We start from the raw sequence: 56,889 nt of genomic DNA, 5'->3' as shown, positions 1-56,889 counted from the left end.
TGAGCATGTCGTTTCCCGATGGAGCCGGTCGTCACAGGGGGGTGATTTCGTCTTTGCGTCGGGGGCTTCGACGAAATGACGGTATCTTGCAAGCGTAGGGGGACTGCGTGGGCTCTGCTTGTCGATACCGTTGGGGGATTTGACGAATTCGCGGATGTTGCCGTTGGAAGACAGTCTCTTTTCGACTTTCGTCTAAGTTGTCGGTATGCCGCTGGCGAGGTGCCGCCTCGGGGCGCGGCGCAGCTGGCTGGGGGGATGGCCATAGTCGCGGCGGAAGGCGCGGGACAGGGCGCTCTGACTGGTGAAGCCGGTCAGCGCGGCGATCTCGGAGAGCGGCAGATGGCTCTCGTGGATCATCCGCCGAGCCGTCTCCAGGCGCCGACGCATCACGTAGCGCCAGGGCGAGAGGCCGGTCTGGGCACGGAAGCGGGCCGTGAAGTGGGCCTCGCTGAGGCAGGCCTGAGCGGCCAGATCGGCGACTCGCAGCTGGCCGCCCAGGTGGTGATCGATGTAGCGGTCCAGGGCCGTCAGGTCGAGGTGACGCCCCTTCGGCGAGTCATCGCCGGACAGCCGCGCATGCAGCGAGCCGAGCAGCGTGGCGGCCAGGCGGTCCTGATGCAGGTCGCTTAGCGCGCCCTGGCCGGACAGCAGGCGCAGCTCCTGGAGCACGAAGTCCAGGTAGCGGGCCAGGGAGGCGTCCAGATCGAAGAAGCGTGGCGCGTCGAACAGCCGGGCCAGCTCGTGGTGATGGCCGGTCAGCGACAGGGCGTCATGGGGAAGGTCGAGGACCAGCTGATGATTGTCGCCGGTGCCGGCATAGTAGTGCATGTGGTTGGCCGGCACGATGCAGCCGGATAGTGCCGAGATGGCGCCGCCGAGGCCCTCGATCTCGAATTCCGCCTGACCATGGAGCCCGATCACGATCTGGTGGAAGTCGTGGGCGTGATGGTGAATGACGGTATCGAGCGGAAAATGGCGGATCGCGCTGCTCATCGTCGCCCTCCGGCGCGGGGTTCACGAGACGGGCCAGTGTACCGAATTAGCCGTGCAGGCTCATTCCTGCTTTCCATCGCGGCGAAGCGCCGTGCGGGCCGCGAGATGGGCACGCAGGGCGGTCAGGTCGGCATGGCCCTCGTCGTCCAGCAGCGGCTTGCCACGGGCCGCGCGCCCGTGGCGGCCGTGCTCGTCCATCAGCCGCTGGGCACGCCGGCGGACGCCTTCCAGATAGTCGTCGTGGCGAATCGGATAGCCGATCACGGCATTCCATTTCGTCTCGCTGACCCGGCTTTCCAGGGCCTGATCGAACAGCTCGAGCAGATGCTCGGGCTCGGTGCGATAGCGGGGCGTGCGCGCGGTCATCAGGATGGCGACCATGCCACCGATGATCAGCAGGCAGACGGCCAGAACGGTCAGAAACAGGGCCATAGAGAAGGACGCTGGCGGTTCGGCTCGCGCGGGCGAGGCGGAAATGGGCGGGGAGGGTCGTGTTTCTCCCGGTCGTGTCGCCGCTTATCGAGGGCGAACCCGGATTGTACGACGTCGGGCGATGACGGGCCAGGTCGCTGGTCTCGCCGCTCGGCTCCCGGCTGTCGATGACCCGGGCGGATGTCGGCAGCGATCTCGACCTGGCCCTGGAGACCATCCGTCGCGTGCCGGCTCGCTTTCAGCAACAGGGGGCGATCCATGTGGTCGGCCGAGAGATTCATCGCCTCGATCCGACGGCGCTGGTCGAGGTGAGCGAGCGGGCTGAGCGCCGGGCAGTCGACAGCATCCGGGTAGCCGGAGGCGTGGCCATCGATGGCAGCACGGGGCGACGCGTCGCCTCGGGGCAGCGTGCGCTTAGCGGACGTCCGGGGCAGTGACAGCGGAGAGCCGGGCTCTGAACCGAAAGATAATGCAGGTATCGGGATGTGCCGATGGAGCGGGTGAAGGGAATCGCCCCTCTCTCCGCAATTAGTACTAAAATCAGTGGTTTACGTTATCGGAGTAGTCATCTGTAGCCGCTACAGTAAGTGCCTGATCTGAAGTTTTCGTGTAGTATAGATATTTGGATCACTGACACGGATGAACCCATGGCAAGGCGCCGCTTCGTTGCCTCTCTCACTGAATCTGAAAAGCAAACACTGACCTCTGCCTATCACCATGGTGAGAAGCGCCCCCTACGCAGGCGCGCTCATGCCATCCTGCTGAGTGATCAGGGCCATACGATCAACCAAATCAGTGAGATATTGCAGGTTCGCCGAGATGCCGTATCTCGATGGCTCAAGCAGTGGGAGGCGACAGGGCTTGACGGGCTTATCGACAAGCCCCGCAGCGGTCGCACGCCAATCCTGGATGAGCACGACCACCAGCGATTGCAGGAAATGGTCGCCGAGCAGCCTCACCAGATTCGATCCTTGCAGGCTCGTTTTCAAGAAGAGACCGGCAAGACGGTCAGCACGGTGACCCTTCGCCGGGCGTTGAAAAAAAAATAACCTCAGCTTCAAGCGCATTCGGCATTCCCTGAAGGCTCGGCGTGACGAAACGGATTTCCGCAACACTCAAGGCCTTCTCAAGGTGCTTCAGCAGCGGGAAGACCAAGGCGAACACGAGGTCTACTACTTTGATGAGTCAGGCTTTTCACAATCGTCGTCGGTGCCATACGCGTGGAGTCCCATCGGTCAGCCGTTCGAAGTGACCGCCTACTCCCATAGCCGAAGGCTGAACGTACTGGGGTTCCTCAGCCGAGCCGGGAAGCTGGTCTACCACACCTCCACGGAACCGGTGACGACCGAGACGGTCATCGAAGCATTTGATCAGTTTGTGGCCCAGAAAGACCCCGATACCTTCGCCATCGTGGTGCTCGACAATGCCAGCATGCATCGCTCCAAGGCTTTCAGGAGGAAGATAGTGGAGTGGATGTCGCATCGTGTGCACCTGGTCTACCTATCGGCTTACTCGCCGGAGCTGAATCTGATAGAGATTCTGTGGCGGCAGATGAAGTACGCATGGCTGCCGCTGAGTGCCTACCTCTCGTTTGATCGCCTCTGCAGCGAGGTCTATCGCCTACTCGGTGGCTACGGGTCTGATCACGCGATTAATTTTGAATAGCCACTTATGAATGCGGCACACCATCTTTTCTCGTGTATGGTGTTAATATTGCTTGGTTTCTTTTTTCTTTGCTGCATGCGCCAGTGCAAAGTATCGCAGGATTGTGATTTTTTTATAGCTTTTTGGAATTTTTATATTCCAAAAAGTATTAATCAGGGCCTCGGCCATTCGTCAGCCAGGAAGGAATGAGCTTCGATGGATTCTGCACACAAGTATCAGCATCAGCATCTGGCAGGGGATACCGGGCTGTTGATGCTGATTGCCGGCACCACCGCAATGGGATTTTTTGGTGCACTCTTAGCTCAACTGGGGCTGGATTTTCATCTGCCGGCTGGCCTGCAGGTCACGCCTGGCAGTGCTGTGTCAGGGCTGCTGGCCGGGCTTGGCCTTCTAGCGTTGATCCAGGATCACCGGCGGTGGCGCTTATGCCTGTCAGTCCTGCTGGCTTTCTTTGCCGTTTATCTACTGGTCGAGGACGTGGGGGGCTCCCCGCAGCGAGTGAGCCTCGATAGCGTAGCGGGGAAGGGAAGCTTGCAGGCCGTCTCCGCCACCGTGTCCCTGATGATCGCTGTCGGCCTATGGTTTGGCGTGCGGGGGCAGGCCAGGCGCTGGTATTTTAAGGTCATTGGTGGCGGGCTCTTCTTAGTGGGCTTGGCCAGCCTCTTGGTGGTCCTGGTACCCACACGCTACGACACATGGCATGAGCTGCAGCGGATGAGCAGCCCTCTGTCCAGTGGCTTCTACTCATGCTTCGGCTTGGCGATGTGCTATGTGGCAAAAAACTGGCAGCGTTTTCCCCTCATACTTGGTCGGGGGCTCTGCTTCGCCGCTGTGATCGGAGTCACCCTTAGCACCCTCGGCTGGCTGCTTATCGGCTGGCAGCAACAGCAGGTCGAAGCGGAGCAAGCGCACCAAGTGGCGGATGTGGCCGAGCTGACCGGCGAAGCGGCCATCAAGCGCCATGAGCAGGCGTTACAGCGTATGGGGGAGCGCTGGAACGTATTGGGAGGTCAGCCCACGGCTTCATTGCAAGCACAGGAGGTAGATAGCTACTTGCGCGATCTCTCGGCCCTGGAAGGCATCGCCTTCATTGATGGGGCGGGGACCGTAAGCTGGCGCAAAGCGCAGAACACTGAGGCGCTGTCCCGTTTAGAGGCCTTTCTTGACGACGATGACGTTATGGAGCGGCTGTTTTCTCAAGGCAATTCACTCAAGTGGCTGTTTCCCTCTCCAGATCAGCCATTGAAGGCGCTGATTGTGTTCCCTATTGACGGCCTGGGGGCGGGTCGTCTGATCGTTCTATTAGATCTGGACATGCTGCTTCTTCGGGAGATGCGCTCCGAACTGGACGGCTATGTGCTGCATGTCGAGCAGGGTGATCGACTACTGGGAGAAGTGGTGGCGCTAGACAATGCGTATAACGATAGCGATCAGGCCTGGCACCCGCTTGCCAGGCGCGCCATCGAGTTTTCTGGCGCGCCCTCCTTGCACCTAGCCATCTTCGGGGGCCCCCCTGGTCCTTGGTCGGCCTCATCGCTGCTTTCCACCGGCGTGGGGGCCGGGAGCCTGATCCTGAGCTATCTGCTGGCTTTCAGTATCGGGGTCATGAGACTGAGCCAGGCTCGTGCGCGGCAGTTGGATCTTGCCAATCGACAGCTCCAGCATCAGTATCGGGCCCAGGCCCTGATTGCCAAAGAGGTCTCTCAAGAGAAGTCGCTGGAAGCGGTTTGCCGGATGCTGGAGCGCCAGGTGCCGGGGGCCTACTGTTCGATCATGCTGTGTGATGAGACACAGACCTATTTCAAGGACGTTGTTGGCCCCAGCTTGCCCAGCGGCTACCTGCAAGCGCTCATTGGCGTGAAGATCGGCCCAGAAATCGGTGCCTGCGGCAGTACAGCCTACTCACGCGAGCTGGTTGTTTGCGAGGATCTGGCAACTGACCCTCGCTGGGCGGGTTATCAAGGCCTGACAAAAAACCATGAGCTCGCCGCCTGCTGGTCATTTCCGGTAATTTCGTCTCGTGGACAAGTCTTGGCGACAGTGGCGCTGTATCACTCTGAACGGGGTGCACCAAGTGACGAGGAACGTCAGTTGGCCAGCAAGGCCGTGGACCTTGTCGCGCTGGCCATCGAGCGCCACCGTGACCGTCAGGCTCTTGTCGATAGCGAACAGCGCTATCGTTCCCTGTTTACGCATCACCCCGATGCGGTCTTCTCGTTGAATCTGGAAGGGCAGTTCTTGAGCCTGAACCCGCAAGCTGCGGAGATTACGGGGCTGCCGACCAGCGAGATGCTGGGCAAACACTTTTCACAGTTCGTCGACACAGGCGACATTCCCCAAGGGCAAGCGCTACTCGAGAGTGCCCGGGCCGGTCATGCTCTCCGGTACGAGCTGCAGAGTCGGGACGTGCGCGGCGCTCTCCACGTGCTGGATGTTACGGCCATTCCCATCACGATGGGCGATCGAGTGACTGGGGTTTTTGGCATCGCCAAGGACATTACTGCGCGCAAGGCAGATGAAACCCGGTTACATATACTGGAGCGCAGCGTTGAGGCCAGCCTCCATGGCATATTGATCGTGGATGCCACTCTTCCAGATATGCCGATTATCTTCGCCAACCATGCCTTTAGCCGCATCACTGGCTATAGCAACGCGGAGATCAAGGGGCGGAACTGTCGCTTCCTTCAGGGACACGAGACCGACCCCAAGGTTGTTCAGGAAATTCGGCGAGGACTCGACGATCAGCGTGATGTCCACGTAACGGTGTGCAACTATCGCAAGAGTGGCGAGTGGTTCTGGAATGATCTGCATATCTCACCGGTGCGCGATGCACAGGGGAAGACTACCCACTACATTGGGGTGATTAACGATGTCACCGAGAGTATTGCCGATCAGGCTGCGCTGGCTCACCAGGCAAGCCACGACCCTCTGACGGGAGCCTACAATCGCGCGAAGTTTGAAGAGCGCCTGAAGCACGACGCTGACATCGCCCGCCACCGGAATGGCTTGCTGGTGGTGTTCTTCATTGATCTCGATGACTTCAAGCCGATCAACGATACTTTTGGTCACGCTATGGGAGACCGCCTGCTGATTGCTGTTGCCGAGCGCCTCGCCGCCGAGCTTTGTCCCGGTGACACCCTTGGGCGTTTCGGAGGCGACGAGTTTCTGGTGTTGTTGCCAAACCTTAAGAGCGAGCATCAAGCGCAAGCAGTTGTCGACCGACTGTTGGCAGAACTGACACGCTCTTACCAGGTAGACGATCACGTCTTCCGACTCTCTGCCAGCATCGGTATGGCCTCGAGCCGGGAGGTGTCGTTACAGCATCCCGAACAACTGATCATGCGGGCTGATAGCGCCATGTATGCCGCCAAGAAGCAGGGCGGTAACACGGCGATTTGGTACCATAACCACTTCAAGCCTGAGCTCTCCGAGCGTGTGGAGTTGCGAAAGGACATTCAGGAGGCCATCGAGAGAGAAGAGTTCTCCCTGCATTATCAGCCGCTGATGAGTTATGACGGTGATGTGTTGGGTTTCGAAGCGCTCATTCGCTGGCAGCACCCGACCAAGGGGCAGGTCTCACCCGGCAGCTTCATCCCGGTTGCGGAAATCACTGGTCAAATTATCCCTATCAGTGAGTGGGTATTGGAACAGGTCTGTCGAGACTTGCCGATTCTGCAGCAACTCGGGGGCGGGGAATGTAGTGTGGCCGTCAATCTGTCTCCCATGCAGTTCCAACGTCCCACCTTCCTTAGCCGCCTCGAACAGCAGTTAGAGGAAAGCCACATTCCCCCGCATTGGCTCGAGCTAGAGGTCACTGAGGGCGTATTGATGGAGGACAAGCATGTCGCCATCTCGATCCTGCATGCTCTTCGCGATTTGGGCGTAGGCGTAGCTATCGATGATTTCGGCACAGGCTTCTCCAGCCTTAGCTATCTGAAGCAACTGCCGGTCAGCAAGGTCAAGATCGATCGTAGTTTCATCCGCGACCTGACTGAGGATGACAATGATAGGGCAATCGTTCAGGGTATCATCTCAATGGCCCAACACATGGGGCTGAAGGTCGTAGCCGAAGGAGTGGAGACGGAAGATCAGTTGCAGTGCCTGGCTGATTATGGGTGCGAGATCTTTCAGGGGTTCTTGCTGGCAAAGCCGATGCCTATTGAACAACTGGAGCAGTTGCTTGCTCGAACTTCTGAATTCTGAGGTGGGCTCCCTCGCGCCCCACTGGATTGCATTAGAATTCGTTAATTGAAGTTTCTTCGATTAGCACCTTCCATACAAAGCGCCCCGGTTATGTGGCCGGGGTGCTTTCATGTTTGGTCGCTACGATCCAGCCTAAATTTGTGAGACAGATCGGAAAAAAAGAAATAGCGATATGCACATTGCATTGCGGATTTCAGCGTAGTTCATGAGTCAACTGCTGCAAACGGCTGTCACGGAGCGCCCGCCGCTCCTCTTCAGTGATGCCGCATTCTGAAGTGGTCCAATTGGAGCGGACACCCCGATAAGCCTCATAATGGAGGCAATGGAGGTGTTCATGACCAAGAAGACTCGACGTCGGTATTCCGATGAATTCAAGGCGGATGCGGTGAGCCTGGTGACCCATCAGGGGTATTCCGTATCCGAGGCCGCCCGGCGCCTGGAAGTGGAGCGCAGCGTGCTGGATCGTTGGTGCCGCAAGCACCATCAGCAGGTTTCCAGCACCCCGGAGCGGCAGGAGGACGATCGCGACGCCGAGATCAAGAAGCTCCGCGAAGAAGTTCGTAAGCTTCAGGTTGAAAAGGATATTCTAAAAAAGGCGGCCTTCTTCGCCAAAGAGTCGAGCTGAGATACCAGTTCATCGAGTCGGAGAAGGCCACCTATCCCGTGGCCGTGTTGTGTCGCGTCATGCGGGTCAGCCGGAGCGGTTTCTATGCTTGGCGACGGCGTGGCCCTGATGATCATCGACGGGCCCTGCTTCGAGAGGTCAGAGAGATCCATCGCCGAAAGCGCGGCAGCTACGGCAGCCGCCGCATGGCCATAGAGCTGCGACGCCGCGGCTACGAGGTCGGCCGTTACCAGGCCCGCAGACTGATGCGGGAAGCCGGCATAGAGGCACGGCAGCGGCGACGCTGGCGTCATACGACCGATAGCCAGCACACCCTGCCAGTGGCACCCAACTTGCTAAACCGCCAATTCATGGTGTCCGCGCCGAACCGGGCCTGGGTGGCCGATATCACGGCAATCTGGACGCTTGAGGGCTGGCTCTATCTGGCGGCGGTGCTCGATCTCCACGACCGAAAACTGGTGGGCTGGTCGATGGCGGACCACATGCGCACGCAGTTGGTTCTGGACGCCCTGGAGATGGCCGTAGGTCGCCGGCAGCCCAAGAGCGGATTGATCCATCACAGCGACAGTAATACTGGGAGATGCCAGGTGTTCCGGGGTTGACCTGACTCACACAGCGATCGACCTATGCTGAAAGACCTGGTGCCGTAAGGGTTCTCGGATCTCCTGACTCCCACTCTGATCGACCCGGGTAGTGTGTCTTTCCACGGACCTGTCGGTGATCCGGGAATACCTGACGGCGAGGGCTCACCTCGTCGATGCATGTGACTCAAGAAGGGCCTGACGCCTGTCTCGTTACTGTCGTGTCCAGGCTATCGCACTCGGTGAAGCCACCTTGACCTGATAGCCTGGAGAGACGTCATGACTCAGCATCACCGTGATCGCCCTGACATTGTCGGTGGCGTCGACACCCACAAGGATCTGCATATGGCCGCTGTCGTGGATAAACACGATCGCGTGCTTGGTACCGCCAGCTTTCCGACCACCCGGCATGGCTACAAGGCCATGCTCGCCTGGATGCGTGGCTTCGGTGAAGTGAGCCGAGTAGGCATCGAGTGCACCGGGACCTATGGGGCTGGTCTGCTGCGTTACTTGCAGCGCACCGGCATCGCTACCCTGGAGGTCACCACGCCCGACAAGACCGTGCGTCGCAAACGGGGCAAAAACGATACCATCGATGCGGAGAACGCCGCCCATGCGGCTTACGCGGGCATTCGTACGGTCACCCCAAAGACCCGTGATGGCATGATCGAGGCCTTGCGTGTGCTGAAGGTCTGCCGGAAGACCGCCGTGGCAGCTCGCCGTGTGGCGCTTCAGATGATCCAGACCCAGGTGATCTCCGCGCCAGAGGAGCTGCGCGATCAGTTGAGGAATATGACGCGGATGCAGTTGATTCGGACGTTGGCCGCATGGCGCCCCGACTTAAGTGGCTATCGGGACGTCACAATGGCCTACCGCATCGCTTTGAAATCTCTTGCCCGGCGCTACCTGGAGCTGCATGACGAGGTGGCCGATCTGAATGTCATGATCAAGGCCATCGTCGATGAGCTGGCACCAGAGCTGGTGTCGCGAACGGCGGTAGGCTATGAATCAGCTGCACAGTTGTTGATCACGGCGGGCGACAATCCGGATCGTATTGGTTCAGAAGCCAGTTTTGCGGCGCTATGTGGTGTTAGCCCGATACCCGCTTCTTCAGGCAAGACACAGCGCCACCGCCTTAATCGGGGCGGCGACAGAGCCGCCAATAGTGCTCTGCATATCATCGCCATCGGGCGGCTGCGCCTGGATGCGACAACCCAGGCGTATGTCTCCCGGCGAGTGACGGAGGGGCACTCCAAGCTGGAAGCTATTCGCTGTCTGAAACGCTACATCGCCCGAGAGCTGTACTACGTGCTGCGCCACCGTTACCGCGAGATCAATCAGACGCAAATCGCTACTTGACACTTAGAAGGGCGTCCGCGGCAGCCAATATGCGTCGCATGACTACCGATCCACGTTGGATCGGCATGGGTTCCAGGCATCAATGAGCCGCAAGGGAAACTGCTGGGACAACGCCGTGATGGAGCGCTTCTTCGGTTCACTGAAAAGCGAGTGGCTGGCTAACCAGCGATATGGGACCCGCCAGGCAGCACGGCGCGATGTCGTCGAATATATCGAGATGGAGTACAACAGTTGCCGGCTCCACTCGACCCTCGGCTACCAGTCACCGAGGGAGATTGAGCTGGCAACTGCGGCTTGAAAACGTGTCCGCTCTGACTTGACCAGAACAAGGCGCTTGTTGATGAACCAGACGTTTCCACGCTGGCGAAGGCTTCGGGTGTCGTTAGGTCTGCCCCTGGCCATGATGATCCCCCAATCGCATGATGCTCGATGGGGCGAGGGTATCAGTGGAGCGGGGACGAGGTGTAGCCACTTGTGTAGCCATTACCGTAGCACCTAACCCCATGAAAGGTGGGAGTTTTCTTTGAAAACAGGAGGTTAGGATAGATATGGAGCGGGTGAAGGGAATCGAACCCTCGTCTTAAGCTTGGGAAGCTTCTGCTCTACCATTGAGCTACACCCGCGAGGCGATTTCGATAATATAGCCAATGGCTTAATGATGACAACCCCGGTCGTGAGCGGGCACCGGATAGGTAGCGTGGAATTTTTTCGTCGCCGTCTGAACTTTTCCTGCCAACACTGTCAGAACAGGTGCAGACGACAGTAGCGATGGCAGTCGCTAGCACTGTTGATCTAGCTTGCGATTCGATCCTTCACCGCCTCATCCTCGATGAGGCGGTTTTTTATGACCTCCGTCTTCGTCATGCGCCTTCGTGCCCCCTAGACGCCGACACCCGGCCAGGCGGGCCGGGTGTCGGGAAACGGGCGGAAGCGGTGGCTCAGGCGTGGCGCATGCGCAGAATGGCGCTGAGCACGTCGCGCCGGGTCACGATGCCGACGAGCCGCCCCTGCTCGGTGACCGGATAGATCTTGGGCTTGGCGCCCAGCATCTCCTGGGCCAGGTCGGTGATGCTCTTGGACGGCGCCACGGAGAGCACCTCGTTGCGCATCAGCTCGCTGACCAGCGGCGGTTCGTCATCGAGGTAGGCGCTTTCCAGCAGCTTGCCGAGCACGTCCTGTTCGGAGATGAAGCCGATCAGATGGTCGCGTTCGTCGACCACCGGCGCACCGGGCAGCCGGTGCAGGGCCAGGCCCTGGGCCAGGGTGCTGGCCGACGTCTTGCCGGTGACCCGATAGCAGTCGCGCGACATGATCTCGCGTACGATGGTGGGAGCCTTGCTGGGCATGGCGGTTCTCCTCGTCCTCGTGGAACCTCGTGCCTGGTGGCCCGGCCCGGGCGCACGTCCGGTGTCGTTGCTGCCTGCTGCGCCCACTGGTCGGCCGGAGACCGTGGCGTGTCTCGCGTTCATCATAGCCGACTCCCGATGCGCTGCATGCCGGCAGCCACCAACGGTTGGTGTTGCGTCAGGAACCCGGTCCTGGAGACGCCGCTCCAATGAGGCACAATGCCGCCACTTTCGAACGATGGAGAGCCGCTATGGATGCCCGTGAATACCTGGCCCGCAAGGGGCTGGACGGCGAGCGAGACCGCGAACGCCCCAATACCCTGGAAGAGAAGGCCTGGGAGCGTGCCCGGGAGTCCGGGGATCATCGTCCCCGGGCGGGTACACCTCATGACTGGGAGGACTGGGAGCGCTATCACGACGAGCTCGCCGACGGCGCCGACGATCTGGAGCAGAAGATCGACCACGAGGCCCACCGTCAGGCCCTGGACCATGAGCCGAGCCCCGCGCGGCCCACGGCCGCCGAGGTCGGCCAGTGGACCCCGGAGGCGCCGACCGCGGCGTCGCGCGAGCCCGCCCGGCCGGATGCGAAACCGGCCACGCCGCCGGTGCCGGAGTCGGCTCATCCGTCAGCATCGGCCGGCCGCGCCGAGCCCTTCGCCGCCCTGGTGGCGCTGGCGGTGCTGCTGCCGCCGCTGGCGATGGGGCTGGCCGGCGGCGGCTCGCGTCGCGTGTGGATCGCCCTGGGGCTGACGCTGCTCGGCTGGCTGCCCGGCGCGGCCTATGCGCTGCATGTCCTGCGGAAGGCGCCGCGCGGCTGAGCGCTTGGCAGGCCGGATGCCGCCGGTATAATCCTCGGCGCCTCGCTTTTCCAAATGGAGTGGAACCTTGGGCTATCTCGTCGGCATCACCGTCCTCTGGGCGTTATCGTTTTCGCTGATCGGCGCCTACCTGGCCGGCCAGGTCGACAGCTATTTCTCGGTGATGACCCGCATCCTGCTGGCGGCCCTGCTGTTCCTGCCCCTGCTGCGTCCGCGGCTGCTACGCGGCCGCCAGCGGCTGGCCCTGATGGGGCTCGGCGCCGTGCAGCTTGGCGTGATGTACATCTTCTTCTATCAATCCTTCCTGCTGCTCTCGGTGCCCGAGGTGCTGCTCTTCACGGTGCTCACGCCGCTGTACATCGCCGTGCTCGACGACCTGATGTTCCGGCGCTTCTCGCCGTTTCACCTGCTGACGGCGGGGATGGCGGTGCTGGGCGCGGCGGTGATCCGCTATCGCGGCCTGGACGGCGGCTACTGGACGGGCTTCCTGGTGGTCCAGGGCGCCAACCTGTGCTTCGCACTGGGTCAGGTCGGCTACCGCCGGCTCTCGGCCGGGCTGCCCGCCGAGCTGCCGCGTCTCTCGGTGTTCGGCTGGTTCTACCTGGGCGCCGCGGGCGTGGCGCTGCCGGCCTTCCTGCTCTGGGGCGACGCCTCGGCGCTGCCCGCCACGCCGCTGCAGTGGGGCGTGCTGCTGTGGCTGGGGCTGGTGGCCTCGGGCGTGGGCTACTTCCTGTGGAACATCGGCGCGACCCGGGTCGATGCCGGCGCGCTGGCGGTCATGAACAACGCCCTGGTGCCCGCGGGCCTGCTGGTCAACCTGCTGATCTGGAATCGCGACGCCGATCTACCGCGCCTGGCGCTGGGCGGGGCCATCATCCTGGCCTCGCTGCTGATCAACGAGTGGTGGCAGCGCCGTCACGCCCCGCGCCGCGCCTGACGGCGGTTTGCCCGGCCGCCAGCCAGTCGCCATAATGAGCCGTCGCGACGCGAAGGACCCGCTCATGCACGCCTCCAATCATCAGGCCTCCAAGAAGCAGGCTTTCAAGAACATCGGCCTGATCGGCCGCCTGGGCAGCGCCAAGGTGGTCGAGACCCTCAAGCGGCTGAGCCGCTTCCTCGACGACGCCGGCTATCACGTCATCCTCGAGGATCGCACCGCCACCGTGCTGCTCGGCCATGGGCATCCCGAGGCCAGCCGCCGCCGCCTGGGCGAGCTGTGCGATCTGGTGATCGTGGTCGGCGGCGACGGCAGCCTGCTCGGCGCCGCCCGCTCCCTGTGCCACAGCGGCACCCTGGTGCTGGGCGTCAACCGCGGCCGGCTGGGCTTTCTCACCGATATCTCCCCCGACGAGCTCGAGGAGCGCGTCGGCGAGGTGCTGGCCGGCCAGTACGAGCTCGAGGAGCGCTTCCTGCTCGACGCCGAGCTCTACCGCGACGGCGCACTGGTCGGCGACGGCGACGCCCTGAACGAGGTGGTGCTGCACCCGGGCAAGGCGGTGCGCATGATCGAGTTCGAGCTGTTCATCGACGACCAGTTCGTGCACAGCCAGCGCAGCGACGGCCTGATCATCGCCACGCCCACCGGCTCCACGGCCTATGCGCTGTCAGGCGGCGGGCCGATCATGCATCCACGGCTGGAGGTCGTGACGCTGGTGCCGATGTTCCCGCACACGCTGTCGAGCCGGCCGATCGCCGTCGATGCGGCCAGCGAGATCCGCATCCACATCGGCGAGACCAACCAGACCTACCCGCACATCAGCTGCGACGGCCAGACCCGCGCCGTGGCCAAGCCCGACGACGTGCTGGTGATCCGCCGCAAGCCACAACGCGTGCAGCTCGTTCACCCGATGGGGCACAATTTCTACGAGGTCCTGCGCAGCAAGCTGGGCTGGAGCAACCGCCTGGGAGACTGAGGTGAGCACAGCGCCCCTGGAAGGCTACGACCTGATCGGCGACGTGCACGGCTGCGGCGCGACGCTGGCGGCCCTGCTCGAACGCCTCGGTTACCATCAGCGCGGCGGCGTCTATCGCCATCCGCGGCGCAAGGTGATCTTCCTCGGCGACCTCATCGACCGCGGCCCGCGCATCCGCCTCGCCGTGACTATCGCCCGGCGCATGGTGGAGGAAGGCGAGGCGCTGATCGTGATGGGCAATCACGAGATCAACGCCCTGGCCTACCATCATCGCGCCCCCGCCGCACTCGGCCGCGAGTGGCTGCGCGAGCACACCCCGCGCCACAACCGCATCGTGCGCGAGACCCTCGAGCAGTACCGCGATCATCCCCAGGAGTGGGAAGAGACGCTGGCCTGGTTCCTCGACATTCCGCTGTTCCTGGAACTCGACGGCCTGCGGGTGGTGCACGCCTGCTGGGATCAGCCGCGGATCGACGAGCTGCGCGCCTCGCGCCCGGACGGCCGCATCGACCTCGATTTCCTGACCGCCGCCGTGCGCCACGGCACCCGCGAGTTCGAGATCCTCGATCGCCTCACCCGCGGCAGCCACATCACGCTGCCCGAGGGTGTGCAGATCCAGTCCGGCGACGGCTTCACCCGTCGCAGCTTCCGCGCCCATTTCTGGGCGCATCGGCCCCGCACCTGGGGCGACGTGGTGTTTCAGCCCGACAACCTGCCGGGCGACCTGGAGCTGCGCCCGCTGAGCGAGGCCGAGGCGGCGCGCCTGACGCACTACGGTCCCGACGAGCCGCCGCTGTTTATCGGCCACTACTGGTGCGAGGGCATTCCGGCGCTGCCGGCGCCCAACATCGCCTGCCTGGACTACAGCGCGGTGAAGTTCGGCCGCCTGGTGGCCTATCGCTGGAGCGGCGAGGCGCGGCTCGATGCCGACCGTTTCGCCTGGATTCGCGTGCCCCGGGAGGAGCAGGCCCGACCGCAGCCCTGGGAAATCGATTTCGACTGATACAAAACGTTACCTAAAACTCGAGCAACGTTGCGAACTTGTCGGCCGTCGGGCCATCTGAGTAAGTGTTCCCTTGAACGATCCCTTGCTCTTGTCCGGCGGCCCCCTCCGCCGGACTTTTTCTTTGTGTGCCCGGCCGGCGCGGTTCGCCCACCTGATTCGCCCTGAGGAGATGCCATGTATCGGGTGATGCTGCTGCCCCGTGACACCGACACCCGCGAGCTGCGCAAGGCCCTGTGGGCCGAACGCATCGGCCACTTCTTCACCGACGAGGAAGAGGGCCAGGTGCTGTGGCTGGTCGATCCCCAGCAGCGTGATGCCATGCAGCGCCTGGTGATGCGCTGGCAGCGCGGTGAACCGCTGATGCCCGAGGGCGGCAAGACGCGCCGCATGCGCCGCGCCGGGGGCGGGTTGCCGGGCTGGCTGGCCCCGTTCCGCCAGGCGCCGGTGACCGCCGGCGCCATGGCGATTTGCCTGATGGTGTTCGCGCTGATGAGCGTGCTGGGTGATCTGGTGACCGCGGCCCTGACCATCGTTCCGGTGGGAGTGTCGGGCGGTCAGCTGGTCTTCGGCGGGCTGGGCGAGACGCTGGCCTCCGGCCAGGTGTGGCGGCTGCTGTCGCCGGCCTTCCTGCACTTCGGTTGGATGCATCTGGTCTTCAACATGCTGTGGCTGTGGTATTTCGGCCGCCAGGTCGAGGCCTTCCACGGCCGCGGGCGCATGCTGACGCTGCTGCTCGCCGCCGGCATCGGCGGCAACCTGGCCCAGTACGCCACCGGCACGGTGTTGTTCGGCGGCATGTCGGGCGTCGACTTCGCGCTGCTCGGCTACGTCTGGCTGATGTCGCGGCGGCGCCCGGGCGACGGCTTCTTCGTGCCCCAGATGCTGGTCGTGTTCATGCTCGGCTGGATGGTCTTCACCATGACCGACGTGGCCGAGCTGTTCGGCTTCGGCAACGTGGCCAACGAGGCGCACCTGGGCGGGCTGGTCGTGGGGCTGGCATTGGGCTGGTATCATTCCCGCCGCGCCAAGTCGCGCTGAAAAGTGGCTGCGCTCGGCTATACGTCGTTAAAAATCGGCTTAAAGTGCTCATTTACGGCGCGTAAACTCCGCCTTTCGCCGATTTTTGCTTTGTCTAGCCTTCGCTCGCCGACTTTTGCGAGTTCAGAGACGCCTCAAGTGAATGACCTGTCTCGTCCGACCCGTTTCTTCCGAGAGATTCCGCCATGAGCGATATGACCTTCGAGCGCATGATCCAGCAGATGACGCCGGCCATCTACGAGAGCCTCAAGCAGGCGGTGGCCCTGCGCAAGTGGCCGGACGGCCGCTTCCTGACGGCCGAGCAGACCGAGCTGTGCCTCGAGGCGGTGATGCGCTTCGAAGCCGAGCACAACGTGCCCGCCGAGGAGCGCGTCGGCTATCTGGAGCGGCGTACCTGCGGCGCCGACAGCAGCGGCGCCGGCGTCTCCCCGGAGCAGGCCGGCCTCGGTCGGGACGTCGGCCGTGACTGATGCCGTCGCCCTGACGGGCTGTCTGACCAAGATGGCCGTCGAGCCGGGCGCCCCGGTGCGCTACACGCTGCGCGCCGGCGACGAGCGCCTCGACCTCAATGCCCGGCTCGGTCGGCCGCTGCGGCTGACCTGGAGCGGCGCCATCGCCTGCACCCACTGCGGTCGGGCGACGAAGAAGAGCTTCGGCCAGGGCCACTGCTATCCCTGCTTCAAGAAGCTCGCCCGCTGCGACAGCTGCATCATGAAGCCCGAGCAGTGCCACTACTTCCAGGGCACCTGCCGCGAGCCGAGCTGGGGCGAGACCCACTGCTTCCGGCCCCATGTGGTGTATCTGGCCAACGCCTCCGGGCTCAAGGTCGGCATCACCCGCGATACCCAGGTGCCGACCCGCTGGCTCGACCAGGGCGCCGTCCAGGCGCTGCCGATCCTCGAGGTCGATACCCGTCAGCAGTCCGGCTTCGTCGAGGTGCTGTTCAAGGACGAGGTCTCGGATCGCACCAACTGGCGCGCCATGCTCAAGGGCGAGGCCATGGAGCTGGATCTTCCCGGCGAGCGCGACCGCCTGCTCGAACGCCTCGCGCCGGGGCTGCTCGCACTGCGCGAGCGCTTCGGTCATGACGCCATCCGCGAGGTCGACGCCACGCCCAGGGCCTTCGAGTACCCGGTGCTCGAGCATCCCACCAAGGTGGTCTCCCACAACTTCGACAAGCAGCCCGAGGTCGCGGGCACCCTGCTCGGCATCAAGGGCCAGTACCTGATTCTCGACAGCGGCGTGATCAACCTGCGCAAGTTTACGGGCTATGAGGTCACGGTCGAAGCCTAGGTGAAAAGTGTCTGCGCTCGGCTATACGGCGTTAAAAATCAGCTCAAGGTCCTCATTTACGGCTCGTAAACTCCGGCCTTTCTCTGATTTTCGCCTTGTCTAGCCTTCGCTCGCCGACTTTTCAGACCTCGCTAAGACCGAGGGGGGATGGGTGGCTGCGCTATGCTCGGGAGGTGAGCCGCACGAGGAACCTGCCATGAGCGAGATGCGCGCCATGCGCCTGCACGCCGCGAACCAGCCGCTTCGCCTAGAGCGCGTGCCGATGCCCGAGCCCGGCCCCGGCGAGGTTAGGGTCCGGGTGCTGGCCTGCGGGGTATGCCGCACCGATCTGCACGTGGTCGACGGCGAGCTCGAGCATCCCCGGCTGCCGCTGGTGCCCGGCCACGAGATCGTCGGCGAGGTGGATGCGCTGGGGGAGGGCGTCTCGGGGCTTGAGACAGGGCCCGAGACAGGGCTTGAGACCGGGCTTGAAAGAGGCCAGCGGGTCGGCGTGCCCTGGCTGGGCTGGACCTGCGGCGTGTGCGAGCCCTGCCGGGCCGGGCGCGAGAACCTCTGCGAGCGCGCCGAGTTCACCGGTTACACCCGCGACGGCGGCTACGCCGAGTACTGCGTGGCCGACGCCCGCTACTGCTTCGCGCTCGGCGTCGAAGATGCCCGGGCCGCCGCGCCGCTGCTGTGCGCGGGCCTGATCGGCTATCGCACCTGGCGGCTGGCCGGCGGCGACGAACCTCGCCGGCTGGGCCTCTACGGCTTCGGCGCCGCGGCGCATATCCTGGCCCAGCTGGCGCACTCCCGTGGCCAGATCCTCTACGCCTTCACTCGCCCCGGCGACCGCGAGGCTCAGGCCTTCGCCCGGCGCCTCGGTGCCGCCTGGGTGGGCGGCAGCGACGAGGTACCGCCCGAGCCGCTGGATGCCGCCCTGCTGTTCGCTCCGGTGGGCGAGCTGGTGCCGATCGCGCTGTCCCACGTGCGCCCCGGCGGCACCGTGGTCTCCGGCGGCATCCACATGAGCGATATCCCGTCCTTTCCCTACCGGCTGCTGTGGCAGGAACGCAGCGTCAGGTCGGTGGCCAATCTCACGCGCCGCGACGGCGAGGAGTTTCTCGCCCTGGCGCCGCAGGTGCCGATTCGCACCGAGACCGTCGCCTATCCGCTGGAAGACGCCAATCGCGCCCTCGACGACCTGCGTGCCGGGCGCCTGTCCGGCGCCGTCGTGCTGGTGCCCTGACCCAAGAAAGCCGAACCGGGCGTCCCGGTTCGGCGTCTCGCTGGATGGCTCGGGCCGTTCAGGAAGGGAAGGAGAACTGCGCCCCCTCGCGAACGCCGGTCGAGGGCCAGCGCTGGGTGACGGTCTTGCGCCTGGTGTAGAAGCGCACGGCGTCCGGGCCGTAGGCGGAGAGGTCGCCGAACAGCGAGCGCTTCCAGCCGCCGAAGCTGTGATAGGACACCGGCACCGGCAGCGGCACGTTGATGCCGACCATGCCGACCTGGATGCGATCGCTGAAGTAGCGGGCCGCCTCGCCGTCGCGGGTGTAGATGCAGGTGCCGTTGCCGTATTCGTGCTCGTCGATCAGCTTCATGGCCTCTTCCATGGAGTCGACGCGGACCACCAGCAGCACCGGGCCGAAGATCTCCTCGAGGTAGCAGGTCATGTCCGGCGTCACGCGGTCGATCAGGGTGCCGCCGACGTAGAAGCCGCTCTCGTGTCCCGGCACCCGCACGCCGCGGCCGTCGACGACGATCTCGGCGCCCTGCTGGGCGGCGCTCTCGATGTAGCCGCAGACCTTCTCCTGGTGCGCCCGGGTGATCACCGGGCCGAAGTCGTTGTTGGCGTCATGGAAGGGGCCGACCCTCAGCGAGGTCATCTGAGCCTGCATCTTGGCGATCAGGGCATCGGCGGCCTCGTCGCCCACCGCCACGGCCACCGACAGCGCCATGCAGCGCTCGCCGGAGGAGCCGAAGGCGGCCCCGGTCAGCGAGCTGACCACGTTGTCCATGTCGGCGTCCGGCATCACGATGGCGTGATTCTTGGCGCCGCCGAGTGCCTGGCAGCGCTTGCCGTTGGCGCTGGCGCGGGCGTAGATGGCCTCGGCGATCGGCGTGGAGCCGACGAAGCTGACCGCCTGGACGCGGGCGTCGTCGAGCAGGGTGTCGACGGCTTCCTTGTCGCCGTTGACCACGTTGAGCACCCCGGCGGGCAGGCCCGCCTCCAGCGCCAGTTCGGCGATGTAGAGCGTCGAGGTCGGGTCGCGCTCGGAGGGCTTGAGCACGAAGGTGTTGCCGCAGGCGATAGCCATCGGGTACATCCACAGCGGCACCATGGCCGGGAAGTTGAACGGCGTGATGCCGGCGACCACGCCCAGCGGCTGGAAGTCGCTCCAGGAATCGATGCCGGGGCCGGTGTTCTTGCTGTACTCGCCCTTGAGCAGTTCCGGCGCGCCGCAGGCGTACTCGATGTTCTCGATGCCGCGCTGCAGTTCGCCCCTGGCGTCGTGGACGATCTTGCCGTGTTCCTGCCCGATCAGCCGACAGATCTCATCGGCATTCTGTTCCAGCAGTGCCTTGAAACGGTACATGATGCGGGCCCGCTTGGCCGGCGGGGTATCGCGCCATGCCGGGAAGGCGGCCTGGGCGGCGGCGATGGCCTGCTCGACGGTGGCCTTGCTGGCCAGGGCGACCCGGCCGGTGACCTCGCCGGTGGAGGGGTTGTAGAGGTCCTGGGTGCGCGCGTCGTCGTCGACCCGGGTGCCGTTGATCAGATGGCCGAGTGTGGTCATGGAGGTCCTCTCGGTAGCGGTGGTGGTGAAGGCGTCAGTCGAGTTCATTGATGGCGTCGCCCAGGGCATTGATCAGCCGGTCGATCTCCTCGCGTTCGACGATGAAGGGCAGGCCGAGCTGGATGGTGTCGCCGCCGTAGCGCACGTAGAAGCCCTTTTCCCAGCACTTCATGGCGATCTCGTAGGGGCGCCGGGCCGGTTCGCCGGGGTAGGGCTCGATCTGCAGGGCACCGGCGAGGCCGTAGTTGCGGATGTCGCTGATATAGCGTGTGCCCTTGAGCCCATGCAGGGCGTTCTCGAAGCTCGGCGCCATCTCCTTCACTCGATCGACCAGGCGATCGTTCTCGAGCACGTCGAGGGAGGCCAGCGCCGCGGCGCAGGCCACCGGATGGCCCGAATAGGTGTAGCCGTGGGGCAGCTCCATCATGTAGTCGGGGCCGCCATGTTCCATGAAGGTCTGGTAGATCTCGCCCTTTACGATGACGCCCCCCATGGGCACCGCGCCGTTGGTGATCTGCTTGGCGACGTTCAGGATGTCCGGCACCACGCCGAACTCCTCGGCGCCGGTCATCGACCCCATGCGGCCGAAGCCGGTGATCACCTCGTCGAAGATCAGCAGGATGTCGTGCTGATCGCAGATCTCGCGCAGGCGCTTGAGATATCCCTTGGGCGGCGGGATCACCCCGGCGGAGCCGGCCAGCGGCTCGACGATCACCGCGGCGATGTTGGAGGCGTCGTGCAGGGCGATCAGTTCCAGCAGTTCGTCGGCCCGCTCGGCGCCGCGTTCTGGCATGCCACGGGTGAAGGCGTTGTCCTTGAGCAGGGTATGGGGCAGGTGGTCGGCATCCACGCCCTGGCCGAACAGGGTGCGGTTGGCGCCGATGCCGCCCAGGCTGAAGCCGCCGAAGTTGACGCCATGATAGCCCTTGGAGCGACCGATCAGCTTGGTCTTGGTCGCCTTGCCCTTCTTGCGCCAGTAGGCGCGGGCGATCTTCAGCGCGGTGTCGGCGCTCTCCGAACCGGAGCCGGTGAAGAACACCTGGTCCAGCCCCTCGGGCGTCAGCTCGCGGATCCGATGGGCCAGCTCGAAGGCCTTGGGGTGGCCGTACTGGAAGGCCGGGGCGTAATCCAGCTCGCCGAGCTGGCGGCTGACCGCCTCGGCGATCTCGGGGCGGCAATGGCCGGCGCCGCAGGTCCACAGCCCCGAGAGGCCGTCGAACACGCGTCGTCCCTCGGCGTCGGTGAGATAGCTGCCCCGGGCGCCGGTGATGATGCGCGGGTCGCGCTTGAACTGGCGATTGCCGGTATAGGGCATCCAGTAGGCATCCAGCTGCTCCGGGCTCAGGCCCGCGATGTGTGAGTCGTCTCGAACCGGCATGGTGGCATCCCTCGTCGATAGGCCGTTTTCAGGTCGTTGCGGGTCGTGGTAGGGCAAAGGTAGGTCCGTGAGTTGATAAGTTAAATCTGGATATCTTTAATCTCATGAAAGCATTTGGTTAACTTTTGCTTCGATGTCCGATCCCCTCCACGACGAACGTCCTCCACCGGAGAGCCGTGCCATGCCGACCCGCAAACAGGCCCTGTCGGGCCAGCCCAGCGATGCCGATCTGCGCCTGCTGCGTATATACCGCAAGGTCGTGGAATGTGGCGGTTTTTCCGCCGCCGAGGTGGAGCTCAACATCAGCCGCGCGGCGATCAGCATGGCCATGAACGACCTGGAAGCGCGGCTCGGCCTGCGGCTCTGCCAGCGCGGCCGCAGCGGCTTCGCCCTGACCGACGAAGGCGCCGAGGTCTATGAGGCCACCCTGCAGCTGCAGGCCGCGGTGGAAGGGTTTCGCACCCGGGTCAATGGCCTGCATGCCCGGCTCAAGGGCGAGCTCAACATCGGCATCACCGACAACCTGGTGACCATGCCGGAGATGCACATCACCGATGCGCTCAGCGCGCTCAAGGAGCGCGGGCCCGAGGTGCACATCAACATCCGCATGATTCCGCCCAGCGATATCGAGCTGGCGGTGCTGGACGGCCGCCTGCATACCGGCGTGATTCCGGCGCTCAAGACCCTGCCCGGCCTCGAGTATCTGTCACTCTACGAGGAGCACTCCCGGCTGTATTGCGCAGCGGGTCATCCGCTGTTCGAGGCCGGCGAGGCGACGCGGGAGCGGCTGGCCGACTGCGATGCGGTGGTGCCGGCCTACGCCCAGGCGCCGGAGATCAAGGCGCTGCATGAGCCGCTCAGGGCGACCGCCTCGGCCACCGATCGCGAAGGCATCGCCTTCCTGATCCTGTCCGGCCGTTACATCGGCTACCTGCCGACCCATTACGCCGCGCGCTGGGTGCGCGACGGGCGAATGCGGGCGCTGAATCCCGAGTCCTGCCGCTATGTCACCCGCTACAGCGCGATTACCCGCAAGGGGGCGCCGCCCAACCTGGTGCTGGAGAGCTACCTCGAGGAGCTGGGGCGTTTGGTGAGGCAGTGAGATCGCCGTCGTTCGGTGGTCACTCTGGCAGGGCAGAAGGGCATCTCAAGCCGGGCATCTGGACTCGTTGGCTGGGGTATCCGGGGCCGAATTCATCGCTTTCGGTCGCTTCACCGGGAGTCGGCGTGGTGTCACCGTGACCGGGCGGTCAGATCCTCGAGCCACGCCTGCCTGCGCACATCCTGCTTGACAAGGAATGGGGGAGTGACTAACTGTTATATTTATTCGTATAAATACAATAATTGATTCATCGCCTGCATGATCTCTCCCGACCGGCCATGGCCATCGGGGTCGCACCGTCCCATCCAAACAGAACAAGGGGATACACGATGAGAAAGACCTTCCGCTCCCGGAAGCTCGCCATCTACGGCGGCATGTTGCTGGGCTTCGTGATGCTCGAGAGTCCGATGATCCTGGTAGCCAACCAGATCGAGCCCATGGTCATGGGCATACCCTTCTTGCTGCTCTGGAGCCTCGGCTGGTGGGCCTTTCTCACCGCCCTGTTCCTGGTGGCCTATCTCACTCACTGGGGGAGCAGCCGTTCCGCGCCGAGTGCCCGTCCCCGCGTCGAGGAGGCCGCATCATGACCGGTAGCATCCTGATCATCGCCGCCTTCATGATCATCCCGTTGATCGTGGGCGTCGTCTCGTCACGGCAGTCCCAGGACACCAGCGAGGACTTCTTCGTCCAGGGCCGTGCCATGGGCAGCATCGCCGTGTTCTTCACGGTGGCCGCCACCTGGTGGAGCGCCTTCGCCTTCCTGGGATCCAATGCCACCTTCTACACCAGTGGCCCCGTCTACTTGACGGCCCTGGCGTGGAACCTGCTGTTCGGCTTCATGTACTACTGGATCGGCAAGCGGGTCTGGTTCCTGGGCAAGCGTTTCGACTATCTGACGCCCTCCGACCTGATGGGCGACTTCTACAACAGCGAGGCCCTGCGCGTCCTGGTCGCCGTGATCACCCTGGTGTTCACCGTGCCCTACCTGCAGATCCAGCTGACCGGCGGGGCCTACCTCATCGAGGTCGCCTCCGGCGGGGTCGTGCCCTTCTGGCTCGCCGCCCTGCTGTTCTACTTCATCATCATCGTCTATGTCTGGATCGGCGGGATTCGCGCCATCGCCTGGACGGACGTGATCTACGGCGCCCTGTTGTTCTTCGGCATGATGTTCGCCGGCTATTACATCTCCGGCCAGGTGGGAGGGCCCGCGGCGATGTTCGCCCAGTTGCAGCAGTCGTCGCCCGCACACCTGACCCTGCCGGGGCCCAACGGCAACATGGGCTACAGCATGTGGTTCTCGCTGTTCGTCATCGTGGCCATCGGCGCCTTCATGGGGCCGCAGATCTGGCTGCGCATGTACTCGGTGAAGAGCGGCCGGCTGTTCAACCTGATGCCCTTCCTGCTGGGCTTCGCCGCCCTGGCCTACTTCGGCTCGGTGCTGACCGGCTATACCGGCGTGCTGCTCGAGCCGGGCCTGGAAAATGCCGACCAGATCCTGCCGGTCATGCTGATGAACTATGCCCCCTACCTGCTGGCCTCCTTGATCATGGCCGCCGGCGCCGCCGCCGCCATGTCCACGGCCAATTCACAGATCCATGCGGTGTCCACGGTGGTGACCATGGACATCTACCAGCGCTACGTGAACCGTCGGGCGACCCAGGCCCGCATCGTCACCGTGGGCCGGCTGTCGCTGGTGGGCTTCTCGCTGGCCGCCTACATCATGGCCCTGACCGTGCCCGGTCTGCTGGTGACCATCGGCATCGCCGCCTTGGCCGGCACCGCCCAGTTGATCGTGCCTACCCTCGGGGCCATCACCTGGCGCCGGGCGCACCCCATGGCCGCCTTCTGGGGGCTGATCGGCGGTGTCGCCAGCGTGCTGGTCCTCACCTATGGCGCCAGCGTCAGCAATCCTCTCGGCCTGCACGCCGGCATCTGGGGGCTGTTGGTCAACGGTGGGCTGTTCGTCGGCCTGAGCCTGCTGCTGGAGCGCCGCGATCCTGAGGTGGTCGAGCGCTTCGCCGAGGCGCGCCGGGACTACGACGCCGAGTTCCACCCGGAACGTCTCGAAGACGAAGGCCATGCTGCCGGCGAGGCCGTCTCGACCCGTTGATCCCATAGCCAGGGGCCTGACGGCAGGCCCCATATCACAAGGAATCTTGCATGAGTCAGACGCCATCCCCGCGTCGTCGCCAGAAGCTGGCCGAGCTGATCAGCGATGATATCAAGCGCTGGATCGCCACCGAGGGACTGACAGAGGGCGACCGCCTGCCCAACGAGAAGACCCTGATGGAACTCTATGGATGCGCCAAGGGAACCGTGCGCGAGGCTCTCAAGATCCTCGAGGTGGAAGGCCTGATCGCCCTCAAGACCGGGCCAGGTGGCGGCGCGATCCTGCGCACGCCGAGCATGGAGCCGGCCAGTCGCATGCTGCGTAACTTCCTGCATTTCCGGTCGCTGGATGGCCATCAGGTCTATCAGCTGCGCCGCTTGCTGGAGGTGGAGATGGCGGTCTCCGTCGTCGGCCGGTTGAACGAGGAAGCGCTGACCCGCCTGGAGGACAACATGACGGCGTGCGAATGCCATCAGCTGGGCGAAGAGGATCAGCGACGCCAGCGATTCCTCGAACTGGAGTTCCACAACCTGTTGGCCCGAGCCTGTCCCAACCCGCTGCTGGCCTTCATGTGCCGCTTCCTCAACGACATGCTGCGCGATCTGGTGGTGGTCAAGAAGGCCTACTTGCCCGAGCGCAAGCAGTTCGATGAGGCCAATCACCGCTATCACCGGGAGCTGGTCGAGGCCTTCCGTGCCGAGGACGTCGAGCGGGTGCGGCGGCTGATGGACGAGCACATGCGCGATGCCGAGTTCCACATGTCGGCCCTGGAGGCGGAAGTGGCCGACCAGATGCTGATTTCCCAGGACGCTCTCACCACGGCGGCCGATGCCTCGCCCCTGCTGCGGCTCGTCGATCCGGGGCGCTGAGGCCGCGCTCCGATTGCCCATCACAATGACAACGAGGAACATGCATGACTATCGCCCAACTCGACTCCGTTGCGACACTGCGCACCGATCGCGAAGGCCTTTGGCAGGCCTTGATGGAGCTCGCCAGCCTGGGGGCGACCCCCAAGGGGGGCGTCAATCGCCAGGCCCTCACCGAGCTGGATCGCCAGGCCCGCGACCTGTTCATTCGCTGGTGCCGGGACGAGGGCTTGAGCATTCGTGTCGATGCCATCGGCAACATCTTCGCCCGGCGTCCGGGGCGGGACCCGAATAGCCCGGTGGTGATGACCGGCAGCCACATCGACACGCAGCCCACCGGCGGCAAGTTCGATGGCTGCTATGGAGTGCTGGCCGGGCTCGAGGTCATTCGTACCCTCAACCGCCATGGCGTCCAGACCGAGGCGCCGGTCGAGGTGGTCGCCTGGACCAACGAGGAGGGCTGCCGGTTCCCGCCCTGCATGATGGGGTCGGGGGCGTTCACCGGCCAGCTGGCGCTGGACGAGATGTTGGCCCAGGTCGATGACGATGGCGTCCGCGTCGATGAGGCCCTGGGAGCCATCGGCTACCGCGGGGACGACCGCGTGGACCACGGGGCCATCAAGGCCTTCTTCGAGGCGCATATCGAGCAGGGGCCGATCCTCGAGGATACCGGCAACACCGTGGGCGTGGTGATCGGGGCCCTGGGGCAGAAATGGTTCGACCTCAGGCTCACCGGCCAGGAGGCTCATGCCGGCCCCACGCCCATGGACCTGCGCCGCGATGCCATGCTGGGCGCCGCCGAGATCACCCAGGCCGTCAACCGCATCGCCAATGCCCACCAGCCCCATGGCCGCGGCACCGTCGGCTCGCTGCAGCTGCATCCCGGCTCGCGCAACGTCATTCCCGGCGAGGTCCGAATGACCATCGACCTGCGTCACCTCGACCCCGGAACGCTGGCGCGCATGGCCGACGAACTGCGCCGAGTGGTGAACGAGACGAGTCAGCGCCATGGCCTGGACGCCGAGCTCACGCCGACCGCCGATTTCGCCCCCGAGCGTTTCGCCGATGGCTGCGTCGAGGCGGTGCGCCATGCCGCCGAGGCGCTCGGCTGCTCGCACCTGGAGGTCGTCAGCGGCGCCGGCCACGACGCCATCTTCCTGGGGCGTGTCGCTCCAGCCGGGATGATCTTCGTGCCCTGCGAGAACGGCATCAGCCACAACGAGAGCGAGAACGCCACCCCGGAGGACCTGCATGACGGCTGTAACGTCCTGCTGCATGCCATGCTGGAACAGGCGGTCGTTGTCTCGAGCGAGGAGGAGTGACATGCCCATGACGACCAACGACTCACCCACCGAGCTTGCCGAGCTGAGCGCCAGCGAGGCCCTGGCGTTGTTTCGGCGTGGCGCCCTCTCGCCCGTCGAGCTGACAGAAGATTGCCTGGCACGCATCGAGCGCGACAACCCGGCGGTGAACGCCTTCGCCCATGTGGATGGCGAGCGGGCCCTGGCCGCCGCTCGTGACGCCGAGGCCCGCTGGCACGCCGGCCGCCCCTGTGGCGCCCTCGATGGCGTTCCGACGACCATCAAGGACCTGACCCTGACGGTAGGCATGCCGACGCGACTGGGCTCGACCACCACCTCGCCACAGGGGCCCTGGGACACCGATGCGCCGGTCAGTCGCCACCTGAAGGAGGCCGGTGCGGTGGTTCTCGGCAAGACGACGTCCCCGGAATTCGGCTGGAAGGGGGTCACCGATAATCCCCTGCACGGCATCACGCGCAATCCCTGGGACACGCGCCTGACGCCTGGGGGTTCCTCGGGCGGCGCGGCGGCGGCGGCGGCCCTGAACCTGGGCCTGCTGCACCAGGGCAGCGATGCCGGCGGCTCGATCCGTATTCCCTGCGGCTTTACCGGTACCTTCGGCATCAAGCCCACCTTCGGCTGGGTGCCCCAGTGGCCGGCCAGCGCCATGGGCACCCTTTCCCACCTTGGACCGATGACCCGCACCGCGGCCGACAGTGCCCTGATGCTGAGCGTCATGGCAAGGCCGGACGCCCGCGACGGCTACCTGGGCAATCCTCGGACCGAGGACTGGCTGACGCCGCCCCCGACCTCCCTGAAGGGGTGGCGAATCGCCTACAGCCCGGACCTGGGCTATGTGAACGTCGCCCCGGATATCGCCGCTCGAGTGCGAAGCGCCGTCGGGCTGTTGCGGGAGCTGGGCGCCACCGTGGAGGAGGTGCATCCCGGCTTCGAGGACCCCCGGAGGATCTTCGACACCCTGTGGTTCGCCGGTGCGAGCCAGGCGCTGGAGCGGCTGGATGAGGCGCAGCGGGCGGCCCTGGATCCTGGTTTTCTGGATATCGCCCGGCGAGGCCAGGACATCTCGATGCGCGACTATCTCGCCGCCCAGCGAGAGCGAGAGCGCCTCGTCGCGCGCATGCAGGCCTTCCACGAGCGATACGACCTGCTGGTGACTCCGACCCTGCCGCTGGCACCCTTCGAGGCGGGCCACAATGTGCCGCCGGAGGGACCTTACCGGGACTGGATGGACTGGACGCCCTTCAGCTACCCCTTCAACCTCACCCAGCAGCCCGCCGCTTCCTTGCCCTGCGGCCTGGATGACCAGGGCCTGCCGGTGGGCCTGCACCTGGTGGGGCCCCGCTTCCGGGACCTGAACGTGCTGCACGCCGCCCGTCTGCTGGAACATCGGCTGCCGCCCTGTCCACTGCCGGGAAGGTCCAGGGGCTGATCCGGTCGCCCGTGCCCGGCCGGGTGAGCAGAGATCGCTTTACCGGGGGGATGCATGAGTGAAGGCGACTGGCGCTACTCGAACAGCTCGCCCTGGCGCCGCGGCGGCCGGAAGGACGCGCAGTCCAGGGACGGCAGGCCGGGGAAATCAAGCCGCCGGTGGGCCTGGCGGAAGCGCTGGTCCAGCAGGTCGGCGAACACGCCCTGGCCGCGCATGCGGTGGCCGAAGCGGGCGTCGTAGTCGCGCCCGCCGCGGCACTGGCGGATCAGGCTCATCACCTTGGCCGCGCGCTCGGGGTAGTGCTGGGCCAGCCAGTCCTCGAACAGCGGCGCCACCTCTCGGGGCAGGCGCAGCAGCATCCAGCGCGCATCCATGGCGCCGGCGTCTCTGGCGGCGCCCATCAGCCTTTCCAGCTCGTGATCGGTCAGCCCCGGAATCACCGGCGAGATCAGGGTGCCTACCGGCACGCCGGCCTCGGCCAGCCGGTCGATCATCCTCAGACGCGTCGCCGGTGAGGCGGCGCGCGGCTCCAGGCTGCGCTTCAGGTCGGTGTCCAGGCTGGTCAGGCTGACCAGCACCCTGACCAGGCGGTGGCGGGCCAGCTCGCCCAGCAGATCCAGGTCGCGCAGGATCAGCGCCCCCTTGGTCACCAGGGTGACCGGGTGGCGGCAGGCGAGCAGGCTCTCCAGCAGGCGCCTCGTGGTGCCTCGTTCGGCCTCGAGGGGCTGGTAGGCATCGGTGTTGCCGGCCAGGTTGATCGGGCGACACACATAGCCGGGATGAGCCAGTTCTTCCTCGAGTCGCTCGACCAGGCCCTGGCGGGCGATCAGCCGTGTCTCGAAGTCGAGCCCGGGGGAGAGGTCCCAGTAGGCGTGGCTGGGGCGGGCATAGCAGTAGATACAGCCATGCTCGCAGCCCCGATAGGGGTTAAGCGAGCGATCGAAGGGCAGGTCCGGCGAACGGTTCCAGGCCAGGGCGCTGCGCGACCGCTCCTCGGCGACCTCGGTGGCCAGCCGCTCGGGCACGGCATCCTGCCACCAGCCGTCGTCCACGGCCTCGACCCGCGTCGGCGCGAAGCGATTGTCGGGATCGAAGGTGGCGCCGCGGCCCTTGCGGACCAGGGCGTGTCGGGGAGGCGTCGCCATGCCGGGCTCCTTATCTGTATTTATATACAGTATAAGGGGATCCCGTCATCACGACAAAGCGTTGGCCGGGGGCGGCTAGGCCGCCGATCGCTTCGATGTTGGTGAGCGACGCCCTTGCCGTCGCGCAGGCGACGCCAGGGGCGAGTCGTGGAAGGGCTGTGTCGATGAGGCGGGGGGGCGGCGGGCGCCCCCCATCCCGACGGCGCGAGGGAAGACTTATCCGGGAACACCCTGGCTGCGCAGGTAATCGTCATAACTGCCACTGAAATCGACGATGCCGTCGTCTTTCATCTCGATGATGCGCGTGGCCAGCGAGCCGACGAATTCCCGGTCGTGACTGACAAAGATCAACGTGCCGGCATAGTGTTCCAGCGCCAGATTGAGCGCTTCGATGGACTCCATGTCCAGGTGGTTCGTGGGCTCATCCATGATCAGCACATTGGGCTGTTGCAGGATGAGCTTGCCGAACAGCATGCGCCCCTGTTCGCCACCCGAGATGACCTTCACCGACTTGCCGATGTCGTCATTGGAGAACAGCATCCGGCCCAGAGCGCCGCGCACGGTCTGCTCACCGCCGGTCGTCCATTGCTGCATCCATTCGAAGAGCGTCTCGCCGCCCTCGAAATCCGCCGCGTGGTCCTGCGCGAAGTAACCGACGTCGGCGGCATCGGTCCATCTGGCTTCGCCGGCATCCGGCGTCATGCTGCCCACCAGGCAGTTGAGCAGGGTGGTCTTGCCGATGCCGTTGGGGCCGATGATGGCGATCCGTTCGCCGGCCTCGACGCGCAGGCCGAGTCGCTCGAACAGGACGTTATCGCCCCAGGCTTTGGAGAGATCTTCCACCGAGAGCGCCTGGCGATGGATCTTCTTGTTCTGCTCGAAGCGAATGAAGGGGCTGACGCGCGAGGAGGGCTTGATCTCCTCGAGCTGGATCTTGTCGATCTTGCGCTGCCGCGACGTGGCCTGCTTGGCCTTGGAGGCATTGGCCGAGAAGCGGCTGACGAATTGCTGCAGCTCGGCGATTTCCGCCTTCTTCTTGGCATTTTCGGCATGCAGGCGCTCGCGCGCCTGGGTGGCGGCGGTCATGTACTCGTCGTAGTTGCCCGGAAACAACTGCAGCTCGCCGTAGTCCAGGTCCGCCATGTGCGTGCAGACACTGTTCAGGAAGTGACGATCGTGGGAGATGATGATCATGGTCGACGAGCGTGCCTTGAGGATGTCCTCCAGCCAGCGAATCGTGTTGATGTCGAGGTGGTTGGTCGGCTCATCGAGCAGCAGCACGTCGGGGTCGCTGAACAGCGCCTGGGCCAGCAGCACGCGGAGCTTCCAGCCTGGCGCGACAACGCTCATCGGCTGGTCGTGCTGCTCGAGGGGAATGCCCAGGCCCAGCAGCAGCTCGCCGGCACGGGCCTCGGCGGTATAGCCATCGAGTTCGGCGAAACGCACCTCGAGATCGGCGACCGCCATGCCATCCTCTTCACTCATTTCGGCCTGCGAGTAGATGCGCTCGCGCTCCGCGGCGACGCGCCAGAGTTCTTCGTTGCCCATGATCACCGTATCGATGACACGCTCGTCCTCGAAGGCGAACTGGTCCTGGCGCAACTTGCCCAGGCGGGTGGTGGCCTCCTTCATCACCTGGCCGCTGGTCGGTTCGAGGTCGCCCCCGAGGATCTTCATCAGGGTCGACTTGCCACAGCCGTTGGCCCCGATCAGGCCGTAGCGGTGGCCCTGGCCGAATTTGACGGAAACGTTTTCGAACAGCGGCTTGGGGCCAAACTGCATGGTGATGTTGGCGGTAGAGAGCACGGCGGAGTATCTCGCGGGAGGAACATGAATGAGAGACTTGGGCCGGCACGGCAAGGGGCTTCGACCAAAGTGGAGGGCGCATTGTACGTGCCGGACCGCGTGGCTATCTACACGCCCCGTCGGCCGGCTGCGTCGGCTCGGTTCGCGGGCTCATGCTTCGACCTCGAGCCACGCTCCCCCGCGAGGGGTATCGCGCGATGACGGGTGGCTGCCGCGCAGCGGCCAGGGAGCGTCGGCGGTGGGGAAGCGTCGCCATGTCGGGCTCCTGTGGCGTAGCCCGTTACGGCATGGGCGTCTGCCGTCATCCCGATAAAGCGTTGGCCGGGGAACTCGGGCGGGGTGGCGGCGTTCCACACGGAGGCGAAGGTGCCTCGGGCGATCCCCGGGCCCTGATGGACGCCATCCGACAAGGAACCGGTTATGAAGCGACGCGATTTCCTCAAACTCACCGGCGCGCTCGGCGGCAGCGGCCTGCTGCCGATGGGCGGCGTGCTGGCGACGACGCGGGAGGCTCGGCCGAGCGGTGACGGCGAGCCCTTCGACTATGCCTGGCTCAAGGGGCTGGCCCGGGAGCTATCCGCGCGGCCGCCGCGCGAACATGCCATCGAGCTGCCCGCGCCGATCCGGGGTCTCGACTGGGACGCCTACCAGGCGATCCGCTATCGGCCCGAGCGGGCGCTGTGGGCCGGGGACCCGGGAACGGAGTTCCGCGCCCAGCTGTTCCATCTGGGGCTCCATTACCGGACGCCGGTGCGCATCTACGAGGTCGTCCAGGGCCGGGCCCATGAGCTCGCCTATGCCGCCGAGCGCTTCGATTTCGGCGAGTCGGGCATCGCATCGGAGCGCCTGCCCGAGGATCTCGGCTACGCCGGGTTCCGGCTCCACCATCGTGACGACTGGCAGCGCGATGTCGCCGCCTTCCTGGGGGCCAGCTACTTCCGGGCGGTGAGCGACTCCCTGCAGTACGGCATGTCGGCCCGCGGCCTGGCCATCGACACGGCCACCGCCACCGGCGAGGAGGAGTTTCCCGACTTCACCCGCTTCTGGCTGGAGCGCCCCGAGGGCGGCGAGGCGCGGGTCATCGTCCATGCGCTGCTCGAATCGGCCAGCGTCACCGGCGCCTACCGCTTCGTGATCACCGAGGACGAGGGCGTGGTCATGGACATCGATGCCGCCCTCTATCCGCGACGCACCATCGAGCGGCTCGGGGTGGCGCCGCTGACCAGCATGTACATGGTCGGCGAGAACGATCGCGGCGCCGACTGGGACTGGCGGCCGGAGATCCACGACTCCGATGGCCTGTCGATCCATTCGGGTAATGGCGAATGGCTATGGCGACCGCTCGCCAACCCCGACCGGCTGCGCTTCAACGCCTTCGGCGACCGCTCGCCGCGCGGCTTCGGGCTGCTGCAGCGGGATCGCGACTTCGACCATTACCAGGACGACGGCGTCTTCTACGACCGGCGGCCCGGCGTCTGGATCGAGCCGAAGGGCGACTGGGGCGAGGGGGCGATACAGCTGGTCGAGCTGCCCACCCTCGACGAGACCTTCGACAACATCGTCGCCTTCTGGAACCCGGCCAGGCCCGCCGAGCCCGGCGAGGAGCTGCTGTTCGGCTATCGGCTCAGCTGGTGCGACACCTCGCCCGCCCGGCCGTCGCTGGCGCGCTGCGTGGCGACCCGCACCGGACTCGGCGGCGTGGTCGGCCAGCGTCGCGACTATTACAGCCGGCGCTTCGTGGTCGACTTCGCGGGCGGGCCGCTGCCGCTGGGCGAGGATGCCGAGGTCGAACCCGTCATCGATGCCTCCGATGGACGCGTCGAGATCGCCTCGGCCCGCCCGCTGGACGCCATCGATGGCTACCGCGCCAGGTTCGACGTGGTGCCCCCCGACGATGGCACCGAGCCCATCACCCTGCGGCTCTACCTGAAGCGCGGCGATCAACCTCTGACCGAGACCTGGCTCTACGAGTGGATGCCGCCGCCCGCCGAAGAGCGCAAGCTGCGCAATCCCGGGCACCTCTAGGGGAAGCTCGCGCCGGGGCGCGGGTGGCCGGCCGAGCGGGCGGCGGCCGATGGGCCTCCGCCTTGCCGGGGCCTCTGGTAGGATGGGCGCCTCGCCAAGGACGCCCGGAGACGCCCCGTGACCGACGCCATGCCGCCCATTCCCGCGCCCGACACCGCCCGTGCCGGGCGCGTCGCGTGCTATCTCGACACCCTGACCAAGCCACCGGGTAGCCTGGGGCGTCTCGAGGCCCTGGCGGTGAGCCTGGCGGCGATCACCGGCGAGGACTTCCCCCGCGTCGGCCCGCCCGGGGTGGTGGTGTTCGCCGCCGACCACGGCGTGGCGGCGGAGGACGTCTCGGCCTTCCCCCAGGCCGTGACCGCCCAGATGGTGGCCAATTTCGTCGCCGGCGGCGCGGCCATCAACGCCTTCGCGCGGCGCATCGGCGCGAGGCTCGAGGTGGTCGACGTGGGCGTGGCCAATGCGCTGCCCGCCGAGGGCGTGGTCCGGGAGCGCATCCGCCCAGGCACCGGCAATCTGGCCCGCGAGGACGCCATGCGCCGAGACGAGGCGCTGTCCGCCATCGCCGCCGGCCGGCGCGCCGCCGAGCGGGCCGCTGAGGCGGGTTGCCGCTGCCTGATCGCCGGCGAGATGGGCATCGCCAACACCACCGCCAGCAGCGCCATGCTGGCGGCGCTGACCGGGGTCCCCGTCGCCGAACTGGTCGGCCCCGGCACCGGCGTGGCCGGCGAGGCGCTGGCCCACAAGCGGGCGGTGATCGAGGCCGCGCTTGCCGCGCGTGCGGCCGATCCCGCCGATCCGCTGGACGTGCTGGCGAAGCTCGGCGGGCTCGAGATCGCCGCCATGGTCGGGGCCTACCGGGAAGCGGCGGCGAGGCGCCTGCCGATCCTCGTCGACGGCTTCATCGCCACCGTGGCCGCGCTGACCGCCTGCCGGCTCGACCCGGCGCTGCGCCCCTACCTGATCTTCGGCCATCGCTCCCACGAGCCCGGCCATGCCCATGCCCTGGCGGCGCTCGACGCCGAGCCGCTGCTGGCCATGGAGCTGCGCCTGGGGGAGGGCAGCGGCGCGGCCCTGGCCTTCCCGCTGCTCGAGGCGGCCACGGCGATGCTCGCCGAGATGGCCACCTTCGACGGCGCCGGCGTCGACGACCGCAGCGAGCACAACGATCGTGAAGAAGAAAACGATCGTGAAGGAAAAGGCGAGAGGCCCCGAGCATGACGCTGGACCCGCTGTCCTGGGAGCTGCTGGCGCTGGTCGCTGCGGCGCTGACCATCGACCTCGTGCTGGGCGACCCGGCCTGGCTGCCGCATCCGGTGGTGGGCATCGGCCGGGCGATCGCCAGGCTCGAGCGTGCCTGGAACCATGGCCCCGCCGAGGCCCGCCGTCGGCGGGGCCTATGGCTGGCGGCGGTGGTGGTCGGCGGCACCTGGGCGCTGGCGTGGGGCCTGCTGACGGTGCTGGCCTGGTGGTCGCCGGCGCTGTCGCTCGCCGCCGAGCTCGTGCTGCTGGCCACGGCCTTCGCCACCCGCGGGCTCGCCCAGGCGGCCCGGGCGGTGGCCGAGCCGCTCGGGCAGGGCGACCTGCCGGCGGCGCGCCGCGCGCTGGGCGGCATTGTCGGCCGCGATACCGACACGCTGGACGAGGCGGGGCTTTCCCGCGGTGCGGTGGAGACCGTGGCCGAGAACACCGTGGACGGCATCACCGCCCCGCTGTGCTGGGCGCTGATCGGCGGCGCGCCCCTGGCGCTGGCCTACAAGGCGGTCAACACGCTGGATTCCATGGTCGGCTATCGCAGCCCGCGCTATGAGGACTTCGGCCGCGCCTCGGCGCGTCTGGACGACGCCGTCAACTGGGTGCCGGCGCGGCTCACGGCCCTGGCCATGTGGCTGGCCGCGCGGCTCGTCGTCGGCGGCCGCACGCAGGGGGCCATGGCCGCCACCCGCCGCGAGGCGCCGCGGCACCCGAGCCCCAACGCCGGCTGGCCCGAGGCCATGGTGGCGCACCTGCTGGGCGTGCAGCTCGGCGGGCTCAACCACTACGAGGGTCGGCCCTCGCATCGCGCCGTCCTCGGCCCGGCGCTGGCGCCGCTGAAGGTTTCCCATATCGAGCGTGCCATCCGCCACATGCACGGCGGCTGGCTGGGCGTGCTGGCGCTGCTGGCGCCGCTGGTGCTGCTGCGGGAGTGGCTGGCATGACGGCACCGGTCAGAACGGAAAACGCGCCGGGCTGGCCGGCCCACGGCGGGCGCATCGCGCCGCTGCTGGCGCGCCATGGCCTGCCCGCCGATCACCCGGTGATCGACTTCAGCGCCAACCTCAATCCGCTGGGGCCGCCGCCCTGGCTCGGCGACTGGCTGAGCGATCGGATGAGTGAGTCGCCGGGCAGCGCCGCGTCGCTGGCCCGCTATCCGGACCCGGACGACGATCGGGCGCGCCGGGCCATCGCCGCCCACGACGGCGTGGCGCCGGCGCGGGTGCTGGTCACCAACGGCGGCATCGAGGCGATCCATCTCGCCGCCGCGCGGCATGCCGGCGGCCGGGCGCTGGTGATCGAGCCGACCTTCTGCGAGTACGCCCTGGCCTGCCGTCGGCACGGTCTTTCCGTCGAGCGGCTGGGACTGGCGATGCCCGAGTTCCGGCTCGATCTCGACGCCGCCGAGGCCGCCCTGGCCGGCGTCGAGATCGCCTTCCTGTGCCGACCCAACAACCCCAGCGGCACCCTGATCCCCCGCGCCGACGTCGAGCGGCTGCTGGCCCGGGCCGACGAGACCGGCACCACCCTGGTGGTGGACGAGGCCTTCGTCGACTTCACCGAGGCCGAGGAGCGGCTGACGCCGCTGCTCGAGCGCTCGAGCCACCTGCTGCTGCTGCGCTCGCTGACCAAGCTGTTCGACGTGCCAGGGCTCCGGCTCGGCTACCTGCTCGGTGCCCCCGAGGCCGTCGTGCGGCTGGCCGAGCTGCAGATGCCATGGAGCGTCAATGCCCTGGCCCTGGGGCTGGCGGCGCCACTGCTCGCCGACCGTGACTATCTGGCCCGCACCCGGGCCTGGCTCGCCGCCGAGGGCGACCTTCCCGCGCGCGTGCGGGCGCTGGGCTACACGGTGCCGGAGACCGACGCCAACTTCCTGCTGCTGCGCGGCGGAGACGACGCCGAGGACGCGGGGGCGCTGTTCGCCTTCCTGCTCGAGCGCGGGCTGCTGGCCCGCCACACCCACGGTTTCCCCGGGCTCGACGGCGCCTGGCTGCGCCTGGCGCTGCGCGGCCGCGACGACAATGCCCGGCTGCTGGAGGCCCTGGCGGCATGGCGGCGGCCATGATCGCCTTCGTCTCCGGCGGGGCCCGCTCCGGCAAGAGCGGTGTGGCCGAGGCGCTGGTCGGCGAGTGGCAGTCGGCCCGCGGCGGCGCACGTTACTATCTCGCCACCGCCCGGCCCGGCGACGACGAGATGGCCGCCCGCATCGCCCGCCACCGCCGCGAGCGCGGCGACGGCTGGCTGACCCTGGAGCCGCCGCTGGCCTTCGGCGAGGCGCTCGCCGCGATGCCCCCGGGCAGCACGGTGCTGCTCGACTGCCTGACCCTGTGGGCCAGCCGGGTGATGTTCGAGGCCGATCTCTCTGAGGCCGAGGGGCGGGCGATGCTATCGGCGGGGCTCGACGAGGCCCGCCGCCGCGACCTCGCCCTGGTGGTGGTCTCCAACGACCTCAACGAGGAGCTGGCGCCCCGCGATGCCCTGGTGTGGCGCTACCTGGCCTTCCTGCAGGCCCTGCATCGCGACCTGGCCGCGGCGTCGGACCGCGTGATCGAGGTGGTAGCCGGCCGCGCCATCGACTGGAAAGGAGACGATTCATGAAGGACGCGGGCTTCGGCGCGCTCTTGGCCATCCAGTTCCTGACCCGGCTGCCGGTGACGCTGTCCTGCCCCTGGACGCCGGCCACCCGGCGCTGGGCGGCGCGGGCCTATCCGCTGGTTGGCGCGCTGGTGGGGGCGATCGTGGCCGTCGTCGGCACGCTGCTCGAGGGCCTGCTGCCCCTGCCGCTGCTGGCGCTTTCGCTGCTCAGCCTGTGGGTGGCGCTGACCGGCGGGCTGCACCTCGACGGCCTGATGGACCTGGCCGACGCGCTCGGCAGCAATGCCCCGCTTGAGAAGCGCTGGGCGATCATGAAGGACCCGCAGGTCGGCAGCTTCGGCATGCTGGCGCTGGTCTTCCAGCTGGCCTGGAAGGCGGCACTGCTGTGGGCGCTGCTGGCGGCCGGGGCGAGCCCTTGGTGGCTGGTGCCGGTGGTGGCGCTGGGGCGGCTGGCCGCGGTCGGCCTGCTGGTGAGCCAGCCCGCCGCCCGCGCCGAGGGCCTGGCCCACGCCTGGCAGCAGAGCCTCGGCCGGCGCGACCTGATGCTGGCCGCGCTGCCGGCGCTGGCGTGTCTCGTCTTCGTGCCCGGTCTGGGCTGGCTGCTTGCCGGAATCGCGGGCTTCGTCATCATCTACGGCCGGGCGGTGCGCCGGGCCTTCGGCGGCATCAACGGCGACATCGTCGGCGCCGCCATCGAGGGAGGAGAACTATGGCTGCTGCTGATCGCCTGGAGCTGGTGGTCGTTCGTCATGGCCTGACGAGCCGGGTCTGTGAAGAGGGAGAGCGTCGATGAGAGATGAAGAGCGCTGTGTGGACGTCGTCGTTGTGCGTCATGGCCCGACGAGCCGGGCCTGTGAAGAGGGAGAGCGTCGATGAGAGATGAAGAGCACCGTGTGGACGTCGTCGTCGTGCGTCATGGCCTGACGAGCTGGAACCGTGAGCGCCGCTATCAGGGCCATCGCGATATCCCGCTGCTGCTGCCGGACGCCGAGCCGGACCTCGACCGGCTGCGCGAGGCCTTGGCCGACGTCGCCTTCGATGCCGTGCACTGCAGCGACCTGACCCGCTGCCGCCAGACCCTGGCCCATGTGCTCGAAGGGCGAGCCGACCCTGCGCCGCGCCTCGATGCCCGTCTGCGCGAGCTGGCCTTCGGCGACTACGAGGGGCGGACCTGGGCCGAGCTCAAGGACGATCCCGACTATCGCGCCTGGGTCGACAGCCAGGGCCGGCTGGCCACGCCCGGTGGCGAGTCCGCCGACGATCTGTGGGTGCGGCTCTCGGCCTGGCTCGAGGAGGTGATGGCCGAGGCGCGGGCGGCGGGCCATCGCCGGGTGCTGGCGGTCAGCCACGGCGGTGCCATTCGCGAGCTGCGCCGGCGCCTGGAGGCGGCGGATTTCTGGGACGGCGTGGTCGGCCAGGCCCAGGGGCGGCGTTTCACGTTCACACTCGAGGAGGACGGCTGGTCATGCAGCTCTTCATCGGCGGTGCCTGCGCCGGCAAGCGCGATCTCATAGCGGCGCGTTTCCCCGACGCCGGCTGGACTCGGATCGACGAGCTGGGGCTCGACGGCCGCGAACATGACCTGCGCCCGGGCACGGTGCGGGTGCTGACCGGCTGGACGCGCTGGCTGGAAAGCGCGCTGGTCACGGAGCCCGATGACGACCGGCTGCGCGCGCGGCTGGTCGTGGCGCTCGACGCGCTGAGGGACGCCGAGCGCGAGGCGAGGGGGGAGGTTGTGCTGATCCTGCCCGAGATGGGCCGCGGCATCGTGCCCATGGACCCGGCGGACCGACGCCTGCGCGACCTGGCCGGCTGGCTGGCCCAGGACGCCGCCGCCCGCGCCGAATCGGTCTGGTACGTGCGCCATGGGTTGGCGCGGAGATTGTGAGGGCCTTGCTCCGGCCCCAGAGACATCACTCGGGGCCTTCCCGGCGACAGGTCTCTGAGGGGCGCTGTGAACCCATCCTTGGGCGCTACTTTTGCCCTGCAGCGCTCTCGCATCCTGCACCGCTTGCAGGGCCTGGGTTGGCCATCCTGGCCAACCCGTTCGGCGGAATCCGCCGCACCCATGGCAAAAACCCCCTCTACGACCTGTCCCCGGCGCCCCTCACCTCGTGCCAACATCTCCATGCCGCGTTGACGCCCCGGTAGGCGATTGCTAGCTTACGCCGCACTCTCAGGTGACCCGGAAGCCTGCCCAAACAGGCCCGGGTAAACGGGAAGTCGGTGATCCAGTCCGACGCTGCCCCCGCAACGGTGATCGAGTCACGCACCGCCATATGCCACTGTGCCACGCACGGGAAGGCGGCGGTGTGGAGGCGCACAGGCGCCTCGCTCGTCAGCCCGGAGACCGGCCCGAGAGCCCACGCCGCGACGCGCAAAGCAGTCTCGCGGCTCGATAAAAAAACCGAGACGCCGTGCGGGTGAGCACGGTGAGCAAGGACTCCCATGAACAAGTCCCATCCCTCCCGCGGCCTGGCGTTTGCCCTGGCCGCGCTGCCGCTGGCCGTCCAGGCGCAGGGCCATGCTTCCGACGCCGATGACGCCGCCGCCGAGACCCTCAATCCGCTGGTGGTGACCGCCGCCCTGGCGCCGCGCACCGCCGACGAGAGCCTGGCCTCGGTCACCGTGATCGACGAGGCGCAGCTGCGCCGTCAGGACCCCACCGACATCACCGATGCGCTGCGCGCCCAGCCCGGGGTCGACGTGACCTCCAACGGCGGCTTCGGCAAGAATACCGGCGTCTATCTGCGCGGCACCGGCAGGGAGTCCACGCCGCTGCTGATCGACGGCATCCGGCTGCGCTCCGCCACCGATGGTGCCCCGGCCTGGCAGTTCCTCGAGCCGCGCCTGTTCGAGCGCATCGAGATCGTGCGTGGCCCCCGCGGCAGCCTCTACGGCGCCGATGCCGTGGGCGGCGTGGTCCAGCTGTTCACGCCCGAGGGCGAGGGCGAGCCGACCCCGCGCATCACGCTCGGCGGCGGCAGCTTCGATACCCGCCGCGCCAGCGCCTCGCTGTCCGGCAGCGAGGGCGGCACCCGCTACTACGTGGCCGCCAGCCGGCTGGAGAGCGACGGCTACGAGATCGTCGACGGTGAGGGCGACAAGGGCTACGACAACACCACCGGCCTGATGCGCCTCTCGCACACCTTCGCCGGCGGCGCCGAGCTGGGCGTGCTGGCGCTGCGGGCCCGCGGCAATACCGAGTTCGATGGCTACGGTACGCCCGGCGACACCGACTATGCCCAGCAGGTGGCCGGCGTCTACGGCGAGCTGCCGATCACCGAGGCCTGGCGCAGCCGCCTGACGCTCAGCGAGGCCCGTGACGAGCAGGAAACGCCGTTGTATGGCAGCGTCTTCGATACTCAGACTCGCACTGCGCGCTGGGAAAACACCCTGGCCCTCGGCCCCCACGAGCTGGTCGCCGGCACCGAATATGCCCGTGACGAGGTCGACTCCACCACCGCCTTCGACGAGGACAGCCGCGACAATACCGCCGTCTTCACCCAGGCGCTGCTGGACTTCTCGCCCCTGAGCGTTCAGGCCTCGCTGCGCCACGACGACAACGAGGCCTTTGGGGAGGAGACGACCGGCAGCCTGGCGCTGGGGGTCGCCCTGGACGAGATTCATACCCTACGGGCCAGCTACGGCACCGCCTTCCGCGCGCCGTCCTTCAACGACCTCTACTACCCGGACGATGGCTATTTCGTTGGCAATCCGGATCTGGACCCGGAGACCTCGGAGACCTTTGAGCTGGGGCTGAGGGGACAGCTCGGCCGCGGCTTCTGGGATCTCGCGGTATACCGCAGTGAGGTCGATGACCTGATCACCAATATCGACACCGACGGCGACGGCTTCGTGGACACGCCCGAGAACGTCGAGCGGGCACGGATTCGCGGCGTCGAGCTCGCCACCGGCGCCGAGGTCAACGACTGGACGCTGCGCGCGGCCCTGACCTACACCGATCCCGAGAACCGCGAGACCGGCAAGCGTCTACCGAATCGCGCCTCGCGCAGCCTGCGCTTCGACGCCGACCGCGCGCTGGGCGACTGGAGCCTGGGCGGCTCGCTGATCGCCCAGGGCGAGCGCTACGCCGATGCGGACAACACCGAGCGCCTGGGCGGCTTCGCCACCCTCGACCTGCGCGCCGGCTGGAGCTTCGCCCCGGGCTGGTCGACGCGCCTGACGCTGGAGAACCTGCTCGACAAGCAGTATCAGACCGTTCGTGGCTACAACAGCCCGGGCCGCGCGGCCTTTGTCAGCGTGAGCTTCGGCGGCCGATGACGATCTGGCGACACCCGGCGCGGCTGGCCGCCATGGCCGTGCTGTGGCTGACGGCCGGGACGTTGCACGCCCAGGCTCAGGCCGATGAGCCGATCTGCGTCACCGATGACGCCGAGCGCGAGGTCTGCCTGGACGCGTCGGCGACCCGCATCGTGGCGCTGTCGCCCGGCGTCACCGAGCTCCTGTTCGCCGCCGGCGCCGGCGAGCGGGTGGTGGGGGTGGTGAGCTTCAGCGACTATCCCGCCGCGGCCGAGGCGCTGCCCCGGGTCGGCAGCTACGACCGCCTCGACCTCGAGGCGCTGCTGGCCCTCGACCCCGACCTGATCGTGGCCTGGGCCGGCGGCAATCCCCGGGAGCAGGTCGAGCGCCTGGCCGCCCTCGGCCTGCCGGTGTATTTCTCCGACGCCGGCGACTTCGGCGCCATCGCCACGAGCCTTGCGCGCCTCGGCGCGCTGGCCGGCAGCGAGGCGCGAGGCCGGGCCGCGGCCGACAGGCTGCGCGGCGAGGTGGCCGAGCTGCGCAGCCGATACGCCGACGCCGCGCCCGTGTCGGTCTTCTACCAGGTCTGGGACGAGCCGCTGATGACCGTCAGCGGCGAGCACTGGATCAGCCGGGCGCTGGCGCTGTGCGGCGGCGAGACGCTGTTCGCCGACGAGGGCCCGCTGGTGCCGCGCATCGGCCGCGAAGCCGTGCTGGCCCGCGATCCCGAGGCGATCATCACCGGCGGCATGGGCAAGGCCGATTCCACCTGGCTCGAGGCCTGGCGCGACTTTCCCGAGCTTGCCGCGGTGCGCCGCGACAACCTGTTCTTCGTCGACCCCGACCTGGTTCAGCGCGCCACGCCGCGGCTGGTCGAGGGCACCCGGGCGCTGTGCGCCCACCTGGAGGCCGCCCGTGAGCGGCGCTAGGGCGCGCGGTCTGTCGCCCGGCCTGTCGCCACGGTGGCGCCACCCGCTGGTGTGGCTGGCGTTGGCCGCGCTGCTGTCGCAGGGCCTGGCGCTGTCCCTCGGCAGCGTGGCGATCGGCCCGGACGAGCTCGTCCGGGTGCTGACCGGCGGCGGCGAGGCGCTGCATCGCACCCTGGTGCTGGAGCTGCGCCTGCCCCGGGCGCTGGCGGCCTTCGGCACCGGCGCGCTGCTGGCCATGGCCGGGGCACTGATGCAGATCCTGCTGCGCAACCCGCTGGCCGACCCCTACGTGCTGGGGCTCTCCGGCGGGGCCTCGGTGGCGGCGCTCGCCGCCATGCTGGCCGGGCTCGGCGCCGCCCTGGTGGGCGGCGCGGCCTTCGCCGGGGCGCTGGCCTCGACGCTGATCGTGTTCGGCCTGGCCCACGGCGGCGGCAGCTGGACGCCGACCCGGCTGCTGCTCACCGGGGTGGTGATGGCCTCGGGCTGGGGCGCGCTGATCAGCTTCCTGCTGGCGGTCAGCCCGGTGGAGCGCCTGCCCGGCATGCTCTACTGGCTGATGGGCGACCTGGCCTACGCCGGCAGCCCCTGGCCGGTGCTGGTGATGGCCGCGGCCGCGCTGGCCGTGGTGCTGCCGCTGGGCCGCACGCTCAACGTGCTGGCCCGGGGCGGGCTGCAGGCCGCCGCGCTGGGCGTGGCGGTGCGGCCGCTGGAGTGGGCCCTCTACCTGCTGGCGAGCCTGGTCACCGCGGTGGCGGTGACCACCGCCGGCAGCGTCGGCTTCGTCGGCCTGATGGTGCCGCACATGCTGCGCCTGCGGCTCGGCAACGACCAGCGGCGCATCCTGCCGGCGAGCCTCCTGGCCGGCGGCGCCCTGCTGACCCTGGCCGATACCCTGGCGCGCACCCTGATCGCCCCGCAGCAGCTGCCGGTGGGCGTGATCACCGCGCTGATCGGGGTGCCGACCTTCCTCTTCCTGCTGCAGCGGAGCCGGCGATAATGGGCCCGAAAGAGCTGGGACTGGAAGCGAGGGGCCTGGTGATCGACGTGCCGGGGCGGCCGGACGGTCGGGCGCTCGATCTCGCCATCGAGCCCGGCCAGCGCTGGGGCGTACTCGGCCCCAACGGCGCCGGCAAGACCACGCTGCTGCATACCCTGGCCGGGCTCCGGCCGCCGCGGGCGGGGCAGGTGCGCCTCGACGGGCGCGGGCTCGCGCACTGGCGGCGCCGCGCGCTGGCGCGGCGGCTGGGCGTGGTGTTCCAGGAACGCCACGACGACTTTCCGGCCACGGTGCGCGAGACCGCCCTGATCGGCCGCCATCCGTTCCTCTCGCCCTGGCGCCAGGAAGGCCCCGAGGATCACGCCCGCGCGGCGGCGGCGCTGGAGCGCCTCGAGCTCTCGCACCTGGCCGAGCGCGAGCTTTCGACGCTCTCCGGCGGCGAGCGTCAGCGGGTCAGCCTGGCCACGGTGCTGACCCAGGCGCCGGACGTCTGGCTCGCCGACGAGCCCACCAATCACCTCGACCTGCATCACCAGGTGGCGGCGATGGCGCTGCTCGCCGAGCAGGCCGACCGCGGCCACGGCGTGATGATGTGCCTGCACGACCTCAACCTGGCGGCGCGCTGGTGCAGCCATCTGCTGCTGCTCTATCCCGACGGCGAGGCCTGCTGGGGGGAGGCGCAGGCCATGCTGACGGTCGAGGCGCTCGAACGCCTCTATCGCCAGAAACTGCTGTGTGTCGAGGTCGACGGGGCGCCGGTCTTCGTGCCGACCCGCTGACTCAGTCCTTGTTCAGCTTCTTCAGCCGCTGCGTCGCGAGCTGGTTGGTCTTCATGCGCTCCGGGCGCTTCATCGACTGCCAGCGGGTGATCTCCTCGGTGGTGCGGCCGCAGCCCACGCACAGCCCTCCCTTCAGCTGGCAGATCGAGACGCAGGGGCTCTCGATGCGCTTGGCCATCAGTGCCGCTCCAGCACGGCCAGCCGCCGCTCCCAGTCGCCGCCGTGCACGCGGCGGCACTCCTCCTCGCTGTCGGCGTCCAGATGGGCGTCGATGTCGCGGATTTCCACGTCCGCCTCGAACAGGGCGGCCTCGGTGAGCTCGCGCATGCGGCGGCGGCCGTCGCCCTTGAGCGCGCGGGCCAGGTCGTCCTGGGTCTCGAACACCCAGACCACCCGCAGGCTGTCGGGGAAGCGGCGGTAGTCCACCAGATGGGTCAGCCAGGCGAAGCCCGGCAGCAGCGGCTTGGCGGTCTCGCAGGCGTCGGTCAGGGCCTGGGTCAGGCGGCGTTCCATCTGCCGGCTGGCTTTCTTGTCGAGCATATCGGGCTCTCTCATCGTGAAGGGTGGCAGGGTAGCGATCTACAGGGCGCGGCGGAAGCGCAGCACCGGTCGACCCTGTTCGGGATCGTCGAGGAAGTCGGCGTGCACGCCGAAGGTGTGGCGGAGCCGCTCGAGGGTCAGCACCTCCCGGGGCGGGCCGATATCGACGAGGCGGCCGCCGTCCATCACCCCGATGCGGTCGCAGTCCATGGCCTGGTCGAGGTCGTGCAGGGCGACCACCACGGTGATCGGCAGCCGCCGCACCAGGCGCAGGATCGACAGCTGGTGGCGGATGTCCAGGTGGTTGGTCGGCTCGTCGAGCAGCAGGGCGCGAGGCCGCTGGGCCAGGGCGCGGGCGATGTGCACGCGCTGGCGTTCGCCGCCGGAGAGGGTGTGCCACAGGCGCTCGGCCATCGCCTCGAGGCCGACCTCGGCCAGGGCCCGGTCGACGATGGCGTCGTCCTCCTCGGTCCAGGGGCTCAGCGGCGAGAGGAAGGGCGTGCGGCCCAGCGCCACGGCCTCGCGCACCCCGAGGCGGTCGAGGGTGTCCGCCTGCTGCTCGACGAAGGCGATGGCGCGGGCGATCTCGTGGGGTTTCATGGCATGCATCGGCCGGCCGTCGGCCAGCGCGCGGCCGATCTTCGGCCGCCGCAGCCCGGCCAGCACGCGCAGCAGGGTGGTCTTGCCCGAGCCGTTCGGGCCGACCAGGCCGAAGGTCTCGCCCGGTTCCACCGTCAGGCTGACGTCGTCCAGCAGCCGGCGGCCTTGGACCCGCCAGTCGACGCGTTCGGCGCAGAGCCTCATCGCGTCCTCGCCCCGCGGATCAGGATCAGGGCGAAGGCCGGGGCGCCGATCAGCGCCGTGACCACGCCGATCGGCAGCACCTGGCCGGCCACCAGGGTGCGCGAGAGCACGTCGGCGCCGATCAGGAAGACCGCCCCGGCCAGCGCCGAGGCGGGCACCAGCCGGGTGTGGCGGCTGCCGACCAGGAAACGCATGGCATGGGGAATCACCAGCCCGACGAAGCCGATGGCGCCGACCATCGACACCATGGCGGCGGTGACCAGCGCCATGGCGGCGATCAGCACCCCGCGCACCCGGCGTACGGGGATGCCCAGCGAGGCGGCGCTGTCGGCGCCGAAGGTGAAGGCGTCCAGGGCGCGCCGGTACCACAGGCAGATCGCCAGGCCCGCCAGGGCGGCGGGCAGCCCCAGGGCGACGTCGCCCCAGCGCACGCCGGAGAGGTTGCCCATCAGCCAGAACATGATGCCGCGGGCCTGCTCGGCGCTGGCCGACTTGGCGATGATCAGCGCGGTGAGGGCGTTGAACAGCTGCGAGCCGGCGATGCCGGCGAGGATGATCGCGCCGGCGGCCTGGGTCGCGCGGCCGCCGCCGGTGCCGCTGCTGGCGGCATGGGCCAGCACCACCACCAGGCCGAAGGCCAGGCCGGCGCCGGCGAAGGCACCCAGCGACAGCGTCAGGGTGCCGGCGCCGAGGCCGAGGATGGCCACCGACACCGCGCCGGTGGAGGCGCCGGCGGAGATGCCCATCAGGAAGGGGTCGGCCAGGGGGTTGCGCAGCAGCGCCTGCAGCACCACGCCGGCGAGCGCCAAACCGGCGCCGCAGCAGGCGGCGAGGACCGCGCGGCTCAGGCGGTATTCCCAGACGATGCCCGCATCGATGCGATCCACCGCGAAGGCCGCGCCACCGAGATGGTTGGCCAGCACCCTGAGGATGGTGTCGAGCGGAATCGCGGTTTCGCCGATGGCGGTGCCCGCCATCACCGCGGCGAACAGCAGCAGCGGTGCCAGCCAGCCCCAGTGCCAGGCGGAGCGCGAGACGCTCACCCCGGCCATGGAGGGGCGCGACAGTCGAACGGCGCCACTCATCGCGTGAAGGACATCCCGGACAGGGCATCCACCAGCGTCTCGAGGCCGTGGATCGTGCGCATCGTCGCACTCATGGCGTGGGCATCCATCTCGATGATGTGGCCGTTTTTCACCGCCGACATCCGGCTCGCCACGGGATCGTGGTGCAGGAAGTCGCGCTTGGCCTCGACGCTGTCCGCCGCATAGCGGCGGCGATCCATGGTCGCGATCACGATGAGGTCCGGGTCGGCGCGGGCGATCGTTTCCCAGCCCACAGTCGGCCATTCCTCGTCGGAATGGATGACATTTCTGATGCCGATCTTGTCCATCATGTAGCCGGGAGCACCGAGCCTTCCGGCCACAAAGGGATCCGATGAACCGTCGGGGGAGGAAAACCAGAAGACCGCCGAAAGATCGTCGGGGAGCGACAGCGATTCGGCACGGGAGATGGCCTTTTCCTCGCGCTCTTTAAGCTCATCGATCAGCTCGTCGCCGGCATCATCGACGTCGAAAATGGTGGCCAGTTCCCGGATGCCCTTGTAGACCGAACCGGTGGTGAAGGCGGCGGTACGAGTGCCGTCGCCGCCGGTGGCATTGTTCTTGGTATCGCAGTCGGCGGGCAGGATGTAGGTGTCGATGCCGAGACCCTGGAACTGATCGCGGGTCGCCACGCTACCGGTGGGACCGACGTGCCATTCGAACTGGGCCGCGACAAGGTCCGGCCGCTTGTTCACGACCGCTTCGAAGCTCGGGTCATTGTCGGCGATGCGCTCGATATCGGCATTGGCTTCGCGGAATTCCGGCAGCACCGGCGTGAACCAGACCGAGGTGCCGACGACGCGATCGTCGAGCCCCAGCGCATAGAGGATTTCGGTCGCCGACTGACCGACGCTGACGGTACGATCCGGCGCCTCATCGACGTGAATTTCTCGGCCGCAATTCATTATCGTCAGCGGATAAGGCGTCGCCTCCGCCATGGCGGATGACGCCGGAATGAGCGAGAGCACTGCGAGTAGTCTGCGAGCGAGAGTCATGCGTCGGTGTCCAGGTGGGGGAGGGAAAGAGGCTGCCGGCGACGGGAGATTGCCACGACTTTCGAGGCGTTTTCCACTCCTATCGACGCCCGTGTCCATGCCCGCAACAACGAGAGGTCGACGATGCGTGCGGGAGGCTTTTCCGCGAAAATAATAAGTTATGTTATAACATAACAAAATTGATCGGCAAGGGCTTTGATCGCCGCCGCGGGGCGAGTGCGTGGTCGATTGCGCGGGACAGGTCCGGTCCATTAGGATACTTGTTCGAAGACAGGTGCCCCTGAGGTCCAGGGGATAATCGGGAAGTCTGGTGAGGCCACGGCCGATCCCAGCGCTGCCCCCGCAACGGTAATGAAGCGCGATCCGCGACGACCACTGGCGACATGCCGGGAAGGTGCGGATCACGGCACGACGCCCACGGCCATGCCCCGGCGAGTGCCCCTTCTGAGCCCGGAGACCGGCCTGTCGCGTCGAGTCATTCCATGCCGGTGCGGTGGGCACCGAGAGGATCACCATGCCCGTGTTTTTCGATTCTCCCTCCCGGCGGAGCCTCCGCCGCGTTGCGCGTCCCGCGTCCGTCTGCCGTATCCCGGCCGTGACGCCATGACCGCCGTTGCCGAATTTCCCTTCGTCGCCGTCGTCGGCCAGCCGGCGCTCAAGACCGCGCTGCTGCTCAGCGTCGTCGATCCGCGCCTCGGCGGCGTGTTGATCAGCGGTCCCAAGGGCAGCGCCAAGTCGACCCTGGCCCGGGCGCTGGCGGAAATTCTGCCCCACGACGCCGAGGGCCGGCGGCCGTCGCTGGTGACCCTGCCGCTGGGCGCCAGCGAGGAGCGCCTGACCGGCAGCCTGGACCTGCAGCGGGTGCTCGCCGACGGCGAGGCGCGCTTCCAGGAGGGCCTGCTGGCCCGCGCCCACGGTGGCCTGCTGTACGTCGACGAGGTCAATCTGCTGCCGGATGCGCTGGTCGACCTGCTGCTCGACGTGGCCGCCAGCGGCGTCAACCGCGTCGAGCGTGACGGCCTGAGCCATGCCCACCCGGCGCGCTTCAGCCTGATCGGTACCATGAACCCCGACGAGGGCGAGCTGCGCCCGCAGCTGCTCGACCGCTTCGGCCTGTGCGTCGAACAGGCGGCGAGCCCCGGCGTGGCCGAGCGCGTGGCGATCCTGCGCCAGCGCGAGGCCTTCGACCGCGACCCGCGCGCCTTCGTCGGCGCCCACGAGGCCGAGCAGGCGGCGCTGACCCGGCGCCTGGCCGAGGCCCGCGAGCGCCTTCCCGACATCGTCGCCGACGATGACGCCTACGAACGCATCGCCGAGCGCAGCCAGGCCGCCGGGGTCGAGGGAATGCGCGCCGACGTCACCTGGCACCGCGCCGCCCGGGCCCGTGCGGCCTGGCGCGGCGCGGCGCGCGTCGAGCGTGAGGACCTGGACGTCGTCGAGCCCTGGGTGCTGGCCCATCGCCGCACCGTCGCCGCCGACGACAACGACAACGACAACGGCAGCGGCTCCGGCTCCGGCTCAGGCTCAGGCTCAGGCTCAGGTTCAGGCGGGAACGGGCCTGGCGAGAGCGACTCGGGCCGCGGCGGGGCGAGCGGCGACGATTCGCGCTGGTCGGCCTCCCACGGCGCCCAGGCCCCCGGGGCCGATTCACAGCCGCAGGGCCAGTGGGGCGCCATGCCGCCGATGGCGCAGTCGAGCGTTACCACGCCGATGCCGTCGCTGCCCGAGTCGACGCCCGCGCCCAAGGCCGGCGGGACGCCGTCGTCGCTCGCCGCGTCGAGCCGCCGTCCCGGCCGCCAGTTTGGCCGCCGCCGGGATCGTCGCCAGGCCGAGCCTGGCGATCCCGCGCCACGCCCGGACTGGTTCGCGACCCTGGTCGAGCATCGCGGCCGTCGGCCCTGGCGCCGCCTGTGCTATCGCCGCCCGCGCTCCGGCCAGCCGATGCTGCACCTGGTGCTGCTGGACACCTCCGCCTCGACCCTCGGCCGGCGCCTGCTGGGCCGGGCCAAGGGCGCGGTCGATGCCCTGGCGCGCCGGGCCTACGCCGCCCGCGAGCAGATCGCGGTGCTGGGCTTCGGCAACGACGGCATCGAGACTCTCCAGCCCAAGCGCCGCGCGCCGAAGGACCTGCTCGAACGGCTCGACGCCGTGCCCGGCGGCGGCGGCACGCCGCTGCGCGAGGCCGTGGGCCACGCCGCGCAGCTGGTGCGCCGCTGGCGCCGCCAGGACGCGAGCCTGCAGGTGCGCACCTACCTGATCACCGACGGCCGCACCCGCCAGCCGCTGAGCGGCCTGCCGCCGCTCGGCGACTGCGTGGTCGTCGACACCGAATCCGCCGCCGTGAAGCGCGGCCGCGGCCGCGACATCGCCCGGGCGCTGGGCGCCGATTACCGGCCGCTGGCCGGCCTGGAGGCGGGGGCATCGACATGAACGTCAAGGAAGTGAACGCGATGCACGAGCACGACGCCGTGAGCTGCCCGGCGGTGTTCGTCGCCGCGCCGGCCTCGGGCCAGGGCAAGACCACCGTGACCGCGGCGCTGGCGCGGATGCTGCGCCGCCAGGGCAAGGTGGTGCGGGTGTTCAAGACCGGCCCGGATTACCTGGACCCGCGGGTGCTGGCCCAGGCCTCCGGCCAGCCGGTGGACCAGCTTGACCTGTGGATGGCCGGCGAGGCCTACTGCCACCAGCGGCTGTTCGAGGCCGCCCGGGAGGCCGACCTGATCCTGGTCGAGGGCGCCATGGGCCTGTTCGACGGCGAGCCCTCCAGCGCCGATCTGGCCGCGCTGTTCGGCCTGCCGATGGTGATCGTGATGGACGTCAAGGGCATGGCCCAGACCGCGGCGGCGCTGGTGGCCGGCCTGGCCGGCTTCCGCGACGACGTGCGCATCGCCGGGCTGATCGCCAACGCCTGCGGCTCGGCCCGCCATCGCGAGCTGATCGAGGGCGCGCTGCCGGCGAGCGTGCCGCTGCTGGCAGCGGTGCCCCGCGACCCGGATCTGGCGCTGCCCGAGCGCCACCTGGGGCTGGTCCAGGCCGAGGAGATCCGCGAGGACCTGGAGGCACGCTTCGACGCCGGCGCCGAGGCGCTCGCCGCCGAGGGCCTGGCCGAGTCCCTGCTGGCGCTGCCGCCGGTGGCCTTCACTCCCGCGCCCACCGAGGCCTCCGCGCCGCCGGCCTGGCTCGCCGGCCGCACCATCGCCGTGGCGCGCGACGCCGCCTTCAGCTTCGTCTACCAGGCCAACCTGGACCTGCTCGAGCGCATGGGCGCGACGCTGCGATTCTTCTCTCCGCTGGCCGATACCACCCTGCCGGCCTGCGACGCCCTGTGGCTGCCGGGCGGCTACCCGGAGCTGCACGCCGAAGGCCTGGCCGCCAACGCCGCGCTGCGCGACGACCTCCGGCGGGCCTTCGAGGACGATCTGCCGATCCTCGCCGAGTGCGGCGGGCTGCTCTACTGCCTGGAAACCCTGACCGATCAGGACGGCGAGACCCACGCCATGCTGGGCCTGCTGCCCGGCGCCGGCGCCATGCGCGGGCGTCGCGGCTGCCAGGGCATGCAGACCGCCGAGCTGCCCGAAGGACCGGTGCGCGGCCACGCCCATCATCGCTCCCAGGCCAGCGGCACGCCCGAGCCCATCGCCCACGGTCGCCGCCAGCGCCATCCCGCGCCGGGCGAGGCGATCTACCGTGCACGAGGCCTGACCGCGTCCTACCTGCACCTGTTCTTCCCCGACAACCCCGCCGCCGTGGCCCGCCTGTTCGGCGCGGCCGCGGTCGCTGACGATTCGTCATTTTCTTCCGACGCTCCGCCGAGCGATCTGACAAAGGAATGCCACGCATGAAACTCGACAAGATTCCCGCCACGGTGGTGACCGGCTTCCTCGGCAGCGGCAAGACCACGCTGCTGGCCGGCATCCTGCGCCGCATCACCGGCAAGCGCATCGCCGTGATCGTCAACGAGTTCGGCGAGCAGGACATCGACTCCAGCCTGCTGCGCGGCTGCGCCATCGGCTGTGATGAGGACGGCGCCCAGGCGCTCGACGAGGACGGCAGCATCTTCGAGCTGGCCAACGGCTGCATCTGCTGCACGGTGGAGGAAGAGTTCCTGCCGGTGATGAAGACGCTGGTGGCCCGCCGCGACGACATCGACCACATTCTGATCGAGACCAGCGGCCTGGCGCTGCCCAAGCCGCTGGTGCAGGCCTTCAACTGGCCGGAGGTGCGTCAGCACTGCACCGTCGACGCCATCATCACCGTGGTCGACGGCCCGGCGGTGGCCGCCGGCCGCTACGCCAGTGACGTCGAGCGGGTCGAGGCCCAGCGCCGCGCCGACGACAGCCTGGATCACGACCCCAGCCTGCGTGAGCTGCTGGACGACCAGCTGAGCGCCGCCGACCTGGTGCTGGTCAGCAAGAGCGACCTGCTCGCCGAGGACGAGCGGGCGCGGGTCGAGGCGCTGGTGGCCGACAAGGTCCCCGGGTCCGTGAAGACGCTCTTTATCGATCCGAGCCTGGCCGACGATCCGGCCCGTCTGGAGGCGCTGATGGGCATCGGCGCGGCGAGCGAGGAGGGCATCGACCGCATCGACAACCACCACGACCGCCACCACGCCGAGGGCGCCCATCACGATCACGCCCACGACCACTTCGACGGCATGGTGATCCGCCTGGGCGAGGTCGACGCCGAGGCGCTGGAGGCGCGCCTGGCCTTGCTGCTGAAAGAACACGAGATCTATCGTGCCAAGGGCTTCGCGGCGATTCCCGGCAAGCCCATGCGCCGGGTGATCCAGGCCGTCGGCGAGCGGCTGGACGGCTACTTTGACCGGCTGTGGGCTCAGGACGAGCCGCGTCACACCGAGCTGGTCATCATCGGCCGGCACCTGGATCGCGAGGTGCTGGAGGCGGCGCTGGCCGGTGCCGAGAGCGCGACGCCCGCCTGATGCACCTGTTCGCCGCCAAGCCCGGAGGCTTCGTCGACGACGAGGGCATCGTCGACCTGCAGCAGACGCCCGCCGAGGTCGTGATCCTGTCGGCCGCCGACAGCAGCCTGTCGGCGCTGGCCCAGGCGGCCGAGCGGCTGGGCGACGCCTTTCCCTCGGTGCGCCTCGCCAACTGGATGAACCTGGTCAAGCCCGCCGCCTATGACCTCTACGAGGATCGGGTGCTGGACCACGCGCGGCTGGTGATCGTCTCGCTGCTCGGCGGCAGCGCCTACTGGCAGTACGGCTTCGATCGCCTGCGGGCCTGGGCGGCGGCGGACCCGACGCGGCAGCTGATCCTGGTGCCGGGCTGCGACGCTCCCGACGATGCCCTGCTGGAGGCCTCCAGCGTGCCGATCGAATCGGCCCGTAGAGTGTGGCGCTACCTGCGCGAGGGCGGCGCCGACAACGCCGAGCAGCTGCTGCGCTTCGTCGGCGCGGAATGTCTGAACCTGGAACCGCGCGCGGCGGCGCCGCTCGACTGGCGTGAGCCGCGGGCGATTCCCCCAGCTTTAGTCTATCTCTCTCAGGCGCCCGAATCCGCGTTCTCTCAGGCGCCCGAATCCGCGCTCTCTCAGGCGCCCGATACCGCGCCGAGGGTCGGACGGGAAGTGTCGCTTTCGGACTGGGAGGCGCAGCGCGATCCCGCGCGCCCCGTCTGCCTGCTGCTGTTCTACCGCAGCCACCTGCAGGGGGCCAACACCGCGGTGCTGGACGGCCTGATCGCGGCGCTCGAGGCCGAGGGCCTGGCGCCGCTGGCGGTGGCGGTGGCCTCGCTGAAGGAAGACGCCTGCGTCGCCTTCGTCGATCACCTGATCGAGCGCACCGGCGCCGGCCTGGTGGTCAACACCACCGGCTTCTCGGTCAACCGCGAGCCCGACCAGGGCGGTATCGACGCCGGCGCGTTCGGTGAAGACGAGGATGACGCGGCGGGCCTGTTCGCCGGCCGCCCGGTGGTGCTGCAGGCGATACTGGCCAGCAGCCCCGAGGATGACTGGCGCGACAAGGCCGCCGGCCTGCACAGCCGCGACGTGGCCATGCAGGTGGTGCTGCCGGAGATGGACGGGCGCGTCATCACCCGGGCGGTGGGCTTCAAGGCCGAGGCCCACTACAGCGAGCGCTGCCAGCTGTCGGTGACCCGCCATGCGCCGCATCCCGAGCGCGCCGCCTTCGTCGCCGCATTGGCCCGGCGCTACGCGCGGCTGCGCCACACCGACAACGCCGACAAGCGCCTGGCGCTGGTGCTGGCCAACTATCCCACCCGGGACGGCCGCATCGGCAACGGCGTCGGCCTCGACACCCCGGCGTCCGCCGTCAACCTGCTGCGCGCGCTGGAGGAGGTCGGCTATCCGCTGGCGGACCTGCCCGAGGACGGCAATGACCTGATCCGGCGGCTGCAGGGCAGCGTGACCAACGATCCGCAGTCGCTTGCCTGGCGCGGCAGCTGGCAGAGCCTCGGCGTCGACGACTACCTGGCCTGGTTCCGCACCCTGCCGGAGGCGCTGCAGGAGGCGGTCTGGCGGCGCTGGGGCGCCCCCGAGGACGACCCCAAGCACCGCCAGGGTCGGCTCTTGATCGCCGGCATCCGCCTCGGCGAGACCTTCGTCGGCATCCAGCCGGCTCGCGACATCGATGCCGGTCCGGACTCAGACCCGATCAAGAGCTACCACGACACCGAGCTGGTGCCGCCCCACAGCTACCTGGCCTTCTACCTGTGGCTGCGCGAGCACTACCGGGTGGACGCGGTGATCCACGTCGGCAAGCACGGCAACCTGGAGTGGCTGCCCGGCAAGAGCACGGCGCTCTCGGCCGAGTGCTGGCCGGACGTGGCGCTGGGGCCGCTGCCGCATTTCTATCCCTTCATCGTCAACGACCCGGGCGAGGGCGCCCAGGCCAAGCGCCGCAGCCAGGCGGTGATCATCGACCACCTGATGCCGCCGCTGGCCCGGGCCGAGCTCTACGGCGAGCTGGCCGAGCTCGAGTCGCTGACCGACGAGTACTACCAGGCGCTGGGCATGGACCCGCGCCGCGAGGCCCTGCTGCGCGAGCGCATCCTCGAGCACCTGAAGCGCACCGGCATCGACGCCGAGCTGAAGCCGTCGGCGAGCGAAGGGGATGAGGCCTGTCAGGGCGTCGACGAGCGCCTGCTGAACGAGCTCGACACCTTCCTCTGCGACATCAAGGAAGCCCAGATCCGCCACGGCCTGCACGTGCTCGGCACCCTGCCGCCGGCGGACAAGCGGGCCGCGACCCTGGTCGCCATCCTGCGGCTGCCGCGAGGCGAGGGCCCCGAACGCCAGGGCCTGCTGCACGCCCTGGCCGACGATCTGGGGCTGCGCGAGCCGGGTGCCACGGGCGAAGCGGGCACTCGCTTCGATCCGCTGGCCGCCGGCGCCGAACCCTGGCGGGGGCCGCGGCCGACGGCTTTGAGCGAGCCGGACGACGCCCCCTGGCGCAGCGCCGCCGACACCCGCGAACGCCTCGAGCGGCTGGCCGAGCGGCTGGTCGAAGGCCATGTGCTGGAAGACGGCGACCTCGAGGCGCTGGCCCGCGACTGGCCGGCCACCGCGGCGCTCTGTCGCCATGCCCGCGACGGCCTCTGGGCCGCAATGCGCCACGGTGCCGAGCGCGAGATCGGTGCGCTGATCGACGGGCTCGACGGCCTCGCCGTGCCGCCGGGGCCGAGCGGGGCGCCCAGCCGCGGCCGGCTCGACGTGCTGCCCACCGGACGCAACTTCTTCAGCGTCGACAATCGCGCCGTGCCGTCGCCCGCCGCCTGGTCGCTGGGCGAGGCCTCGGCCCAGGCGTTCGTCGAGCGCTACCTGCAGGACCATGGCGACTATCCGCGTCGGCTGGGGCTGTCGATCTGGGGCACGGCCACCATGCGCACCGGCGGCGACGACATCGCCCAGGCCCTGGCGCTGATGGGCGTGCGGCCGATCTGGTCGCTGGGCTCGCAGCGGGTGGTCGACGTGGAGGTCATTCCCAGCATGCTGCTGGGCCGGCCGCGGGTGGACGTCACCCTGCGGGTGTCCGGCTTCTTCCGCGACGCCTTCCCCCACGTCATCAAGCTGTTCGACGCCGCGGTGCGGGCGGTGGCCGACTACCACGAGCCGGGCACTAGCAACACCATCCGTGCCGCGGTCGAGGCGCGCCGCGGCGAGCTGGAGGCCGCCGGGCTCTCGCCCGAGGCGGCCGAGCAGGAGGCGGGCTTCCGGGTGTTCGGCAGCAGGCCCGGCGAGTACGGCACCGGCCTGGATCGTCTGGTCGACACGCGCGCCTGGGACGATGCCGACGAGCTGGCCGAGGCCTATGTCGCGGCCGGCGCCTACGCCTACGGCCAGTCCCCCGAGTCCGGCGCCGCCGCGCGCCGCGCCTTCGCGCATCGGCTCGAGGGGCTGCAGGCGGTGCTGCACAATCAGGACAACCGCGAGCACGACATCCTCGACTCCAGCACCTACTACGCCTTCCAGGGCGGCATGGCCAACGCCGGCCGGGCACTCGGCGGCGAGGCGCCGGCCGTCTACCATGCCGACCATGCCAACCCAGCGCGGCCGCGCATCCGTACCCTGCAGGAGGAGATCACCCGGGTGGTGCGCTCCCGGGTGCTCAATCCCAAGTGGATCGAGGCCATGCGCGAGCACGGCTACAAGGGCGCCTTCGAGATGGCCGCCACCGTGGACTATCTGTTCGCCTATGACGCCACCACCGACCTGGTGCCCGACCACCAGTACGCCCAGGTGAGCGATGCCCTGGTGTTCGACGACGCCAACCAGCGCTTCCTGCGCGAGCACAACGCCGCCGCACTCGAGGAGATGGCCGAGCGGCTGCTCGAGGCCGTCCAGCGCGGCCTGTGGGAAGAGCCCGGCGAGCGCGCCGAGGCCCTGCAGGACCTGCTGCTCGAGTTCGACGAGCGACGGGAGGGCATGTCTTGAAAGAACAGGGCGTGACGGAGACGAGTCTGAGCGCCTCGCCACGGGTTCACGGCTGGTGCCCCGGCGCCTGGCGGCCCATGGCCACCGGCGACGGCCTGCTGGTGCGGGTGCGCCCGCCGCTGGGTCGGCTCACCCGGGCCCGGATGCTGTCGCTGTGCGAGGCCGCCGAGACCTGGGGCAGCGGCCTGATCGAACTGACCCGTCGCGCCAACCTGCAGCTGCGCGGCGTGACCGAGGCCGGCTGGCCCGAGCTGATGGCGTTTCTGGTCGAGCACGGCCTGGCGGCCCCGGACGCCGAGGGCGAGCGCCGCCCGGCGCTGCTGTTGGCCCCGGACTGGCGAGAGGGCGACGCGACGCACGAGGCGGCGCGCCTGCTGGAGCGCCGACTGGCCGACTGGCCGGCGCTGCCGGACAAGTGGGGCCTGGCGCTGGACGCCGGCCCGGCGCCGGTGCTGCGCGACGTGCCCGCCGACCTGCGCCTGGAG

General features: G+C 68.1%; 47 protein-coding genes, 1 tRNA gene, 3 pseudogenes and 2 riboswitches (1 of these 53 only partly in view). Of the genes and pseudogenes, 37 read left to right on the top strand and 14 right to left on the bottom strand.

Annotated features, from left to right (window positions below; all coding sequences use genetic code 11):
• The 3 genes from putA to UYS_RS0202295 form a co-directional block, all read right to left on the bottom strand.
• A protein-coding gene (gene putA, locus UYS_RS0202305; RefSeq protein ID WP_016853877.1) for a bifunctional proline dehydrogenase/L-glutamate gamma-semialdehyde dehydrogenase PutA crosses the window boundary here: on the bottom strand, window positions 1–7 show its 5' end (the start). It extends 3,185 nt beyond the left edge of the window; only the first 7 of its 3,192 coding nucleotides appear in the window; the start codon lies at window positions 5–7; the stop codon falls past the left edge of the window.
• A gap of 185 nt (window positions 8–192) precedes the next feature.
• Complete coding sequence (locus UYS_RS0202300) at window positions 193–993, bottom strand: AraC family transcriptional regulator (RefSeq protein ID WP_016853876.1); 801 nt, start codon at window positions 991–993, stop codon at window positions 193–195.
• 60 nt (window positions 994–1,053) lie between these two features.
• Complete coding sequence (locus tag UYS_RS0202295) at window positions 1,054–1,425, bottom strand: hypothetical protein (RefSeq protein ID WP_016853875.1); 372 nt, start codon at window positions 1,423–1,425, stop codon at window positions 1,054–1,056.
• 167 nt (window positions 1,426–1,592) lie between these two features.
• Between UYS_RS0202295 and UYS_RS18630 the strand changes: the two genes are divergently transcribed.
• The 6 genes and pseudogenes from UYS_RS18630 to UYS_RS16705 form a co-directional block, all read left to right on the top strand.
• Window positions 1,593–1,862, top strand: coding sequence for an FNR family transcription factor (locus UYS_RS18630; protein WP_016853874.1), 270 nt, complete (start codon window positions 1,593–1,595; stop codon window positions 1,860–1,862).
• 210 nt (window positions 1,863–2,072) lie between these two features.
• Window positions 2,073–3,090 (top strand): IS630 family transposase gene (locus UYS_RS17820; RefSeq protein ID WP_156821518.1). Its coding sequence is split into 2 segments (ribosomal slippage): window positions 2,073–2,462 and window positions 2,464–3,090, totalling 1,017 coding nucleotides; the frame shifts between segments, so codons are not numbered across the junction.
• A gap of 195 nt (window positions 3,091–3,285) precedes the next feature.
• Window positions 3,286–7,293: a sensor domain-containing phosphodiesterase gene (locus tag UYS_RS16715; RefSeq protein ID WP_016853871.1), complete on the top strand. Its 4,008-nt coding sequence runs from the start codon at window positions 3,286–3,288 to the stop codon at window positions 7,291–7,293.
• Between the two features lie 334 nt (window positions 7,294–7,627).
• Window positions 7,628–8,484 (top strand): annotated as a pseudogene (locus tag UYS_RS17815) (IS3 family transposase); the annotation flags it as partial.
• 294 nt (window positions 8,485–8,778) lie between these two features.
• Window positions 8,779–9,858 carry an IS110 family RNA-guided transposase gene (locus tag UYS_RS0202260; protein ID WP_026068289.1) on the top strand — a complete coding sequence of 360 codons (1,080 nt, stop codon included), beginning with the start codon at window positions 8,779–8,781 and terminating at the stop codon, window positions 9,856–9,858.
• 16 nt (window positions 9,859–9,874) lie between these two features.
• A pseudogene (locus tag UYS_RS16705) lies at window positions 9,875–10,156 on the top strand (integrase core domain-containing protein); the annotation flags it as partial.
• A gap of 251 nt (window positions 10,157–10,407) precedes the next feature.
• On the opposite strand, the gene UYS_RS0202250 reads toward UYS_RS16705, so the two are convergent.
• Both UYS_RS0202250 and UYS_RS0202245 read right to left on the bottom strand, forming a co-directional pair.
• Window positions 10,408–10,481 (bottom strand) — tRNA-Gly (locus UYS_RS0202250).
• Between the two features lie 315 nt (window positions 10,482–10,796).
• Window positions 10,797–11,204 (bottom strand): CBS domain-containing protein, encoded by a 408-nt coding sequence (locus UYS_RS0202245; protein WP_016853865.1) that lies wholly within the window; start codon window positions 11,202–11,204, stop codon window positions 10,797–10,799.
• 251 nt (window positions 11,205–11,455) lie between these two features.
• Here UYS_RS0202245 and UYS_RS0202240 point away from each other — a divergent pair, with 251 nt between their 5' ends.
• The 8 genes from UYS_RS0202240 to UYS_RS0202205 all read left to right on the top strand — a co-directional run bounded on the left by UYS_RS0202240 (window position 11,456) and on the right by UYS_RS0202205 (window position 18,500).
• Window positions 11,456–12,022, top strand: coding sequence for a YqaE/Pmp3 family membrane protein (locus tag UYS_RS0202240; RefSeq protein ID WP_016853864.1), 567 nt, complete (start codon window positions 11,456–11,458; stop codon window positions 12,020–12,022).
• A 67-nt stretch (window positions 12,023–12,089) separates the two neighbouring features.
• Window positions 12,090–12,959, top strand: a complete 870-nt coding sequence (locus UYS_RS0202235; RefSeq protein ID WP_016853863.1) for an EamA family transporter — start codon at window positions 12,090–12,092, stop codon at window positions 12,957–12,959.
• A gap of 64 nt (window positions 12,960–13,023) precedes the next feature.
• Window positions 13,024–13,935, top strand: a complete 912-nt coding sequence (locus tag UYS_RS0202230) for an NAD(+) kinase (RefSeq protein ID WP_016853862.1) — start codon at window positions 13,024–13,026, stop codon at window positions 13,933–13,935.
• Window positions 13,936–13,951: 16 nt separating this feature from the next.
• On the top strand, window positions 13,952–14,938 hold the full coding sequence (locus UYS_RS0202225; protein WP_026068287.1) for a metallophosphoesterase: 987 nt from the start codon (window positions 13,952–13,954) through the stop codon (window positions 14,936–14,938).
• A gap of 177 nt (window positions 14,939–15,115) precedes the next feature.
• The gene (locus tag UYS_RS0202220) at window positions 15,116–15,979 is read left to right on the top strand and encodes a rhomboid family intramembrane serine protease (protein ID WP_016853860.1); all 864 of its coding nucleotides are present in this window, start codon (window positions 15,116–15,118) and stop codon (window positions 15,977–15,979) included.
• Window positions 15,980–16,164: 185 nt separating this feature from the next.
• The gene (locus UYS_RS0202215; protein WP_026068286.1) at window positions 16,165–16,449 is read left to right on the top strand and encodes a YeaC family protein; all 285 of its coding nucleotides are present in this window, start codon (window positions 16,165–16,167) and stop codon (window positions 16,447–16,449) included.
• 31 nt (window positions 16,450–16,480) lie between these two features.
• The gene (locus tag UYS_RS0202210; RefSeq protein ID WP_051008800.1) at window positions 16,481–17,272 is read left to right on the top strand and encodes a DUF2797 domain-containing protein; all 792 of its coding nucleotides are present in this window, start codon (window positions 16,481–16,483) and stop codon (window positions 17,270–17,272) included.
• A gap of 196 nt (window positions 17,273–17,468) precedes the next feature.
• Window positions 17,469–18,500, top strand: coding sequence for a zinc-dependent alcohol dehydrogenase family protein (locus UYS_RS0202205; protein WP_016853857.1), 1,032 nt, complete (start codon window positions 17,469–17,471; stop codon window positions 18,498–18,500).
• Window positions 18,501–18,558: 58 nt separating this feature from the next.
• Here UYS_RS0202205 and UYS_RS0202200 read toward each other — a convergent pair whose 3' ends face one another.
• Window positions 18,559–20,049 carry a CoA-acylating methylmalonate-semialdehyde dehydrogenase gene (locus UYS_RS0202200; RefSeq protein WP_016853856.1) on the bottom strand — a complete coding sequence of 497 codons (1,491 nt, stop codon included), beginning with the start codon at window positions 20,047–20,049 and terminating at the stop codon, window positions 18,559–18,561.
• 34 nt (window positions 20,050–20,083) lie between these two features.
• The gene (gene aptA / locus UYS_RS0202195; RefSeq protein WP_016853855.1) at window positions 20,084–21,427 is read right to left on the bottom strand and encodes an omega-aminotransferase AptA; all 1,344 of its coding nucleotides are present in this window, start codon (window positions 21,425–21,427) and stop codon (window positions 20,084–20,086) included.
• A gap of 181 nt (window positions 21,428–21,608) precedes the next feature.
• Between aptA and UYS_RS0202190 the strand changes: the two genes are divergently transcribed.
• From UYS_RS0202190 to UYS_RS0202165, 6 genes are all read left to right on the top strand, one after another.
• The gene (locus UYS_RS0202190; protein WP_016853854.1) at window positions 21,609–22,529 is read left to right on the top strand and encodes a LysR family transcriptional regulator; all 921 of its coding nucleotides are present in this window, start codon (window positions 21,609–21,611) and stop codon (window positions 22,527–22,529) included.
• A gap of 329 nt (window positions 22,530–22,858) precedes the next feature.
• The gene (locus UYS_RS0202185) at window positions 22,859–23,116 is read left to right on the top strand and encodes a hypothetical protein (RefSeq protein ID WP_016853853.1); all 258 of its coding nucleotides are present in this window, start codon (window positions 22,859–22,861) and stop codon (window positions 23,114–23,116) included.
• On the top strand, window positions 23,113–24,639 hold the full coding sequence (locus UYS_RS0202180; protein ID WP_016853852.1) for a sodium:solute symporter family protein: 1,527 nt from the start codon (window positions 23,113–23,115) through the stop codon (window positions 24,637–24,639). Before UYS_RS0202185 ends, UYS_RS0202180 begins: the two co-directional genes overlap by 4 nt.
• Before the next feature lie 50 nt (window positions 24,640–24,689).
• On the top strand, window positions 24,690–25,508 hold the full coding sequence (locus UYS_RS0202175) for a FadR/GntR family transcriptional regulator (RefSeq protein ID WP_016853851.1): 819 nt from the start codon (window positions 24,690–24,692) through the stop codon (window positions 25,506–25,508).
• A 44-nt stretch (window positions 25,509–25,552) separates the two neighbouring features.
• Entirely contained in the window at window positions 25,553–26,827 is a 1,275-nt protein-coding gene (locus UYS_RS0202170) for a Zn-dependent hydrolase (protein WP_016853850.1), read from the top strand.
• Between the two features lies 1 nt (window position 26,828).
• Entirely contained in the window at window positions 26,829–28,256 is a 1,428-nt protein-coding gene (locus UYS_RS0202165; RefSeq protein WP_016853849.1) for an amidase, read from the top strand.
• Between the two features lie 74 nt (window positions 28,257–28,330).
• Here the strand turns inward: UYS_RS0202165 and UYS_RS0202160 are convergent, their stop codons facing one another.
• Window positions 28,331–29,401: a PA0069 family radical SAM protein gene (locus UYS_RS0202160; RefSeq protein WP_016853848.1), complete on the bottom strand. Its 1,071-nt coding sequence runs from the start codon at window positions 29,399–29,401 to the stop codon at window positions 28,331–28,333.
• 216 nt (window positions 29,402–29,617) lie between these two features.
• On the bottom strand, window positions 29,618–31,207 hold the full coding sequence (locus UYS_RS0202155; RefSeq protein WP_016853847.1) for an ABC-F family ATPase: 1,590 nt from the start codon (window positions 31,205–31,207) through the stop codon (window positions 29,618–29,620).
• A 420-nt stretch (window positions 31,208–31,627) separates the two neighbouring features.
• On the opposite strand from UYS_RS0202155, the gene UYS_RS0202150 reads away from it, so the two are divergent.
• The 12 genes from UYS_RS0202150 (at window position 31,628) to UYS_RS0202090 (ending at window position 44,049) form a co-directional block, all read left to right on the top strand.
• Window positions 31,628–33,232: an OpgD/OpgG family glucan biosynthesis protein gene (locus UYS_RS0202150; RefSeq protein WP_016853846.1), complete on the top strand. Its 1,605-nt coding sequence runs from the start codon at window positions 31,628–31,630 to the stop codon at window positions 33,230–33,232.
• A gap of 129 nt (window positions 33,233–33,361) precedes the next feature.
• Window positions 33,362–34,453: a nicotinate-nucleotide--dimethylbenzimidazole phosphoribosyltransferase gene (gene cobT / locus UYS_RS0202145; protein WP_040477870.1), complete on the top strand. Its 1,092-nt coding sequence runs from the start codon at window positions 33,362–33,364 to the stop codon at window positions 34,451–34,453.
• The gene (cbiB, locus tag UYS_RS0202140; protein ID WP_016853844.1) at window positions 34,450–35,430 is read left to right on the top strand and encodes an adenosylcobinamide-phosphate synthase CbiB; all 981 of its coding nucleotides are present in this window, start codon (window positions 34,450–34,452) and stop codon (window positions 35,428–35,430) included. Before cobT ends, cbiB begins: the two co-directional genes overlap by 4 nt.
• On the top strand, window positions 35,427–36,551 hold the full coding sequence (gene cobD, locus UYS_RS0202135; protein ID WP_016853843.1) for a threonine-phosphate decarboxylase CobD: 1,125 nt from the start codon (window positions 35,427–35,429) through the stop codon (window positions 36,549–36,551). The genes cbiB and cobD overlap by 4 nt, the downstream gene beginning before the upstream one ends.
• Window positions 36,548–37,084 carry a bifunctional adenosylcobinamide kinase/adenosylcobinamide-phosphate guanylyltransferase gene (locus UYS_RS0202130; RefSeq protein WP_026068285.1) on the top strand — a complete coding sequence of 179 codons (537 nt, stop codon included), beginning with the start codon at window positions 36,548–36,550 and terminating at the stop codon, window positions 37,082–37,084. The genes cobD and UYS_RS0202130 overlap by 4 nt, the downstream gene beginning before the upstream one ends.
• Window positions 37,081–37,839, top strand: coding sequence for an adenosylcobinamide-GDP ribazoletransferase (gene cobS, locus UYS_RS0202125; protein ID WP_016853841.1), 759 nt, complete (start codon window positions 37,081–37,083; stop codon window positions 37,837–37,839). Before UYS_RS0202130 ends, cobS begins: the two co-directional genes overlap by 4 nt.
• A 114-nt stretch (window positions 37,840–37,953) precedes the next feature.
• Complete coding sequence (locus UYS_RS0202120; protein WP_016853840.1) at window positions 37,954–38,595, top strand: histidine phosphatase family protein; 642 nt, start codon at window positions 37,954–37,956, stop codon at window positions 38,593–38,595.
• Complete coding sequence (locus tag UYS_RS0202115) at window positions 38,547–38,969, top strand: bifunctional adenosylcobinamide kinase/adenosylcobinamide-phosphate guanylyltransferase (RefSeq protein WP_016853839.1); 423 nt, start codon at window positions 38,547–38,549, stop codon at window positions 38,967–38,969. Before UYS_RS0202120 ends, UYS_RS0202115 begins: the two co-directional genes overlap by 49 nt.
• Window positions 38,970–39,242: 273 nt before the next feature.
• Window positions 39,243–39,454, top strand: a riboswitch (cobalamin riboswitch).
• Between the two features lie 75 nt (window positions 39,455–39,529).
• The gene (locus UYS_RS0202105; RefSeq protein ID WP_016853837.1) at window positions 39,530–41,365 is read left to right on the top strand and encodes a TonB-dependent receptor domain-containing protein; all 1,836 of its coding nucleotides are present in this window, start codon (window positions 39,530–39,532) and stop codon (window positions 41,363–41,365) included.
• Complete coding sequence (locus tag UYS_RS0202100; protein ID WP_016853836.1) at window positions 41,362–42,273, top strand: cobalamin-binding protein; 912 nt, start codon at window positions 41,362–41,364, stop codon at window positions 42,271–42,273. The genes UYS_RS0202105 and UYS_RS0202100 overlap by 4 nt, the downstream gene beginning before the upstream one ends.
• Window positions 42,260–43,270: a FecCD family ABC transporter permease gene (locus tag UYS_RS0202095; RefSeq protein WP_016853835.1), complete on the top strand. Its 1,011-nt coding sequence runs from the start codon at window positions 42,260–42,262 to the stop codon at window positions 43,268–43,270. The genes UYS_RS0202100 and UYS_RS0202095 overlap by 14 nt, the downstream gene beginning before the upstream one ends.
• On the top strand, window positions 43,270–44,049 hold the full coding sequence (locus UYS_RS0202090; RefSeq protein ID WP_016853834.1) for an ABC transporter ATP-binding protein: 780 nt from the start codon (window positions 43,270–43,272) through the stop codon (window positions 44,047–44,049). The genes UYS_RS0202095 and UYS_RS0202090 overlap by 1 nt, the downstream gene beginning before the upstream one ends.
• 1 nt (window position 44,050) lies before the next feature.
• On the opposite strand, the gene UYS_RS17810 is transcribed toward UYS_RS0202090, so the two are convergent.
• The 5 genes from UYS_RS17810 to UYS_RS0202065 are packed head-to-tail and all read right to left on the bottom strand — an operon-like array spanning window position 44,051 to window position 47,491.
• A complete protein-coding gene (locus tag UYS_RS17810; RefSeq protein ID WP_016853833.1) occupies window positions 44,051–44,227 on the bottom strand; it encodes a DUF1289 domain-containing protein in 177 nt (58 codons plus the stop codon).
• Window positions 44,227–44,589, bottom strand: a complete 363-nt coding sequence (locus UYS_RS0202080) for a hypothetical protein (protein WP_016853832.1) — start codon at window positions 44,587–44,589, stop codon at window positions 44,227–44,229. Before UYS_RS0202080 ends, UYS_RS17810 begins: the two co-directional genes overlap by 1 nt.
• Before the next feature lie 39 nt (window positions 44,590–44,628).
• The gene (locus tag UYS_RS0202075; protein WP_016853831.1) at window positions 44,629–45,393 is read right to left on the bottom strand and encodes an ABC transporter ATP-binding protein; all 765 of its coding nucleotides are present in this window, start codon (window positions 45,391–45,393) and stop codon (window positions 44,629–44,631) included.
• Window positions 45,390–46,445, bottom strand: a complete 1,056-nt coding sequence (locus UYS_RS0202070) for a FecCD family ABC transporter permease (RefSeq protein ID WP_016853830.1) — start codon at window positions 46,443–46,445, stop codon at window positions 45,390–45,392. The genes UYS_RS0202075 and UYS_RS0202070 overlap by 4 nt, the downstream gene beginning before the upstream one ends.
• Before the next feature lie 29 nt (window positions 46,446–46,474).
• Window positions 46,475–47,491, bottom strand: a complete 1,017-nt coding sequence (locus UYS_RS0202065; protein ID WP_026068282.1) for an ABC transporter substrate-binding protein — start codon at window positions 47,489–47,491, stop codon at window positions 46,475–46,477.
• 255 nt (window positions 47,492–47,746) lie between these two features.
• Window positions 47,747–47,971, top strand: a riboswitch (cobalamin riboswitch).
• 123 nt (window positions 47,972–48,094) lie between these two features.
• Between UYS_RS0202065 and UYS_RS0202060 the strand changes: the two genes are divergently transcribed.
• The 5 genes and pseudogenes from UYS_RS0202060 to UYS_RS0202040 form a co-directional block, all read left to right on the top strand.
• On the top strand, window positions 48,095–49,921 hold the full coding sequence (locus tag UYS_RS0202060; RefSeq protein ID WP_016853828.1) for an AAA family ATPase: 1,827 nt from the start codon (window positions 48,095–48,097) through the stop codon (window positions 49,919–49,921).
• Window positions 49,918–51,333, top strand: a complete 1,416-nt coding sequence (locus UYS_RS0202055) for a cobyrinic acid a,c-diamide synthase CobB (protein ID WP_016853827.1) — start codon at window positions 49,918–49,920, stop codon at window positions 51,331–51,333. Before UYS_RS0202060 ends, UYS_RS0202055 begins: the two co-directional genes overlap by 4 nt.
• Complete coding sequence (cobW, locus tag UYS_RS0202050; RefSeq protein ID WP_016853826.1) at window positions 51,330–52,430, top strand: cobalamin biosynthesis protein CobW; 1,101 nt, start codon at window positions 51,330–51,332, stop codon at window positions 52,428–52,430. Before UYS_RS0202055 ends, cobW begins: the two co-directional genes overlap by 4 nt.
• Entirely contained in the window at window positions 52,430–56,404 is a 3,975-nt protein-coding gene (gene cobN, locus UYS_RS0202045) for a cobaltochelatase subunit CobN (protein ID WP_016853825.1), read from the top strand. Before cobW ends, cobN begins: the two co-directional genes overlap by 1 nt.
• Before the next feature lie 11 nt (window positions 56,405–56,415).
• Window positions 56,416–56,889: pseudogene (locus UYS_RS0202040) on the top strand (cobalamin biosynthesis protein CobG); the annotation flags it as partial.

The sequence above is a fragment of the Halomonas smyrnensis AAD6 genome (assembly GCF_000265245.1).
Taxonomy (GTDB): domain Bacteria; phylum Pseudomonadota; class Gammaproteobacteria; order Pseudomonadales; family Halomonadaceae; genus Halomonas; species Halomonas smyrnensis.
Note: the sequence above shows the minus strand (reverse complement) of the source record. Positions and strands in the feature narration are given on the sequence as shown.

Excerpts from the sequence above, each read along its gene's own strand:
- UYS_RS0202185 (WP_016853853.1), top strand. The coding sequence starts at position 22,859 with ATGAGAAAGACCTTCCGCTCCCGGAAGCTCGCCATCTACGGCGGCATG.
- UYS_RS0202190 (WP_016853854.1), top strand. The coding sequence starts at position 21,609 with ATGCCGACCCGCAAACAGGCCCTGTCGGGCCAGCCCAGCGATGCCGAT.
- UYS_RS0202055 (WP_016853827.1), top strand. The coding sequence starts at position 49,918 with ATGAACGTCAAGGAAGTGAACGCGATGCACGAGCACGACGCCGTGAGC.
- UYS_RS0202300 (WP_016853876.1), bottom strand. The coding sequence starts at position 993 with ATGAGCAGCGCGATCCGCCATTTTCCGCTCGATACCGTCATTCACCAT.
- UYS_RS0202150 (WP_016853846.1), top strand. The coding sequence starts at position 31,628 with ATGAAGCGACGCGATTTCCTCAAACTCACCGGCGCGCTCGGCGGCAGC.
- UYS_RS0202175 (WP_016853851.1), top strand. The coding sequence starts at position 24,690 with ATGAGTCAGACGCCATCCCCGCGTCGTCGCCAGAAGCTGGCCGAGCTG.
- UYS_RS0202105 (WP_016853837.1), top strand. The coding sequence starts at position 39,530 with ATGAACAAGTCCCATCCCTCCCGCGGCCTGGCGTTTGCCCTGGCCGCG.
- aptA (WP_016853855.1), bottom strand. The coding sequence starts at position 21,427 with ATGCCGGTTCGAGACGACTCACACATCGCGGGCCTGAGCCCGGAGCAG.
- UYS_RS0202165 (WP_016853849.1), top strand. The coding sequence starts at position 26,829 with ATGCCCATGACGACCAACGACTCACCCACCGAGCTTGCCGAGCTGAGC.
- UYS_RS0202060 (WP_016853828.1), top strand. The coding sequence starts at position 48,095 with ATGACCGCCGTTGCCGAATTTCCCTTCGTCGCCGTCGTCGGCCAGCCG.
- UYS_RS0202215 (WP_026068286.1), top strand. The coding sequence starts at position 16,165 with ATGAGCGATATGACCTTCGAGCGCATGATCCAGCAGATGACGCCGGCC.
- UYS_RS16715 (WP_016853871.1), top strand. The coding sequence starts at position 3,286 with ATGGATTCTGCACACAAGTATCAGCATCAGCATCTGGCAGGGGATACC.
- UYS_RS0202220 (WP_016853860.1), top strand. The coding sequence starts at position 15,116 with ATGTATCGGGTGATGCTGCTGCCCCGTGACACCGACACCCGCGAGCTG.
- UYS_RS0202170 (WP_016853850.1), top strand. The coding sequence starts at position 25,553 with ATGACTATCGCCCAACTCGACTCCGTTGCGACACTGCGCACCGATCGC.
- cobS (WP_016853841.1), top strand. The coding sequence starts at position 37,081 with ATGAAGGACGCGGGCTTCGGCGCGCTCTTGGCCATCCAGTTCCTGACC.
- UYS_RS0202240 (WP_016853864.1), top strand. The coding sequence starts at position 11,456 with ATGGATGCCCGTGAATACCTGGCCCGCAAGGGGCTGGACGGCGAGCGA.
- UYS_RS0202115 (WP_016853839.1), top strand. The coding sequence starts at position 38,547 with ATGCAGCTCTTCATCGGCGGTGCCTGCGCCGGCAAGCGCGATCTCATA.
- cbiB (WP_016853844.1), top strand. The coding sequence starts at position 34,450 with ATGACGCTGGACCCGCTGTCCTGGGAGCTGCTGGCGCTGGTCGCTGCG.
- UYS_RS0202245 (WP_016853865.1), bottom strand. The coding sequence starts at position 11,204 with ATGCCCAGCAAGGCTCCCACCATCGTACGCGAGATCATGTCGCGCGAC.
- cobD (WP_016853843.1), top strand. The coding sequence starts at position 35,427 with ATGACGGCACCGGTCAGAACGGAAAACGCGCCGGGCTGGCCGGCCCAC.
- UYS_RS18630 (WP_016853874.1), top strand. The coding sequence starts at position 1,593 with ATGACCCGGGCGGATGTCGGCAGCGATCTCGACCTGGCCCTGGAGACC.
- UYS_RS0202260 (WP_026068289.1), top strand. The coding sequence starts at position 8,779 with ATGACTCAGCATCACCGTGATCGCCCTGACATTGTCGGTGGCGTCGAC.
- cobW (WP_016853826.1), top strand. The coding sequence starts at position 51,330 with ATGAAACTCGACAAGATTCCCGCCACGGTGGTGACCGGCTTCCTCGGC.
- UYS_RS0202205 (WP_016853857.1), top strand. The coding sequence starts at position 17,469 with ATGAGCGAGATGCGCGCCATGCGCCTGCACGCCGCGAACCAGCCGCTT.
- UYS_RS0202065 (WP_026068282.1), bottom strand. The coding sequence starts at position 47,491 with ATGACTCTCGCTCGCAGACTACTCGCAGTGCTCTCGCTCATTCCGGCG.
- UYS_RS0202160 (WP_016853848.1), bottom strand. The coding sequence starts at position 29,401 with ATGGCGACGCCTCCCCGACACGCCCTGGTCCGCAAGGGCCGCGGCGCC.
- UYS_RS0202120 (WP_016853840.1), top strand. The coding sequence starts at position 37,954 with ATGAGAGATGAAGAGCACCGTGTGGACGTCGTCGTCGTGCGTCATGGC.
- UYS_RS0202090 (WP_016853834.1), top strand. The coding sequence starts at position 43,270 with ATGGGCCCGAAAGAGCTGGGACTGGAAGCGAGGGGCCTGGTGATCGAC.
- cobN (WP_016853825.1), top strand. The coding sequence starts at position 52,430 with ATGCACCTGTTCGCCGCCAAGCCCGGAGGCTTCGTCGACGACGAGGGC.
- UYS_RS0202130 (WP_026068285.1), top strand. The coding sequence starts at position 36,548 with ATGATCGCCTTCGTCTCCGGCGGGGCCCGCTCCGGCAAGAGCGGTGTG.
- UYS_RS0202100 (WP_016853836.1), top strand. The coding sequence starts at position 41,362 with ATGACGATCTGGCGACACCCGGCGCGGCTGGCCGCCATGGCCGTGCTG.
- UYS_RS0202070 (WP_016853830.1), bottom strand. The coding sequence starts at position 46,445 with ATGGCCGGGGTGAGCGTCTCGCGCTCCGCCTGGCACTGGGGCTGGCTG.
- UYS_RS0202230 (WP_016853862.1), top strand. The coding sequence starts at position 13,024 with ATGCACGCCTCCAATCATCAGGCCTCCAAGAAGCAGGCTTTCAAGAAC.
- cobT (WP_040477870.1), top strand. The coding sequence starts at position 33,362 with ATGCCGCCCATTCCCGCGCCCGACACCGCCCGTGCCGGGCGCGTCGCG.
- UYS_RS0202180 (WP_016853852.1), top strand. The coding sequence starts at position 23,113 with ATGACCGGTAGCATCCTGATCATCGCCGCCTTCATGATCATCCCGTTG.
- UYS_RS0202295 (WP_016853875.1), bottom strand. The coding sequence starts at position 1,425 with ATGGCCCTGTTTCTGACCGTTCTGGCCGTCTGCCTGCTGATCATCGGT.
- UYS_RS0202080 (WP_016853832.1), bottom strand. The coding sequence starts at position 44,589 with ATGCTCGACAAGAAAGCCAGCCGGCAGATGGAACGCCGCCTGACCCAG.
- UYS_RS17810 (WP_016853833.1), bottom strand. The coding sequence starts at position 44,227 with ATGGCCAAGCGCATCGAGAGCCCCTGCGTCTCGATCTGCCAGCTGAAG.
- UYS_RS0202200 (WP_016853856.1), bottom strand. The coding sequence starts at position 20,049 with ATGACCACACTCGGCCATCTGATCAACGGCACCCGGGTCGACGACGAC.
- UYS_RS0202210 (WP_051008800.1), top strand. The coding sequence starts at position 16,481 with ATGGCCGTCGAGCCGGGCGCCCCGGTGCGCTACACGCTGCGCGCCGGC.
- UYS_RS0202075 (WP_016853831.1), bottom strand. The coding sequence starts at position 45,393 with ATGAGGCTCTGCGCCGAACGCGTCGACTGGCGGGTCCAAGGCCGCCGG.